This window comes from Cryobacterium sp. M25 (assembly GCF_002929635.1).
Classification (GTDB): Bacteria; Actinomycetota; Actinomycetes; order Actinomycetales; family Microbacteriaceae; genus Cryobacterium; species Cryobacterium sandaracinum.
The window spans coordinates 114,128-168,728 of sequence record NZ_PJJU01000058.1 but is presented as its reverse complement, the minus strand read 5'-3'; the positions used below and the strand labels follow the sequence as shown (position 1 = coordinate 168,728).

Genomic DNA, 54,601 nt, shown 5'->3' with positions numbered 1-54,601 from the left:
CCCTCGCCGCGCTTTACCGGGCGGCTGGCTGATCAGGCGGGCCGATTCGGCAGGCTGATCCGGCTGGTAGCAGGCTGAACCGGAGGTTGGCCGGCCGGCTGAACCGGAGGCCGGCGGGCTGATCCGATGCCCCCGCGAAACAGGTCAGTGCCCGATCGTGGGACGCCCGGCCCGGTGGCGCCGCACCGCGTACCGGGCGGCATGCCGGTGCCACGGGTTATTCTCCGGCCAGCCCTGCAGCAGGGCGCGCCCGCCCCACCGTGCCCGGCGGGCGATGGCGCTCCAGGAATCGAAGGGCCGGCCGGAGATGGCTACCCGCAGGGTCGGGTCGTAGCGCACGCGCACCGCGGGGCTCAGGTCCATACTGAGGTCGAGGTCGTCGTGGATGTCGTCGCGGTCGCGGTGCACCCGGAGGCGGGCCTCCAGCCAGACCGCCCGGCGCATGGCGAAATTCGAGCCGAAGACCGGACGGTGCCCCAGCCAGAACGGCATCCAGAAGAAATATCCGCCGATGTAGAAGGTCCCGCCCAACCAGGCCACGAGGGTGCCGCAGCCGTAGAAATCGCCGGGGCCGGTGACCATGTCGCTCCCGGGGGACTCCGCCAGCGCGGACTCGATCCGCGCCAGCCAGTCGGCCGGCGGCACGGAGTCGGAGAAGGGCGGCGTCGTTGCAGCAGGGGATCACGACCGAGATCGTCATCATCGCTGCCTCCTTTCCCGCCCGCAGCGAGCTGTCGCGTTGATCCGCCATCTGGCGGTCACGGTCAGATCGCGCGGCAATGCGTGGTGAGGAACCCGATCTTGTCGATGGTGATCGTGACCGTCGAGCCGTCGCGCAGGAACACCGGAGGTTTGCGGCTGTAGCCGGCGCCGCCCGGGCTGCCGGTGGAGATGAGCGTGCCCGGCAGCAGGGTCGAGGTTTTGGAGAGGTAGGAGATGATCTCGGCGACCGAGCGCACCATGTCGCCGCTCGAGGCATCCTGCAGGATGCGGCCGTCGACGTGGGTGGTCAGCCACAGGTCCTGCGGGTCGGCGATCTGGTCTGCCGTGATGACGACCGGCCCGGTGGGCGTGAAACCGTCGAAGGACTTGCAGCGCGACCACTGCGCCTCGGAGAATTGCAGGTCGCGCGCCGTGATGTCGTTGACGACCGTGTAGCCGAAGACATGGTCGAGAGCGTCCGCCACCGACACGTGGTGTGCGGCCGTGCCGATGATCACGCCGAGCTCGGCCTCGTAGTCGACCTGGCTGGTCAGATCGGTCGGCCAGGTGATCGTGGACTCGTGCCCGGTGAGCGAGTTGGGCCAGAGCGAGAACACGGTCGCGGCCGTTTCGACGCGCAGTTCGAGCTCGGAGGAGTGGGCGGCGTAGTTGGCGCCGATCGCGATGATCTGAGGCGGACGCAGCACGGCCGACGAGTAGCGCAGCTCGCCCAGCGGGGTGAGCGTTGCTCCCTGCGCGGCGGCGTTCTGGCTCAGGGCGCGCACCCGGTCGTACTCGTCAGAGTCCTTCTCGATCAGGTCCTGCAGATCGCGGGGGGCGTCGTCCATGATCTCGTCGAGGAACAGCGCTGCGTCGTCGAAGACGGCGGCGAGCCGCGGAGTGGATTGACCTTCAACTCTCAGGTGGGCGAATTTCACCTGTTCAGGCTATCTGGCCCGGGAGGGGTCGCGGTGCGCGGGGTAGCCGCGGCGCCTGCCGCGCGCCACAGGTGCATGCCGGCGTAGCTGCGCCACGGCGCCCAGGCGGCGCCGTGGCGGGCGAGTTGCCGGGCCTCCGCGGGCAGGCCGAGCCGCCCGGCGCCCTGCAACAGGGCCAGGTCGCTGGTCAGCAGGATGTCCGGGCTGCCCAGCACGCGCAGGGCCACGTATCCGGCCGTCCACGGTCCGATCCCGGCCAGGGCGGTCAGACGGGACTCAAGATCCTCCCGGGTCTGCCCGTAGGAGAGCACCAGATCGCCGGAGCAGAGCGCCTCCGCCACGCCGATGATCGCGTCGATGCGCGCGGCCGGGCCGCGCAGCACGCCGCGGCCCTCGGTCACGATCCGCTGGGCGGTGGGAAACAGCCGGGTCAGGGGAGCGGCGGTGGGGTCGTGGATGAAGGGGCTTTGGCTGGTGCCGGTGGTGGCGCTGGTGCCGCTGGTGCCGGTGGTGGTGTCGCTGCCGCTGTCCCCTGCACCCGGGTACACGTCGTCGCCGAGCGCAGCGGCCAGCAGGGTGAGTGCCGTTCGGGCGGAGGCCACCGAGACCTGCTGGCCGATGAGCGCGCGGAACAGGGTCTCCTCGGGGTCCACGCTGCCCGGCACGCGCATGCCAGGGGTGGCCGCGATTCCGGCCACGAGTTGCGGGTCCCGCCCGAGCGCCAGGTCGATCGCCCGGGAGTCCGCGTCCAGGTCGAGCAGGCGCCGCACCCGGCTGACGAGCGGCGCGAGGTCGGCGAGGCTGGCCAGTCGGGCGCGGCAGGCGACGGCTGGCGCGGCCGCCGTTCCCGACAGGGTCAGTTCCATCGTCGCGGGTCCGTGTGGCAGGCGCAGCGTGCGCGCGTAACGGGCATCCGTCGCCTGTTCCAACCCCGCGAGGCCTCGCGCGGCGAGGAACCGCAGCACCCCCACCCCGTCGAACGGCGCGCGCGCCGGCAGCAGCAGGTCGATGCCCGTCCCGTCACCGACCCCGAAGCCGGCCTCACCGACCCCGCCGACGCCGAGGGGCTGGGCGCGGGGCTGGGCGCGGGCGGGACGGGCGCGGCGCAGCTCGGTGGGGGTGCGCTCGTAGACGACGGCGATGGTGTCGTTGAACTGGCGCACGCTGCCGAAACCGGCGGCGAATGCGACCTCGGTGATCGGGACATCCGTGCTCGCCAGCAGCACGCGGGCGGTCTGTGCGCGGTGCGCCCGGGCGAGCGCGAGCGGGCCGGCGCCCAGCTCGTTCACGAGCACGCGGGTCAGGTGCCGTTCGCTGTAGCCGAGGCGGCGGGCGAGGCCGGGCACGCCCTCCCGCTCAACCGTGCCGTCGCTGATCAGGCGCATGGCGCGGGCGGCGAGGTCGTCACGGATGTCCCAGTCCGGCGACCCGGGGACGGCATCAGGAAGGCAGCGTTTGCACGCCCGCAGGCCGGCCTCGTGCGCGGCCGCGCTGGTGAGATAGAACGACACATTGGCCGGCTTCGGTGTGGCCGCCGGGCAGCTGGGGCGGCAGTAGATTCCGGTGGAGTGCACGCCCGTGATGAACTGACCGTCGAAGCGTGAGTCTCGGGAGGACATGGCCCGGTAGCGCTCGAAGAAGACCGGATCGAGCCCGGCAGGAGGGATGGTCACCCGGCCAGCCTGCCACCGCGAGCCCGGGCGCACCAGCGGGAATCGGCCATCGCCGGTGCCGGCCGCAGCGGCCGCGGGCCATGCCGGCCTGCGTCCGGGCCTGCCCTCCGGCACCCGGCCCGGTACTCTGGGCGCATGACCGCACTGGAGCGTCTGCAGGCCGAACTCGGCACCCACGTCAGCGTCGATCCGCGCCGGCTCGCGCCCGTTCGGGCCGACAAATCGGGCTGGGTTGCCCCGGGGATGCCGCTGGCGGTCGTCTACGCCGCATCCGTCGACCAGGTGCAGGCGACTCTGCGCATCGCGACCGAGTTTCGCGTGCCGGTGATCACCCGCGGAGCCGGAACGGGCCTGGCCGGGGGAGCGTGCGGCACGGGCGGCGCCATCGTGCTGAGCGTCGAGCGGATGAACCGTATCCTCGAGATCCGCCCGGAGGATGAACTGGCCGTGGTCGAGCCGGGCGTGCTCAACGGCGACCTCAACACGGCCCTCTCCGCGCACGGGCTGTGGTTCGCGCCGGACCCGGCAAGCCGGGCGATCTCCTCGGTCGGCGGCAACATCGCCACCAACGCGGGCGGGCTGCTCTGCGCGAAGTACGGCGTCACCCGGGAGGCGGTGCTGGCGTTGACGGTGGTGCTCGCCGACGGGAGCCTGCTGGAGACCGGGCACCGCACAGTCAAGGGCGTCACCGGCTACGATTTGACCGCCCTGCTCACCGGCTCGGAGGGCACCCTCGGCGTGATCGTCGAGGCCACCGTGCGGGCGCGCGCCATCACCCTGGGCGAGACCGTCACGATCGGCGCGACGTTCCCCGACGTGGCCCAGGCGGCCGCGGCATCCGGTCTCGTCACGGCGGCCCGGCTGCGCCCGGCCGTGATGGAACTCATCGACCCGGTGGCCCTGGCCCTGATCGCGGCGTACCTCGGGCCGAACCTGTTCGAGGGAGTTCCGGCTAGGGGAGCGTTCCTGCTGGTGCAGACGGATGGGCCGGCGAGCCAGGCGGAGGCGGACCAGGCGGTGGCCGTGCTGCGGGCCGCGGGCGGGGAGGTGCGCGTCTCCACCGACGCCGAATCCGCCGATCGACTGCTGGCCGTGCGGCGGGCCGCGCACCCGGCGCTGGCCGCTCACGGCGAGGTCCTGATCGAGGATGTCTGCGTGCCCCGCTCCCGGCTGGCCGAGATGTTCGCGCGGATCGCTGAGATCAGCGCCCGCACGGGCCTGCCCATCCCCACGGTGGCCCACGCCGGAGACGGCAATCTGCACCCCAATTTCCTGATCCCGTTCGATCCGGCCCGGGGCGGCGCGGAGCCGGTCGTGCCGGAGGCGGTCTGGCTGGCGGCCGACGAGCTCTTCCGTGCCGCGCTCGAACTCGGCGGCACGCTCACCGGCGAGCACGGGGTCGGCGTGCTCAAGCGGCGCTGGCTGGCCGAGGAGCTCGGCGACACGGGCTTCGCCCTGCAGCGCCGGATCAAGGCGGCGTTCGACCCGTTGGGCATCCTCAACCCGGGCACCATGTTCGAGGCGTGAGCGCGCGGCTAGTCTGTTGGGCATGACCCACGAGCCGACCCCGGAGCACTCCGCCGCCGCCCCACACTCTCATCCGGCCGGAACCCAGCCCGCGGCCCAGCCTGCCCCGGTGCAGCCCGCGGCCCAGCCGGTGCAGCCCGTCTGGACCGCCCCCGTTCGTCGCACCCGGGCGGGCATCGTCACGCTCACGGTCACCGGCCTCGTCATCGGGGGCGCCGCGCTGCTGCTGGTGTTCGTCTACCTGGCCACCTTCCTCGGTGCCGGCACGCTGCTGGTCGGCCTCATCCTGGCACTCATCCCGCTGATCGGGATTTTGCTCGCCGTGGGCTGGATCGATCGGTGGGAGCCCGAACCCCGCCCGGCCCTCTGGTTCGCGTTTCTCTGGGGCGCCGGCGTCTCCATCGTGACCGCGCTGCTCTTCGACCTGGGCGTGCAGCTGGCCCGGGCCGGCGCCGGGGCCATCGAAACGGATGACGGTTTCGCCGCCGCCGTCTTCCAGGCGCCCCTCGTCGAGGAGGCCGCCAAGGGTGCCGGGGTGCTGCTGCTCTTCTGGGTGCTGCGTCGGAGATTCGACGGTCCGGTCGATGGCGTGGTCTATGCCGCGACGATCGCGGCCGGATTCGCCTTCACCGAGAACATCCAATACTTCGGTGTGGCGATAATGGAGGGTGGCTCCGAGAACCTGGGCTTCACGTTCCTGGTGCGGGGGGTGTTGTCGCCCTTCGCCCATGTCATGTTCACTGCCTGCATCGGCATTGCGTGCGGGCTGGCGGTCCGGTTCCGGCCGTTCCCGGCCTTCGCCACGATTCTGCTCGGATTTGTCTCGGCGATCTTCCTGCACTCCGTCTGGAACGGGGCGTTCTACCTGGTCGAGAGTGGCTCGCTGGTGGCGTACTACCTCGCCGTGCAGGTGCCTCTGTTCCTCGGCGCGATCATGGTTGTCGTGCTGCTGCGGCGCCAGGAAGAACGCGTCACCGTACTCCGGCTGAGCGAGTATGCCGCGGCCGGCTGGTTCAGCCCGGCCGAGGTGGGTATGCTCGCCACCCGCGATGGCCGTCGGCAGGCTCGATCCTGGGCCGCGCGGCAGCCCCAAACCCGGAAGCGGGCCATGCACCACTTCATCCACAACTCCACCCGCCTGGCTTTCGCCCGACAGCGCATGGTGAACGGTACGGCTGCGAACGTCGACCGGGCCGACGAATCGGAGCTGCTGGGGCTGATCCAGCGCGACCGTGCCCGCGTGATCAACTGACTCTGGTGCCCTGACGAACAAGGACTCGCCGCCCCGGTGGTGTGGCAGTGCCGACAACTCTCCCGGAGCAGCGAGTTCTGTTCCCATGGTGCGCCCGACGGCCACGTTCGCGCAAGGGGGAATTTTTGGTGTGCGGGCGAGCGCGCAATCCGATTGGATAGAGGAATGACTGATCAAAACACCAAGCCCGAACTCGACGCTCCGGAGGGCCCCGCGCCTACCGAACTGACCATCACCGACATCGTGGTCGGCGAGGGAGCCGAAGCAACCCCCGGCGCCACCGTCAACGTGCACTACCTCGGCGTCGCCTATGACACCGGAGATGAATTCGACTCCTCCTGGAGCCGCGGGCAGTCGATCAACTTCCCGCTTGCTCAGCTCATCGCGGGCTGGCAGCAGGGCATCCCCGGCATGAAGGTCGGCGGACGCCGCAAGCTGGTCGTCCCTCCGCACCTGGCCTACGGACCGGCCGGCGGAGGACACCAGCTCTCCGGCCAGACCCTGATCTTCGTGATCGACCTGCTCGGAACCCGCTAGAAACCCGCAGTGCCGGAAGCACGTGCGAGTCGCCACGCGAGTCGCGCATTGCTACGAGTCGTGTTCGATTCGCACGTGCTTGATTCGGGAGGCGTGGCCGCGCACGATGGTCACCGCGCTCTTGGACACGCCGAAGTGCTTGGCCAGCAGCTTCACCAGCGCATCGTTGGCGGCCCCCTCAACGGCCCGCTGCTGCAAGAACACGGTGAGCGCAGCATCCGTCGGAGCATGGGGCGCGTCGTCGCCCGGCTCCCGGCCCGGCTCTCGGCCCGGCTCTCGGCCCGGCTCCCGGCCCGGCTCTCCCCCGGAGACCAGCGGTCCCTTCCGACTACCGGGCTTCACATGCACCGTCAGGTTCACCGTTCGCGTCACGTCGGACCTCCGGGAATATAGTTCTCTTCACAACGCTAGTGGGCGGAGTCGTCTTCATGATCTCAATCGATAGTGCGCGGGCCCTGGCCGAAGCCGGTCTGCAGTGGCGTCCCGTCTCCGGTGACGCCTTCCGCATCGAGCGCTCCGGCTTCGAAAGCGACGTGTTCACGGTCAGTGACATGACGATCGAGCCGCACGAGTTCGACACGGGAACGATCCTCGGCTTCAACGGCACCACCGAGTGGGCCCTCGATTCACTGGCCCTCGAGGATGCCCTGTGGATGCCGCGTGAGGACCAGCTGCGCGACCTGTTGCGGAGCACCTTCCGTTCGCTCACCCGTCAGGGGGAGGACAGCTACCGGGTGACGGTGGCGCTGAACGGGGCGCCGGAATTCTTCGACGCCGCCGACCCCGCGGATGCCTACGGCAACGCGCTCCTGCGTCTGATCAGCCTGTCCGCCGATTCCCTCGCCTGACACCCACCCTCTCGCCGGCTCCGCCGGTGGTCGAGCCTGTCGAGACCCGGTACGTCGACCTCCAGAGATTCGCCCGGGGCATCCGTTGCGGTCGAAGTCGCTAACCTCGGAGATTTTCGCGACACGCCGGGCAACCGGCCACCACAACCGGCGTTTCCCGAAAATATCCGAGTTTACGTGACACGGATGTGTGCTGCGCGCCCATTGACGGATGCCCGCTGCGGGCCCTGCGACGGCTGCTTCTACTCCTCCACAATACGGGTTTGATCAGGTTATCCACAGGGCGCTGACGGGTGCCGATCTGGAGCATGGAATGTCAGTGGTCAGCCGTAACGTGTGTCTCATGAAGCCCTCCGACAGTGGGCAGCGAGAACGCCTGGGTCGTCACTTCGACGCCATCCGGGAGATGCAGGCGGACGCCGCCCGGGTTGACGCCCGCCTGGCCGAACAGGTCGATCGGGCCCGCCGGTTCGCCGAAGCCCTGGCCCGAGACGCGGCCCAGGCAGCCAAGGACAAGGCCAGGGAGGGACCCCGGCAGTGGCCGGGGTCGCGGCCGGGATACCCCGCGCCCGGTGGGACGCTGCACAGGTCGCCGAGCGGGAGTTCGTGACCGAACTGTCCTGCACCCTGCGACTGCCCGTGCGTTCGGCCGAGAACCTGATCGCCGAGAGCCAGACCCTCCTGCACGAACTGCCCGCGACCCGGGCGGCCCTGCATGACGGGTCGATCACTTACCGGCACGCGCAGGTACTGATCAACCAGTCCTGGTCGCTGCCGGCCGAGGCGCTAGCCGGGTTCGAACAGGCGCTGCTGCAGTCCGCCCCGCACCTGACCGTTTCGAACCTGAAGAACAAGGCCCGGATCATGAGGGAACGGCTGCACCCGGAGTCGATCACGGCCCGGCACCAGAAATCGCTGGCCGACCGCACGGTGATCTTCGAGCCCGAGGCCGACGGGATGGCATCCCTGTCCTGGCACGACTCGGCGGAGAAAGTGAAGGCCGCGCACGACCGCCTCACCGTGATGGGGATGAGCCTGCAGGGCCCGAACGAGACCCGCACGCTGACCCAGCTGCGGGCGGACGTGTTCGAAGACCTCATCCTCGACGGGGTTACCGCATCGGGGGTCGGCCAGGGCATCCGCGGCTCGGTGCACGTCACCGTCCCGGTGATGACGCTCCTCGGCCACTCCGAGCAACCCGGCCACCTCGAGGGGTACGGGCCGATCGACCCCGATACCGCACGCGAGATTGCGGCCGGGGCGCCCGGCTTCATCCGAATCCTGACCCATCCGGAGACCGGGGTGGTGCTCTCGGTCGGGCGCACGTTCATCAGTCGGGGACCGACGTCAGGCCAGCCAGGTCGCCGTCATCCGCTGCACGACTCCGCCGTCGAGGTCGGCGAGCTTGACCGCCACGAACCGGCGCGCCGCCTCCGATGTCTGCACCCGAAACGGTGGGCGGTCGCCGTCGAGCAGGGCGGCGACGATCTCGCCGGCGCTCCGGGCCGACTGGGCCGAGCCGAAGGATGACGCCGCGCGGGCCAGGTACGCCTCCAGTGCCGCGGCGTACGGGTCGTTGGCCAGGCCGGATTGGTTGAGGTCCCGGCCGACGTTGGCGACGAACGAGGATGTCACGGCGCCGGGTTCGACTACCGTCACCGACACACCGGCCGTGGCGGCCACCGGGGCCAGGCTCTCCATGAATCCCTCCACCGCGAACTTCGCCGCACAATACGCCTCGTTGAAGGGCTGGCCGATGGCTCCACCCACGCTCGAGACGGTGATCAGCCGGCCCGTGCTGCCCCGGAGAAGGGGGAGCGCGGCCCGTGTGAGGGCAACCACCCCGAAGAAGTTCACCTCCATCACGGCGCGAACGTCATCGACCGTTTCGTTCTCGATGGTGCCGAGCCTCCCCGACCCGGCGTTGTTGATGAGCGCGTCGAGCCGGCCGTGCCGGTCGATGGTCCTGGCCACGGCATCCGTGGCCGCCTGCGGTTCAGTCACGTCCAGGCGACGGATGTCGAGGCTCACTCCGCGTCGGCGGCCGCGTCCCGCAGAGCGCGGGCGCCCTCGAGGTTGCGCATGGTGGCTACCACCGTGTGGCCGGCGCGAGCCGCGGCGATGGCGGCGTGGAGTCCGATACCGGAGGAAGTCCCCGTGATCAGAACGACGCTGGAGTCCGGTGCGCGAGTCACGCTTCTAGTACCGGTCGGGTTCCGGGCCGAGCTGGAACCGGCGGCCTGTGATCCTGGTCGGCGTTATCTCGACGTAGATGTACTTCAGGGTCGGGATGAGCGGGCGCAGCGGCAGTTGATCCGCGGCCTCGATCTCGGCCTGCTTGTCGAGAACTCGGGCCTCGCCTCGCACCACGACGCTCCACGCCTCGCTGCGGCCGATGCCGTCGATCTCGAAGGCGACCCGGTTGTTCACCGTGAGCTCGAGGAGCTTCGTACCTTCGGCCGTGCGGAAAACGAGCTGCCGGTCTGCGGAGACGAAGTTCACCGGGTAGATGTCCGGCTCACCGGAAATGCTCATCGCGAGTCTTCCGAAACTGGACGAGATCAGGAGATCCCAGCAGTCGTCCTCGCTGAGGTTCTGAACCGGGTACAGGTCGTTGGTTTCCATGACTCATAGTCCCACGCGGTCCGGCCCGACGCGAGCCGGTGCCGGCAACGAAAAACGCGCCCACCGTTCGCCGAGGGGCGGTGGGCGCGTTTCGGCCTGGCAGCGAGTCGGATCAGTCCCGACGGAGGCGTACGACGGTGCGTCGAAGCGCGAGGAGCGCGCCGAGTCCGAGGAGCAGGGCGCCTGCAGCCGCGGAGATCAGCAGGGGTGCCGAGTCGACGCCGGTCGCGGCCAGCTCGGGAGCGGCCGTGATCGTGTCGGCGGCGGCCGGGAGGGCCGTTTCGGTCGGTGTCGGTGTCTCGGTCGGTGTCGGTGTCTGCGTCGGCGTGACCTCGGCTGCAGGCACGATCGTGTTGAGCTCGGTCGCGCACTCCACGGTCGAGCCACCGCCGTTGCTGGAGTAGTTGCACTGGTTGACAGTGATGGGCACGTCGGTCGTCACCGTCGCCGAGGGATTCACCCGGCAGAGCACATCGGCGCCGCCGCCGTTCCCGGCGTTGTTGCACTGGGTGACGGTCGCGTCGGTGGTGTTCTCAAGGGGCACGCAGTCGAGTTCCGTGCTGGCTCCGGAGCCGACGCACTGGTTGACCGTGGCCGGGGATGCCGTGGTCGCACCGGTGATGTGGTTGTTCACGGTCACCGTGCAGATGGTGTTACCGCCGCCGACGTTGATCGAGCCGTTGCACTGGGTGATCGTGTGGATCAGCTTCGAAGAGTTCACGACCGTCGCTGCGGGGGGCTGCACCTCGGTGTTCGCCGCGTGGATGCTGACGACGGTGCTGGTGGTCGAACTGGTCGCGCCGGTGGCCAGATTGAGATAATTGTCGACCGTGACGCTGCATTCGACGGCGCCGGTGCCGCCGCCGACTCCGGCGACATCGTTACACTGTTCGACGGTGCCGTCGACCGGAGCAGCCGAAGCGGAAACCGCCGGCGAAGCGGTCAGGACGAAGGCCGCGAGGAAAAGGCCGAGGGCCAGAACAATCGAACGGTTCAGTGCAGAAGCACTGAGGAAAGAACGTGAAGTTTTAACAGCCAGCAGATTTGCGATGGGGGCCCCCTTATTAGGACCACCCTAACAGGGCATTCGCAGGTGCCAACGACGAGGACCGGGTCAGTGCCCTTCGTTCACGCCTCTGACCCGGTCAATAAGATCTTTCCACGGCCCAGAGACCTGCTGCTCGCCGAGCACGACCTCGTGGGGCGCGCAACGGATGCGGTAGACGTAGCGGTCCGGCTGCGGAGCCGCCGCGGACACCTCGTCCCAGGGCAGCCCACGGAGAAGTTCCGCCCAGGCGGACCGGTCGGGTTGTTCCTCCACCTGGACCTCCCAGGTGGTGCGGATGCCGGCGAAGCCACCGCTGCGCGAAACGACGACCTTCATGGGCCGATATTACTCCGGCCGGGGGGCAGGATCGACGGGCGCGCGACCGACGCCGGTTCCTGACCCAGTGCCGGACCGGGGCCGGGATCCGGTGCCGAGCCCGCCGCCGAGGCCGACGGCGGTCCAGCCGGCGATCACGGCCTCGTGTTCTCGGGACCCGGCGCCGTGGCGCGTGACCGCTGCCCGCGAGGTCGCCCGCGCGAACCCGGCGAAGTCCACGGTGCGGCCCAGCGTGCCGGAGGTGAGGGTGTCGAACCAGATCTGGCCGGCCGTCTCCCAGGCGTTTCCGCCGAGAGCTGTGGCCACGAGGTAGAACGCCCGGTTCGGAATGCCCGAGTTCAGGTGCACCCCGCCGTTGTCGTCTTCGGTTTCGATGTAGCCGGTCATGTCCGCGGGCTGGGGGTCCTTGCCGAGAGCATCGTCGTTGTAGGCGGTGCCGGGAGCCTTCAGCGAGCGCAGTGCGACCCCCTGCACCTGGTCGGTGAAGAGACCTTCGCCGATCAGCCAGCCGGCCTCGGCGGCTGACTGGCCCAGGGAGCGCTGCTCCACCAGCGAGCCGAACACGTCCGACAGGGACTCGTTTATCGCACCTGATTGCCCCTCGTAGGCGAGGTTGGCCGTGAATTGGGTCACCCCGTGCGTGAGCTCATGCCCGATCACCGTCAGCGACGCGGTGAAACGGTTGAAGACCAGGCCGTCGCCATCGCCGAACACCATGCGCTCGCCGTCCCAGAACGCGTTGTCGTAGTTGCGGCCGTAGTGCACGGTCGCCTCCAGCGACACACCGCGGTCATCGATCGAGTCGCGCTCGAACACGTTCCAGAACAGGGAATGCGTGTCTCCGAGCCCCGCCCAGGCCTCATTGACCGCGAGATCGGCCCCGGCGGGCTGGCCCTCGCGGCGGACCAGCCGGCCCGGCAGTCGTTCCAGGCCGCCGGCATCCGACACGGCCCGGTCCACGTGCCCGCGCATCCGAGCGGCCGCTCCGCCGCGCACACCGGAGTGGACCGACGACGACGGCGTCGGATGCGCCGCCGCGCGCAGTTCCCGGATCGGCACGTCCCGCATCAGAGACCGTCTGGCTGCCTCGGCCGCGGCCGCGAGCCGGGGATCGTCGACCCGCGCCAGCCGCACCAGCAGATACGGCGGCACGATAGTGCACCGGGAGAAGCCGTGCGATGAGCCTGTCATGGGTCGAGTGTGGCACTCGGCGGTGACGCGCACCACACAAATTCCTGATTAGCCCGTGTGCCGCAACCCTGAGACCCGAGCGAAGGCCCGCGGCGGCATCCGGAACGTGGGCCGGGTGCCGCCACGGGGGTCTGGTGTCATCAGCGGCCGACCCGCTGCCTGAGGCATAAGGAACGCCGGTCGAGCACCATTAATAGCACCGTGTGCGCCGGGCGAGAAGGTGCCGGTGAGAGGCCTTCCGTAGACTCTCAGCATGCGCTTCGGAATCGTCATTCTCCCGCAGGATTCGTGGCCGGAGGCCCGCCGTCGCTGGCAGGGGGCTGAGCAGCTCGGCTTCGACCACGCCTGGACCTACGACCACCTGTCCTGGCGGTCGTTGGCCGACCAGCCCTGGCATGCGACCGTCCCGACGCTGACTGCCGCGGCGGTCGTCACCTCGCGGATCCGGCTGGGTACCTACGTCTCATCACCGAACTTCCGGCATCCGGTAACCTTCGCCAAGGAGATCGCCACCCTCGACGACATTGCCGGCGGGCGATTCCTGCTCGGGGTGGGCTCAGGCGGAACCGGGTTCGACGCCACCGTGCTCGGGCAGCCCGAGTACACCCCGAAGCAGCGGTCCGAGCGCTTCGCCGCGTTCGTCACGGCCCTCGACCGGCTGCTGCGCCACGAGGAACCGGGCAGCGGCGGCATCAGCTTCGAGGGGGAGTGGGCGAGGGCGGTCGGCGCGCGAATGGTCGGTGTGCCGGCCCAGGAGCCGCGGGTTCCGTTCGTCATCGCCGCGAACGGGCCCAAAGGGCTGCGCCTCGTCACGACGTTCGGTTCCGGCTGGGTGACGACGGGAGCGGACGGCGTCGTGGGCGAGGACTGGTGGGCGGCGGTAGCCGGCCTCATGCACCGGCTGGAGGACACGGCAGTCGTCGCGGGCAGGGACCCGGCCACCATCGACCGTTACCTGTCCCTCGACAGCGGCGGCTGCTACTCCCTGCAGAGCATCGGAGCGTTCGAGGATGCCGTAGGTCGGGCCGGCGAACTCGGCTTCACCGACGTGATCAGCCACTGGCCGCGAGCGGCCGACATCTACGCCGGAACGGAGGCCGTTCTGCACCGGGCTGCGGCCGTGATCAGCCGGCAGCGCGCCCGGGCCGGAAAATAGTTTGAGAAGAACCGTCCCCGCAGAGCCGGCGCAGAAAAGCTAACATAGACGATCCCCAAAGCAGTCCTCGCTGCCCTCGTGCGCGGTGCAGGGAAGCACTGAGCCTCGCACGGAGTAGCTGCTTGACCTGCCGTGCGGGGGATGCGATTCTGCCATCTTGGCTATGCGAGCACCGGCAACGCCTCTTCGATATTGGGGCACGGTTGATGAACTCGCTTAGAGCATCCAACTCACTAGTTGGGTTATGGCTGGCCTTCCTCACGTTCTTCCTCAAATTCAGCTCGTATTTGCTCTTTCCAGCCGGCCGCGACTGACAAGTACTCAACACTCGCAATTGTCGCCCGATGTTGTTTGTATAAGTCTTCCGCAAGCACGGCTTCATCCACTTCCCTATCGCCGAGGATGGTTATGACGTGAACCCATTCACCCTTTCCCGTGGCGTACTCGTACCAAATGGCGCCTGTTTCCAAGTGGTCGTGGACGACTCGATTCCGCGCGGCGACAGCCTCTTCGATGGCGGAAAGGTGGCGCAATCGAGGATCCCCCTTGCAGCTACTCTGTTCCATTAGAAATCTGATTCTGTCCGGCGGAGTGGCCCTTTTTGATTCAGAATCGGCTTTTGGCACGTTAGCCGATTGGAGCCGGAACTCTTTGAAGAGGGAATCAATGAGTAGCTTCAGGAGCCCTCCAGCGGTCGGTTTCGCATGCGCGGCCTTGATTTCCCTCCGACTCTTGATCCACTCGTCTTCGGACTGACTCGCGGCACGTAGATCCCTGCCGTCTAACAATCGACAAAGCTCAATCAGTACGGTCTCCATCTCATTGCACGGTTACGTCCCTGTGAGTGGTGTGGTTTCCGGCTTCTGAGTGTTGCTTCGTCAACGTGAAGAGCCACCGTGGGATGGTCAGTGAGCACCGATCAAAGAACTCACAAAGGACACCACACGATGGCTCTAGACCAGTCTGCCCTGCTTGACCTGCTGGGAGAACTCAAACTCACCGATGTCACCGACCGAATCCGCGTCGCGACCGAAACTCTCTACCAAGAACTGATCGATGCGGAGGCGACCGCGTTCATCGGCGCCGCCCCGTTCGAACGCTCCGGCGACCGCACCACCCACCGCAACGACACCCGGCCGCGGACGTTGTCGACCACGGCCGGGGATCTTGATTTGAAGATCCCGAAGCTGCGCGTCGGGTCGTTCTTCCCCGCGCTGCTGGAGCGCCGCCGCCGGGTGGACCAGGCCCTGTTCGCGGTCGTGATGGAGGCCTACGTCCACGGCGTCTCGACCCGCAAAGTCGACGACCTGGTCAAGGCCCTCGGCGCTGACACCGGGATCTCCAAGTCGGAAGTGTCCCGGATCTGCGCCGGTCTCGATGCGGAAGTGGCGGAGTTTCGGGATCGGACCCTCGCCGCACAAGACTTCCCCTACGTGTTCCTCGACGCCACCTACTGCAAGGCCCGCGTCGGGCACTGGATCGTCTCCCAAGCAGTCGTCGTCGCGGTCGGCGTGGCCGCCGACGGGCGCCGGGAAGTTCTTGGGTTCGACGTTGGCGACAGTGAAAACGAAGGCTTCTGGACCAGCTTCCTGCGGTCGTTGAAGACCCGAGGCCTGGATGGGGTCAAGCTGGTCATGTCTGACGCCCACACCGGGCTGAAGAAAGCCATCGGGACCGTCTTTCAAGGCGCCGGCTGGCAACGCTGCCGGGTCCACTTCATGCGCAACGTCCTCGCCGTGGTCCCGAAGGGATCGCAGGAGATGGTCGCCTCGATCATCCGCACCATCTTCGCCCAGCCCGACCGCGAACACATCGAGAAGCAGTTCCGCGAGGTCACCACCATGCTCGGCCGCTCGCACCCCAAAGTTGCGGCGATGCTCACCGACGCGCAACCCGACATGCTCGCGTTCACTGCTTTTCCGCGGCGCCACTGGCGACAGATCTGGTCCACGAATCCGTTGGAACGGGTCAACAAGGAGATCAAACGCCGCACCGACGTCGTCGGCGTCTTCCCCAACGCGGCCGCCCTGTTGCGCCTGACCGGGTCGGTGTTGATCGAGCAGCACGATGAATGGGAAGCTGGCGAACGCCGCTACTTCTCCGAAGCCTCCATGCTCGAGCTGGCCACAATGAACAACCCCATCGAAGTCATCGACGAGGCGGTGATTCTCCCAGAACTCGCTGCCGCCTAAACTAAACCAACTGACCCGCACGGTGACGAGGAATTACACCACCCAGCGGGACGTGACCTGGGGGCCATCGGCGCCCGGCGAGAAAACGACTGCATGCGCTGCGTCTGATGCGGTGAGACGGGTCTCGTGCTCCTCAGCGAAGGAGGCGTGTTTGGCGACTGCAGTTATGTCTCTGGTCGCTGTGGAGAAATCGGATCTGTTTCACCTCATAGGACCAACGTCGCCCTTGACGTTCCAGGTAGCAGGATTTTCGAACCAGAAGGCGTTACCGGCGTCTTGGACCGTCGCAGCTCGGCTCTTCCTCGACGCGCTTCACGAGGTCTTCTGATCGATCTGCCTAGTTGGGGTACACCCCAACTAGGCGTCAGCCGCTGGCATTTCATGCCGTCAGAATAGGGTTGAATTCGGATTGGTTGACAGCACTCGATGCGGGTTCATAGAGTTCAACCTGACAGAACAGGCAGGAGAGCCCCGTGGCGGGTCAACGAGTTGGATATGTGCGAGTCAGCACCCTCGATCAGAACACCGTCCGCCAGCTTGATGGCGTCGACGTCGACCGGGTCTTCGAGGACAAGGCGTCGGGGAAGGACCTGAACCGGCCTGAGCTGGAAGAGATGATCAAGTTCGTCAGAGAGGGCGACACCGTGCTCGTGCACTCCATGGATCGCCTTGCCCGTAACCTCGACGACCTCCGCTCGATCGTGCGCCGGCTTACCGCGAAGAAGGTCCGAGTCGAGTTCGTGAAAGAGCAACTCTTCTTCACCGGTGACGACAACGCGATGGCGAACTTGCTCCTTAACGTCATGGGAGCCTTTGCTGAGTTCGAGCGGTCCCTGATCCGTGAACGTCAGCGCGAGGGTATTGCCCTGGCTAAGAAGCGTGGCGTCTACCGCGGCCGCACCCCATCATTGGACGCGGCCCGCGCTGCGGAGCTGCGTGAGAAGGCCGCCTCCGGCGTGCCGAAAGCTGCTCTCGCTCGACACTTTGGGATCAGCCGCGAAACCGTTTACGCCTATCTCCGCGCCGAGGTCTGAAGGATTCTCCGCTGAGGCAGGCACCATGCCTGCAACTGGGGGAGTGGGACGAGTTCGCGGCACCTCGTTTCCTGGCGCGGAGCAGGCGCCAGGGCCAAACGCTGCGCAGGGCGTCGCTGAAGGGCTGGTGCGGCTGGCAAAGTGCAGGACAAATGAAAAACTCCGGGTCCGCCAAGGCGAAGTACCGGAGTTCCCAATTCGTGGCCCAAGTAACATGAGACAGCGGTCATCAAGGGCTTGCGTTTCAATCTTAGCTTGGAGGGCGCCCTATGGCAACGACATCGAGCGAGGGGCCCTGGATAGAGGAATGGCTCAGCCCTGGCCGGTTCTCCACCTACCTCGCGGCCGCCGGCCGATCTCGCTCACGAGCGCTTGAGCTCTATGACTGGAACGCAAAGCTGAGCGCGGCTTTCTTGCACGATTTGAGCCATCTGGAAGTCGGTCTGCGCAATGCGTGCGATCGCCAGCTTGCAGCAGCAACTCTCCCTGGTGACGCGCACTGGACGGATCCGGCCACACTGCTGACATTGTTTCCCGTCGTGATGAGAAAGGACCGGGCCACCGGCCGCTCGCGCGACGTCAACAAGATCGCCCGAGGCAACGTCGAGCGGGCGCGGATCAACGCAGCGACGTCACCACACACGCCGCCAATACCCGGCAAGGTCGTCGCCGAACTCATGTTCGGCTTCTGGACCTACCTCTTCGTGGACGCTCACGAGAAAACCATCTGGGTTCCTCATCTCCACAAAGCCTTCCCACCAGGTACCGACAGAAACCCGCTCAATGACGCATTGGCCGCGCTGCGAGATTTCCGAAACAGAGTGGCTCACCACGAGAACATCCTCAACGGTTCTGAAAGCGAACGGCGCCGAATTGTCTACATCATCCGGTTGCTCTCTGCTGACGCGCTTGCTCACTTCAAAGCCAACAGCGAGGTAGCCACGATCCTGGCTGGCCGACCGTAGGGAAGCTTCTGAGACCAGGGTGCGCCGTCCTGACGCGTCCCCGGGCAGCATTAGCCATCTGATTCTCGGTGTCTCGCAACTAACGATGAGTACGTCGATCCGCTCAGACAGTTGCGAGACATAGTTGTGAGAATCGCGGGTCCGCGATTCTCCGCGGCGCCTGTCATTTTCCATACTCGTCTGCACAAATTTCCGCACTCGTTTGCACAACTCATCCACACCGACGTCGACCCATGCTGTCGTCCCGTATGGGGAACGGCTTCCGGGCTTCTCCTAGACTCGGTCCCGTGACTGGCAATGTGGTTCGGGATGCATACGCCGGTCGGGCGGAGGAATACACGGCACTGCTCGGATCGATAGCTAACACGCACGAATCGGATCAGCGGCTTGTCGCCCAGTGGGCGCGTGACCTGCGGGGCGCGGTCATCGACGCGGGGTGCGGTCCTGGACATTGGACCGATTTCCTCAAGAAGCGTGGTGTCGATGCGGAGGGTATCGATCACGTTCAAGCGTTCATCGGGCAAGCAAGAAAAAGATTTCCGACGGTCCCGTTCCGAGTCGCGTCACTGGGCGATCTCGAGGTCCGAGACGGATACGCAGCTGCAATTCTTGCGTGGTACTCCGTTATCCACCTTTCCCCGGGTGACTTGCCAGCGGTTTTGCGCGAGTTCGCCCGCTGTATTGCCCCTGGAGGCAGCCTCCTCCTCGGATTCTTCGAGGGCGACACCGTCGAGCCGTTTCCGCACGCCGTTACGACCGCCTACTTCTGGCCTATCGGTGAGATGAGCACGCAGCTCGAGGCCGCAGGGTTTCACGTTCACGCGGTGAACACCCGAACCGGTCCGGGCAAGCGGTCCCACGCCGCGATCATCGCCCATCGAATCGATGGTTCAGCGCCCTCAGAAGTTCCGTGCTAGCCACAAGCTCCGATGCCGATTCGTCCAAGGAACTTCAAAGGTCTAAATCTAAACAGCCTGTGTCATAAGCCGAACGCTCTGCGGGACGCGTACGGCTCCACGTGTCGGACTCACGTTTGGCGCAAACCCAGAATCGATGCCACAGAGGAGGGGTGGTTTGGGGCTCTGCTGCCGGATTAGCCTTGGTACAGGTCTGCCATGGCAGTGGCAACGTCCCGCATAACAGCCCGCGCCTCCGGCGGACTCGTGACGCGGAGGTGGGCACCGAATTGCAACAGCTGACGCACGGACTCCACCTGGTCGTAGATCACGGTGATCTCGACTTGTTCGGCATCAGCGGGCTTACTGCTGGCGAGTCGAGAGCCTAGAATCCGTCGAGCGAGGTCAAGCCTGTCCTTCGACAGCGTTGCCATAATTGTGATGCCTCCCCGATTCTCTACCGCCGCACTCAAATCACGGCTGACACTGGCGAGCGTTGCGTTCGGTCGAAGGCGCCGAACCTCTGGCAGGACATCCCAGCCCTCTAATCTTTGGAGCGAGTACAGCCTAGGCACGCGGTCGACGTCGGCTACCAAGTACCAACGGCCGGCCTTCGCCAGAAGACCGTACGGGTCAACGGCGTGCCATGAGGCACCCCGTTCGGCACTTCTCCGATAATGAATCCGCAAACGCCTGCCCGACTCCAGGTTTCTGGCAAGTTCGGCGACGCCGGCGACGCCGGCGACGATTGGCATCGGGCTAAACCATGGAGAGTTGTCGACCACAATCAATTCGGACAACGGCAGTTCCGACTGGCGGCCCAGAGGGCGGCGGGACGCGATCTTCCTTTGGGCGCTGCGCGTCAGTGAATCGATGCCGAGTTGGCGAGCTTGCCCAGGGTCCAAACCCAGCAGCTTCAGCGCACCGACCTCAGCGGGACTGAGTTTGGACACATCCAGCTGTGACCCTGGAAGCAGAACTACGCCTCCATATCGGCCTCGCTCGGCAAACACCGGTACATCTGCTTCCGCCAAAGCCATGACGTCGCGCAGTACCGTCCGGACCGACACTCCCAACTCCTCTGCCAGCTCAAGCGCGGTCATGTGGTGGCGCGTCTGGAGCAGCAACATCATCGAAAGCAGGCGTTGGGACTTCATCTCATTAGTATCGACGGATACCAGACAAGATCTGTCATGTATTGATGAAAGGCTTGGCGTAGCCGAGAACGTCAACCAAGGAGATCCCATGGCAACGCCAAACCTGTTCCTCATCTATGTCACCGATGTCGAGCGCTCCACCCGCTTCTACAGTGACCTTTTCGAGATGGAACCTGTCACCGTTACCCCGCGTTATGTCCCGTTCGAGGTAGCCCCGGGCGTGCTCTTCGCCTTGTGGTCTGGCCGCGGCGACACCGTCACGACGGCGACGCTGCGAACCAGCGAGTTGGGGCTCATGCTGCCGGGGTCAGCATCCGCAGTCGATGACTGCTTCACCGCGTGGACGGCCAAGGGGGCCACTGTCATCGAAGAGCCGCACGAAGACGTCTTCGGGCGCACATTCGTGGTCGCCGACCCGGATGGCAACCTCATTCGTGTCTCCCCGATCGACTGAAACGGAGTACAACGGCAGGCTCCATTGAGCAATTCTGTCCCTGGAAGGCTCGAAGCCCTGACCGGACCGGTCGCCCGGCCCGGCGCGGGTGCACGCGTGAAGTGTCGCCATCTCAACTATTGGCATGCTGGGTGACAGACGCCGCCTGTTCCGGAGGGATGTCCCGAAAGGGGAACGGTTATCGGGGCAACTCATCAGTCAGGTCGAAGTTCATTTGAACACGCGGGCCGTACCCAAGTCCTCGCTGTTGCTCCGCTACTAACAGATTTCGAAGAAAATCAGAATCGGGACCACGCTCGATAAAACCACAGCTCAAGTAGAAGGGGGCGTTCCATGGAACGTCCGCGAACGTTCGCAGGGTGACCCGTTTGCATCCGCGCAGTCTTGATTCGCTCTTGACTGCTTCGACGAGCGCGCGCCCATGTCCGCGGTGCGCCGCTGACGGCCTGACCGATAGCTGCTCGAGATGACCGCTGCCAGGGACTTCGAGGACGTGGGCAAACCCGATCGGGTCCGATCCTGGAATGTCGCTGGCTACGAGGATGAAGCCACTCTGCTGTGATGGCTTCGTATAAGAAGGAGCAGGCCGCCAGCCGACTATCGAGAACACGGTCGCAGTGAGACCGATCAGACGGTTGCCGACCGCGAGGAGGACATTCGCGGACGTGACGTCAGAGATAGAAACGGCGACGACCTCGGCAAGGTCAAGGATCTGCTGATCGACGGCACTGAGCGTCGGGTGCGGTTCCTCGACGTGGCCTCGGGAGGGTTTCTGGGCATCGGCCAGGACATGACTCTCATCCCGGTCGACGCCATCACCGCCATCACGGAGGACGAGGTGCGGATCGGCCAGACCCGCGAGAACGTCGCCGACGCCCCTGCCTACGACCCGGAACTGGTCCGAGAACGCGACACCTACGGCGGCGTTCTGGGCTACTACGGGTACGGGCCATTCTGGGGTTCGGACTATCGGTACCCCGACTATCCGCACTACCGCTAGGCATCCACCGGGGGGTTGCTTCCCTGGGTTGGCGGGCGTAGCGTCAAAAGTGCGAACGAGGTGAAAACCACGATTCGCACAGAAGGGCTCCAGTGGTCACGATCACCGGAGCCTTTCGCCATGTTTGACGAAACCTCGCTGGCTAGTCGAGTGTTGCCGCACTCGCCACGACAGTTGCGGTGACGACCGCGGTCGCCGCGATCGTCAGCGTTGCCGCGGCCAGGAGCATGAGCCGGCGCCGGCCGGCGGGGATGACGATCCGAGCGACGATCATCGCAATGTAGAGAGTGGCTACCGCTATGGCGCCGGTCAGCGCAACGCCTGGCGGTGGGAGCTGCGTCATCGGCATCAGGACTGCAAGAGACACGCCTGTGAAGATGCCGCCGACGATGAGCCAAATCCGTCCGGTCGAGGTAGTCAGAGCTGGCTGACTTCTGATTCTGGTGGGATCTGTGGTCATGGGTGGATCATCCCCCCGGGTTGATGAGAAGGGCAAAGATCGCGGCGCCCGTCCCGCCGAGGTAGAGGACCACTCCAGCGCGGATGCAGAAGGACTTCTGACGGTCCGCTTCCTCCAGGCTGGAACCCAACACGGGGCACCCGGCCCAGGCCAACGAGGCAATGCCAACGACGATGGCGGTGGCACCGACCCACCACACCACGGCCAGCACGGGTGTCGAGTCGCTGGGATGCCATCCGGCAGCAAGCATCCCACCCAGCGGCACGGTTGTCGCGATGATGGTGGCTGCGAACCAGATGGCCCCCGTGAAGTCGATACGCCGCAGCTCCGAAGTCGGGCTGGAGACGTTCTCTGGTGACGACTGCCGATCGGGTTCGGCAGTATCCGGGCGCACCCCTACGGTCACTTTTGGGGAGCCTTTTCGTCGATCGAGTAAGCAGCTTCTTGAGCGCGGTCTTGATCGTGGGATGGTCATATTGGCCCGCTCGGCTTTCACCAGAGATGACGGCGCACCGGTGGAGCTTCTTGAAGTCGCCGTAAGGAAACAGGTAACGACCTCGGGTGCCCTCGGTCTGGTCGGTGTCTTCGCCGAGATGCCATTTTGCGTACTCGGCCATCCCGTGCTTGTCGATGAAGGTGTTGTTCTCATCGGTGCTGGGAGCGTGCTCGCTCCAGTCGTCCCGATCGTCATGAGTGATCTCGCCGCGACGCAGCAACCCCTTCGCGTGGGAGAGGGCTTCCTGATTCAGTTTCACGGACATCCCGATCCTTTCGTCACCTCCGGTCTACGACGATGCTGCCGCGCAGTCAACGGGGTTGCCGACATCCGGCTAGCCGACCGTCATGCCGGGCAGCCGCCTCGAGGAGCCGGTACAGGGCCGCGGATCGTGTGATTCGATGGGTGCCAGTTCGAAACCTGATCTGTCGATCGAGCCTCGACAGGACCCGACACGCGCAGAGACCACTCGCCGAGAGCGAATGGTCAAGCGGGTTGCGGGGCGCCAGCCGTGACGTGAGCTTTATGGAACAAGGCGAACGCCTTGGCCTCACTCCCGGAAGGAAAGTACTGATGACAGATCCGACAATCAACACACCTGGCGGCATCGAGGACGACTTCCCCATCACCGAGGAACCAACTCGCGACGGGGACATCGCCACCGGAGTCAAAGGCGTTCCCGACCAAGATCGTCTCGTCGAGGCAGACGAAGATCTCCAGCCCGACGAGGACGCCACGATCGTGAACGACGGATAGCAGCTACTCATGCACAGTTCGGAAGTACTGGCCGACTGGCCAGACGAATCGCGGGAGGCCGCGCAGTTGGTTGTCGACAAGTACGGTGAACCGCACGAGTCGACCGCTACCCAGCTGACCTGGTTCGCGGTAGGAGAGTGGAAGCGGGTCGTGGCGACGAAAGCATTCTGGGAACACCGGTTTCCAGCACCGCACTACGACTCCGTCGAATCGATCATCGACTACCGGGTGGCCCCGGACCTGTTCAGCGCACTCGCCCAATTCGACGGCAGCGTGGTTGCGCGCCGCACAATGGGCGAACTCTCGGCCACCTGCCACGACGAGGAAGCCAATCGGCTCGCCCTGAACCTCGCGCACGACCTCATCTCTGGTGATCGCGACGTGCCGGATGCCCGCGCCTACTATTCGAAAGAGTTCACCGATGCCCGGCGGAAAGCACCCACTCCGTACATGCAGAAACTGCACTTCACTCCGCAATCGCCCAACCCGGATCCAGATGTACCTACGATCGACGAAGAGGAACTACGCGACGCCGAGGAAGAAGGGCACCCTTCCGCCGGCTCGACAAGCGACCCGCCACCTTAAATGCTGTCACTAGGTGGACAGGCATAAACACGGGAACCAGAGAAACGGCAGTTCGAACCCGCCCTGTAGTATCTAATGCACCGCGAGGTCTGGGGCCGTGTGGGTGAGTTGATCTACGGGCCTGCGCCCGAGCGGATCACGATTGGCGAACGCACTCTCACCCACATCAAGCTTGTTACGCTAGCGAAGCTGCGACGGGGCGAGGCTTTCGCACTCAACTTAACGTTCGACGCCTCGACAGGTGGCGGACGAACCACCGTGTGGTTATCGCCCAACACCTTCATTCAGTTCAGGTTCGATGGCAGCCGCAGACCTGCTGTGAACCGGTCATGGACCGACCAGCTCATGATGTCCGCGAACTCGCCCGAGGGCCTCAGCGTGACCAATGAGCCGACGGACAACTCGTCAGAGCCCGCAAACCCGCCCACTGGCGTAATCACAGTCCCACGCCCGAATCCCTGAAGAACGGACGCACTGACCACGCCTGAAGATTAGTCGGGCGGGTCAGTTTCGTCGGGCGGGTCGGCGGGGCCGCCGGAGGCAGTGTCCTCCTCCGTCTCCGGGGCGTGGTCGGTCGAGGGCCCGTCGTCGTTGCGCTTCATCAGTGGTTGCGCAGCGAGCTAATGAGGTCGGACTTGTTCTTGCCGGAGTAGCCGTGCAGGCCGAACTCTTTGGCGCGTTTGCGCAACTCGGGCACGGTCATATCCTCGTAGTCGCCAGCCTTGCCCCCGCGCCGCGAGACCGCCTTCTGCCCGTCGCGGGCGGCCGCGTTGCTGACGCGGGCGGCTTTCTCCTTGCTGGCCCCATCGTCGCGGAGATCCTCGTAGAGCTTTGGATTCTTGAGACTTCTGTTCCGTTCACCTGGCATGTTTGCGACGCTACGCCGTTGTCAAGGTCGTGCAAGGGGCTTGATTTTGCATCCCATCAGTGAGTGGCTAGAGGTATGGCTGCGCTCATCGACCCCCGCTCCCGCTACAAGTCCGACGGCTTCCCGAAGCAGGAACAGGAGCAGCCCGGGCTCACCGATCGAACCGATCCGTTGCCAGACCACGGCGAGTCTAGCTACCAGGGCTCGGGCCGACTTGAGGGCCGTCGCGCGCTCATCACAGGGGGCGACTCCGGCATTGGACGGGCGGTGGCGATCGCGTTCGCGCGCGAGGGCGCCGACGTCGCGATCGTCCACCTGCCTGAGGAGCAGCACGACGCGGACGAGACCCTCCGCCTCGTCACCGAGGCCGGGCGCGTGGCCGCCTCGATCCCGGGCGACGTGCAGGAGGAGGGCTTCTGCCGTAGCGTCGTCGACCAGACGGTGGAGGCGCTCGGCGGTCTCGACATCGTCGTGCTCAACGCCGCGTACCAGAAGAACCGGGACGGGCTCGAGACGATTCCGACCGAGGAGTTCGACCGCGTCTTCCGCACCAACCTTTACTCGATGATGTGGATCGCCGGGGCAGCGATCCCGCATCTCCAGCCCGGCGCGTCGATCATCTCGACCACGTCGATCCAGGCATTCAACCCGTCCTCGGCGCTCATCGACTACGCGATGACAAAAGCGGCGCAGGTCGCGTTCACGAAGGCACTCGCCGAGCAACTCGGCCCGAAGGGCATCCGTGTGAACGCGGTGGCGCCCGGACCGATCTGGACCCCGCTCATCCCCGCCACCGGCTGGCCCGAAAAGCTGCCGACCTTCGGGCAAGACACCCCACTTGGCCGCGCCGGCCAGCCCGCGGAACTCGCCCCTGCCTACGTGCTGCTCGCCTCCGACGAGGGATCGTACATCTCCGGCGCGGTCCTGCCGGTCACCGGCGGCAAGGGCCTCTAGGCCGTGTTGAATAAGTCGGTGTTGATCCAGATCAACGTGGCGGCGAGCGCATGAGCCCCCGTTGGGGCGGCGGCTACGGCATGCCCAGGCTGGCGTGCAAACGCTGCGTGGGCCACGTATCGTGGGCAGCGTAACTAGGACCAGGAGCCTCACCGGGTTCCTCCGAGGCGACGCACGCCTCCGCCGCGAGTTCGAGTCGCGGTGCGGCGCAAGGGGAATGGAGCGGCTGACATGAGCACCGAGCACGGCATCGTAATCGTCGGAGGCGGGCTCGCGGGGGCCCGGGCGGCCGAGGGCGCGCGCACGGCGGGCTACGAAGGACCCGTGCGCATCATCGCGGCCGAGGACGCGATGCCCTACATCCGTCCGCCGCTGTCGAAGGAGTTCCTCATCGGCACGGGCACCCGCGACGCCATCGACGTGCATCCCGCCGACTGGTACGGCGAGCATCGGGTCCAGGTGTTCCGCGGCATCCGCGCGACGGCGCTCGACCTGTCGGCGCACCGGGTGCGGCTCGACGACGGCCGAAACCTTGGCTACGACCGCCTCCTGCTCGCGACCGGCTCTGCCCCGCGACGGTGGCCGGGCGCCGGTGCCGACCTCAAGGGCGTGCACGTGCTGCGCACGATCGACGACTCGCTCGCGTTGCGCGAGTTGTTCGAGCCGGGCGGTCGCCGCATCGTGCTCATCGGGGCGGGCTGGATCGGGCTGGAGGTCGCCGCCGCAGCGCGCGGGTATGGCAATGAGGTGGCGGTCGTTGCGCCCGGGGCGGTGCCGCTCGAGGCGGCGATCGGGTCGACGGCAGGAGAGGTGTTCGCGCGGTTGCACCGCGAGCACGGCGTCGACTTGCGCCTGTCCACGAAGGTCGAGGGGATCGTCGGCGACGGCGGCCGGGCGACCGGCGTCGCGGTCGAGGGCGATCAGGTCGTGCCGGCCGACGCGGTCGTGGTCGGCATCGGCGCCGTCCCGCTAACCGGGCTCGCCGAGGCGGCCGGCATCGACGTCGAGAACGGAGTCACGACGGATGCCGGGTTCCGCACGAGCGCCGACGATGTCTACGCTGTCGGCGACGTCGCGAGCGTCTACCAGCCGTTCCTCGGCCAGCACCTCCGCACCGAGCACTGGGCGACGGCCGAGAACCAGGGGCCGGCGGCGGGCCGGTCGATGGCGGGGGAGGCGATCGAGTTCGACGAGCCGCCCTACTTCTACACCGACCAGTACGATCTGGGCATGGAGTTCTCGGGCTACGGCCCCCTGATGGCGGGCGTCGAGCCGGTGTTCCGCGGCGACGTGCCCGGGCGCGAGTTCATCGCGTTCTGGCTCGCCGGCGACCGGGTCGTCGCGGGGATGAACGTCAACGTCTGGGACGTCAACGAGCAGGTGCAGCAGTTCATCCGCTCCCGCGCCCGCGTCGACGTCGACCGGCTCGTCGACCCGGCGGTGCCGCTCGACGTCGTGCTGGCCGAAGCCACCGCATGAGCCGCTCCGTGGGAGCCGCGGCTCGCTGCGCGGGCGGTGGGTCGCAATCACATCCGCCTGGAGGCTTGCAAGACGGCAACCGACGGGTTTGAGTAGACCGATGGGTGCGCGCGATGGGGAATCAGGCGAGCCAAGCTCGCCAATGGATGACAGATTCATGGTGGATCGAATTCGCCCTGAACCGCCTGTGTTCGTGAAGGTATCGGATCGAGACCTCGTTACCCTCGCCGATGTGCTGTGCCGTTCGCTCGAGTTCCACTCGATGCTGGTGGCGTCGAAAGTGATGGGCGAGGTTGGTGCGCGTGATCTCTGGCCGGCCGTCATTGAGCGACGAGCTCATTCGCTCCGGCTGTCCGCACCGGGTGCTGACGAAGACGATATGTACCGGATCGCTGCGGAGCAGATCCAGTGCTTTCGCGACGACCACTTCCCCGTCGAGCCGGAGTACGGCGACGACCCAACTGAGGCTGCACGCCGGTGGAACGGTTGTATCGCGTTCTGAGAGCGGAGCAGGTCTGCCCTTCGCGTACGGCGCGAACGACGCCGAGACCGACGACGATGGCGTCGAAGACACCAGCGACGACGTCGGCGGCGTGGTCGTCGAGGACGGCGTCCAGGACTAAGCGGGACCGTGGGCTGGCTCGCACCCGCGAGCCAGCCCACATTCGCGCCAGCACAGAGCCCCTCGAAAAGAGCAACACTATGAGTCGGTCGCCTCGGGCATTCAGGGGAGTGCCACCCATCGGCGCGTTCATCGGCGCGCTCGGCATGGCAGCCGTCGTGGTGAGCGGAGTCGCCATGCGATCTATCTGGCAGGGTCGTCCGACCCCGCCGGACATGTGGTGGCACGACCTGGTGGCCGGGCATCGAATCGCCCCTGCCGAAGCTGCCGCGCAGTTCCTCAACACGTTCGGCGGTACCCTCTCCATGACTGCGGTGACCACCACCATCGTCGTGGCGCTCCTGATCACCCGGCGATGGCGCGAGAGTCTCACCATCGGTCTTACAGTTGCTCTCGCATCAGGGTTATCCACGGTGCTGAAAATCGTGATCGCACGCCCGCGACCTCCCGACGGAGTAGTGGATGTCGGATCGAACTCTTTTCCGTCGGGCCACACCACGACAGCGGCCGCTTATTACCGTCGCCATTGCTATTGCATTCCCGCATCTGTGGACGTGGGCCCTTGCCGTGGTCTGGGTAGTCACCATGGCGTTAAGCAGGACCTACTTGCTGGTGCATTGGCCCACGGACGTGCTCGCCGGCGCGATTCTTGGCGCCGCGACGGCACTGCTTGTCTCCGCCACGGTCACCGCTCATGCACAAGGACACCCACCATCACTCCCAGCACGACTGCTCTCAAAATCAAAGGTCCCAGCCAGAATGGAAACCCCAATCTCGTGACGAAGCATCCCTGACCACTTCCGCACTATCTTGTTCAACCGGGTACTCGAAGTCACCTCAATTGAAGAGCACCGCCGTCACTCCCGCCGTTGAGATCGAACGCGGCGGGCGATAGCCCGATTTAGTCCAGGCGGTCTCGGATCTGCTCCATCTGTTCAATCTCGGAGCGCTGCCCTCCGCTGATTTCCTCGCAAAGCGCGACCAGCTCTGGGTCGCTCAGGGCGGCTTCGCGGCACATGAGGATGGCGCCGGAGTGGTGCGGGATCATGGAGTCGATGAACTGGCGGTCGTCGATGAGTGCCTGTGCGCGGGTTGCCCCGAACGAGCCGACCGCGAGAATAGCGAATATCACCACCATCGCCAGGTTGGCCTTCTTATTCGAGTACATACTGCGCATGGCTAGCAGCATGATGATCCCCATGGGCGCCCACATGGTGACCGTCATGTAGAACATGTTGAGGTTGTTCCGGAAGTCGCCCCACCCGTCGATCATGGTGAACATGGCGGCGTACATAACGACGAAGCTCAGGGCCATCATGATCCAGAACAGCAGGTATGGCCGCGAATGCCCGCCATGCTCGCGGCCGGCCATCTGCACGTGCGGTGTATCGGACATCGGTCTAGCTCCTCTGGTCGCAATCGAATTCCACTGTTAGTCAGCCTCGCGCAGGGCCTGCATCCAGACCACCCCACCGGGCTCGGAGCCTCTGCAGGCCGGTGGTTGGTTCACGCCGACCATCGCATGGCCCAGGCGGCGTTCATGTGTGCACCGCGAGGACGGTCCAGGTTGCACCGGCGTCGTCGGTGATGGCGATCCCGCGGTCGGCCTCCCGCTCGCGGACCTCGAGCAGGAGCACCAGAAGAAGCCACGCCAGCGCGATCAACGCGAGCAGCGCGACCACGATGATCCCGATCACCAACCAGATCACTGCTGTCTCCTCAATTCGTAGACTACATCGCTGTGCAGGGTGAACGTCTTTGTGACGGCGAACCCCTCGCTGCGGAGCATGGCGAGGTCGTAGTCGTCGACCTTCGTCGTGCCGGGCACGCGGTACTCCGTCAGCCAGACCGTGGAGAGGTCGGCGAGCCTGCCCGCGACCTGGTCGGTCGGATAGGCCTCCAGCCGCATCCTGCATGTGCAGTGTGCGCGAAAACGATCGTTTCTGAGCAGCTCTGATGATCCGAACGGGAGCCGCGGAATCGTGGGGGAGTGGCCTGCTCAAAACTCGTTGCCGAAATCAAAGCTGCCGAAACCGCTCTGCCACGGTTTTTGAGCAGTTCCGGTAAGCTGGGAGGAGACTTCAGGAAGGCACGGATGAGCGTCGTATCGACGGCAAGGGCGGCTGAGCAGGCTGCCCGGGAGCGTGCGGTCGAGGATGCGATTCACAGCGGTGAAATGGAAGGCCTCAGCGTCAGTCACGCCTTCGAGAGCGATGCCGCCGAATACGCGCGGGGAGCGATCGACGTCGATGAGTTCGGCCGCCGCGTGCGTGCACGCAACGGCGTTGCCTGAGTTCGCGGACCCTTATCTCGATCCCGAGACCGGGATCCTTCGCAATCTCGTTGGTGCGACGAGCAAGGGTGTCCTCGACGCCAGGGAGGCGGAGCTCACAACCTTCCGTGCCGTTGAGCTGGCTGAGCGGCCGGTGAGGATCACGGGAGATCTTCGACAGTTGGCGGAGATTCATCGGCGGGTTTTCAGGATGCCTACCAATGGGCGGGACAACTGCGCACCGTCGACATGCGCAAGGGCTCCGACGCGTCGGCCGAGTTCTTCATGGCCGTGTCGCGTCTGGAGAGCGGCGCTGGCTTCGCCTTCGGGGAGCTTGCAGAGCATAAGCGGCTGCGCGGGTTGGGCAGGGGTCAGTTCGTGGCCAGGCTGGCCTACCACTATGACCAGGTCAACTACCTGCATCCGTTTCGAGAGGGCAACGGTCGCACGCAGCGGATCTTCTGGTCCCAGATCTCAGAGCAGGGGGGCTACCTCCTCGACTGGCGCCCGGTGACCGGCAAGGTCAATGACCACGCCTGCCGGGACGCGATGGAGCAGCAGGACCTCTCTGGTCTCGTAGCGATGTTCGAGCAGGTCGTTGGAGCTGGAGACGGATCGTGACGGTCGTCGGATATACGCGGGTGTCGACGCAGGATCAGAACCTGCACTCGCAAACGGACGCCCTCACCGCTGCCGGCGCCGAGCAGATCTTCACGGACAAAATGTCGGGCGAGAAGGCCGCACGGCCTGGTCTGGATGACTGCCTCAAGTACCTTCGCGCCGACGATGTGCTGCTGGTCTACAGCACCGATCGGCTGGGTCGTTCGATGACCGACCTGGTGATGATCGTGGGGGAGTTGCACCGCCGGAACATTCAGTTCCGCTCGTTAACGGAACCGTTCGACACGACTACTGCCGGCGGGGAGTTGTTCTTCCACATCTGTGCGGCGTTCGCGCAGATGAACGGGCGCATCATTTCCGAGCGCACAACAGCAGGCCTCCCAGCTGCGAAGGCCCGCGGCCGCGTCGGCGGCCGACCCACCGTCATGACGCCCGATCGGATCGCTTTCGCCCAGCAGATGCGCGCCGACGGCGCCACCTGGCAGACGATCGCCGCCACTCTGCAGGTGGGAAGTGCCAGTGTCCTCCGCGCGCTGACGGGTGCTCCTGAGAACGTGCCGGCGCGGTTGACTTAGCGGCCAGGTCGATCGTGTGATTGTCGTTTCAGGTCGATGTAGTCAGACATCGGGGCCCCTGAGCGGGCTGCGTGCTGGGCAATGATTGGGCCGCTGTATCCGAGAAGGTCGATGAGCGTTCGGGCGTCAACCTGGCGGGCGAGGTCCTGCAGCGTTGTGTTCCTAGCTCTCTGAGGGTCGATGCCGAGCACCGGCAATCTGTCACCCAGAGTCTTGTGGTGGATGTGCTGGCCAGCACGGAAGCCGGGGAACAGCCACTCGGTGCCGGTGTTCGCGGTCTGCTGGTTGCCGCGCTTGGAGAGGTGTTCCCAGAACAGGGGTGCGATCAACTCCGGGATCGATGTGGGGTTGACGCCCAGCCTGATCATCATGCCGTCTGGAGGTCTCTCGACACGGTCGACAGTGAGGGCCACGACCTTGACCAGCGGGTGCGCCAAGAGGAGGAAGATCAGCCCGGCAACTCGGGTGGAGAGGGCTACCTGCTGGAAATCCAGGCAGTTGCGCACGAGCTCGATCCGCTGGTCCTGGGTGAGCATCGGGATGGATTTGGCGGCTCTGTGCGGCGCGGTGATCGTCTTTTGACGCGCCCGTCCGGGACTGAGCCAGTGCACAAAGTTGCGGATGTGTTTTCGTGTGCTCGTGCCCTCTGCGAGGTACTCATCGACGTGCGCCTGGCGAAGTCCAGCAACGACGGTACCGTGTTCCTCGAGCAGCCAACGCAGGAACTTGCCGGCCTCGGTGATCTCCTGCTTCGCCGATTGAGTCGCCGTGTTCATGTTTTCGGCACCGGCATCAAGTTTCCGGCGGAGATTCTTTAGGTGGTGCCAACGGGCGAATTGCTCGATCGGACGGTGAACGTCTGGCCACTGTTTGAGTTCGGTAAGGCGTGTCTCAAGCCACCGCTCGAACTGGGCGAAAGGCAAGCTGGCTCGCTACCTTGATCGCGGGGTGGCTCAGAGATACGGTGACTCTTTTTGACGGTACGCAGCCCCTCGGTGTTCGTTTCACCTCCAAGCACGGGCACCCTGCCGGCGGCACCGGAACGTGCTGGGCGTATTGGACGCGTGCGACCGACGCAGGGTTGGACGAGCCGATCGAAATAGCCGACGAGATCGCCATCGCCGAGCGCGACGCGGACTTGAAAACGGCACAGGCGTTCTGCAAGATCCAAACCCGCTGACAACCGAAATCAGAAACGCCAACTGTCACGGGCTGGCAATCGCGCAGGACTTCACCTGTCTCGTCGCGCGGCTGGGTACCCGGACGCGCCCGATGGATGAAACGCATAGTTACGAGAGTCGCTGCTGGCCGTCATAGCTTGGAGATTAACTGTCTCGTGTCTAGGTATCCATGGCGTGCGAGACGGAAACTACGACTCTGCGATGCGTTTTTGCGCTTGTGTGTCAACGGGGGCAACGTGACGGTTCGTTGAGCAGGAGCGCCGCGGCCTATTGGCGGTGCGGGTGTGTGCGGTTAGGGTTCCCAAGTGACCCAGCATCGGCACGATCGGCTGTTGCGTGCATTGGCCCAGATCTGTCTCGTTGGTCGTTACACGTTTCGACGTCCTGAAACCATTCGAATCAGGAATGCGATCACGGCGAGAACCAACAACACCACGCCGACCCATAGCAGAAAGTTAAGGGACTGCACAAAGCCCCCGGTGATCAAGAGCACAATCGCAATAATGGCCACAATTACAAACAGGATGTTCATCGTTCTACTCTCCCTCGTCCACTGCGCTTCTACTGGTCTCTACTGGGTCACCATACATCCCGAGGACGCACCGGAAAAGTTTTCGGTCACCTCATCCCGATCACGGCGCCTAAATTTGAGTGGCGTGAGCTCTAATTGCTGGAGTCCTGCTACGCGGCGGAGGACGCTATCGCTGATTCCAAACGGTCGAACGTGAGGTTCTGGTGCGGCACCTCAATATTGAGGACTTCGAAAGTCGAACCGTAGCGGTGGATGTACCCGAGTACCTTCTCGGGTGAACGCTCGTTTTGCCGCCGGTCACCTACACGCCACTCGTGGTCCGAAAGAGGACGCACTTCGAGGTCTTCTGCCGTAAACGGTTCATGACTGTGATTCACCGTTAAATCTCCTTCGTGTTGAACAATTCGTCGAACTTGGTCGATGTTCCGCCCGACCTTAGGGTGACTTGGGAAGAGCGGGCAGCGGTACCATCCGCCGCAAGCTCATCCAGATCTCGGCCCGGATCTCCACCTCGGCCAGACGGATCGTGCTGCACCTGCCGAAGGATTGGTCCTGGAAAACCGGATGGTCGGCGCTGTTCGCGTCAGTTTGCGGCCCACCAACCCTGATAGTTCGAACGCCACCATGCGGAATCCGCGTTGGTTTCGTCAGGGGTCGGTCCTCAGTCGCGCTATGAGCGTGACCAACTTCATGGCTGGCTTATCGCGGACCTGATGGCCGTCAGCGCGCGTACTGGTGTCCAGTGGTGGGGGCCGGAGAGTCTTGCTTCCATCTGGTTCCTCGCTGCGGCTCTCCAATGGAGTGTGGGCGGGAGCGTTGGCGCGTCCCGCCCACTCGTGGGGCCGGTGGTCAGCGCGCCGAGTACCCGCCATCGACGAGGTGGTAGCTGCCGGTGATGAAACTAGCGTTTTGTGACAGCAGGAATATGACTAGGTCGGCGACCTCATCCGCCGTTCCGAGCCGGCCGATTGGGTGCAGGCCAACGAGTCCGTCGTACGTTTCTTTCGGCAGGGTGCTGAGCAGTGGAGTGTCGATGTAACCGGGGCCAACGGCGTTGATGCGGATGCCTTTGGTTGCGTACTCGAGGGCGGCCGCCTTTGTCAGTCCGACGACGGCATGTTTTGCTGCGACGTACGATGAGGCGTTGAGTTCACCGTTGGTGCCGAGGATGGACGAGACGTTCACGATGGACCCACCGCCCGATTTTTCGATGGCGGGGATTTCGTAGCGCAGGCTGTAGAGGACGCCGTTCAGATTGACGTTTATGACCTTGTCCCAATCGGAAAGGTCGAGTTCGCCGACGGGGGCCGGGGCCGGGGCGATTCCCGCGTTGTTCACCGCGAGGTGAAGTGCGCCGTATGTGTCGATCGCGAACTGTACGGCAGCATCCGCTTGTGTCGGAACGGTCGTGTCCTGCGCGACTGCTGCGGCGGAGTGCCCCGCCGCCGTGATGTCCTCGGCTACCTTCAGCGCGGCGTCGAGCCTGAGGTCACTGACCACGACCGATGCGCCCGCCGCGGCCAGCTTTCGTGAAATGGCCGCTCCGATGCCGGAACCGCCGCCCGTGACGAGTGCCACTTTCCCCTGAAAATCAGTCATCGAATTATCTCCCTCGTTGCTTGCCTGAGCCATTCACTCGCCACCCTACTCGGGGCCAGCTCACCGAGGCCTACGAGGGCTCATTTCGATTCGTCCTGCCTCGAGGGGTATGCGCACCGGGTCGCGTTCACCTGCATAGGTCTCAACGTCGGTTATGCGAAGGCCACCGTGTTGTCGTTATCGATGTGTGGTCCCATGCAGAGGGGACCCGACGACATTCTCTGCGTCTGGACACCGGACACTAAACAACCTCGGCCGATCCGTCCAAGAAGTCCTCACCATCGCCGACGCCCTCTCGGTCAACCGTGTGTAGGGCACCGGGATCGTACCGAATATTCGCGAACGCACTCTCTTCTATTCAGACCGATTTCAGAGTCTCCCGCCCACTGTGACCTATGAAACTGCCGAGACCGTCTCTCTCCCGTTCGTGTCTTCCCGCCGAATTTCCTCCGCATTTGTGCGGAGCTTCTTGACGTCGCGGGTGGGGATCCCGAGACGGTCGGCGACCTCACCGCGAGGCGTGCCGAGTGCGAGCATGGAGGCGATCACGGCGTCAGCGTTGGCCCGTGCAGCCGCGCTCCGTTTAGCTGCACGCTCACGTACCGCGGACATTTCCTTCTGTGCGGACGCCTCGATTTCTTCGAGGGAGTCGGTGGCAACAAAGTAGTCGGTGGCGAGTTGTTCGAGCTTGTCTTGCTTCGCACGGAACTCGGCTGCTTTCGCGCGCGCGCAAGTGCGAGCGGCAGTCTGCTTTGCGGACTTGCGAACGTCGGCCATGATGATCCTTTTCAGTGTATGAACCTCCATTATGCAGGCACGCCCGATGGGCGCAGGGCAGCCGGGCCACCCAAGATCGGGCGGCCCGGCCCACGTGCACAAGCCTCTCGGTTTCGCCACATCGACCGCCCGTTCGTCGTCGCCTTTCGTACCCCACAGCTCCTTCTCACTCCTGCAGTCTCCGCGTCGAAACCGCACAATCTTTTCGATCGTGGCCAACCCCTGTTCCTCATTCTTCGTCTCTCGTTTTGTTACACCTCTGGCATTAGTAATAGACGAGGTAAAGTGAGCGGGTGATGACTATGCATATCCTCTCTGCGGGAGACGGGTATGTGTACTACACCAACGAGGTCGCGACCGGTGATGCGAAGCGGGAGAGCGGCCGTGAGCTGGGCGATTACTACACCGAGGATGGCAACCCTCCCGGTGTTTGGGTCGGCGGGGGACTGGCCGCACTCGGCGTCTCCGGGGTCGTTACGGAGGAGCAGATGAAGGCCCTCTACGGTGAGGGTTTGCACCCGGACGCCGAACGAATCATTGCTGACGCGCAGGCGCAGGGCAAGACTGTGGGGGAGGCCACGAAGGCCGCCAAGCTCGGCCGTTCCTACTACGGGTACAGCACCGACGGCACGGACCTGTCCGCGAAGATCACAGCCGGCTACACCGACTTCACGAAGCTGAACGTGCGCGAACCGAACGTCGCCGACCGGCGTGCGATCCGCACTCGTGAGGGTGACCTGGCGTTCCGCGACGCGAAGGGCCGGCCGCCGGCGGACAAGGAAGAGCTGGGCCGGTTCATCACGGCGGCGACGCGTCCGACGCAGCAGGCTGTCGCCGGTTTCGACCTGGTCTTCTCGCCCGCGAAGAGCGTGTCCGTGCTCTGGGGCCTCGGCGACGAGGACACCCGGAAGACGATCGAGGATGCGCAGGCGGTCGCGATCCTGGACACTGTGTCGTACCTGGAGCGGGAAGCGATCGCGACCCGTGCGGGCACGAACGGGGTCGCGCAGATCGACGTCGAGGGTGGGCTGGTGGCGACGCGGTTCCGTCACTACGACTCTCGGAATGGTGACCCGCAGTTGCACGACCACTTGGTCGTGGCGAACAAGGTCAAGGGTGTCGATGGGAAGTGGCGCACGATTGATTCCAAGCTCCTGCACCGTCAGGGTGTGGCCGCGTCGGAGTTCTATAACCAACGCGTCATGGACGAAGTCACCACCCGCCTCGGCCTGACCACGGAGCTGCGTGAGGTCACCCCGGGCAAGCGGCCCGTGGTCGAGATCGCCGGTGTCGATGAGCGCCTCACCGGGGTGTTCTCGACCCGGTCGGCGGACATCAAGAAGGTCGTCGGTCAGCTTGAGAAGGATTACCGGGCCACTCACGGGCGCAGCCCGGATGCGGTCGCCCGGATCAAGCTCGCCCAGCAGGCCACCCTGGAGACTCGCCCCGCGAAAGCCCATGCCCGTTCCCTCGCCGGCCTCCGCGCCGAGTGGGCCACGAAGGCCGCCGAACGCGTCGGCACCGCCATCGTCACGAACCTCCTCAAGGATGCCCGCGCCGCAGCGCCGGCCCTGGGCAGCCGGCCGGGGGAGCCGCGTGTGGTGGATGTGGACCGTGCTGCGCGCGAGGTCGTGGCGACGGTGTCGGAGCATCACGCGGTCTGGGGGCCGCACATGATCGAGGCCGAAGCCCGTCGCTGGGTCCAGAAGGAAACCAGCCTCGGCCCGGTCCCCGTAGGAACGGTCGAGCTAATCACGCGGCGTGCTCTGGAGACGGACTCGATCGCGGTGACCCCGCCTGCTCCGCACGGTTCCTTCGAACCCCTGACCCGCCGGGACGGGTCCAGCATCTACGAGCACAAGGGCCGTATGCTCTTCACCTCCACCAGCCTCCTCGCCGCCGAAGATACGTTGTTGGACGCCGGCCGCACCCGCACGATCGCCCCCATCACGGTGGCCGAGTTCGACCGCACCGCAGCCCGGCACACCGGACCGTTGGATGCCGGGCAGCGGGCCCTGGCCCGCGAGTTCACGACATCCGGCACGCTCCTCGTCGTTGCGACCGGGCCCGCCGGCGCCGGGAAGACCACCGCCCTCGCGCTGGCCGCCCGCGCCACCGAGCAGGCCGGCGGCCGCCTGATCGGGTTGGCACCCTCGGCTACGGCGGCCGCCGTGTTCCGCGACGCCGTCGAAGTCCCGGCGGCCACCATCCACTCCTTCGTCCGCGCCTACGACACCCACGGGGACGCCACCCCCGACAGTCGCCACCCGGAAGAACTGAAACTGCGGGCGGGGGACATCATCGTCGTCGACGAGGCCGGCATGGCCGGCACCCTCAACCTCGCGAAGGTCACCAGCATTGCCGAGCGTCACGGCGCGCACGTGCGCCTGATCGGCGACGACCGGCAGCTCGCAGCCGTCGAGTCCGGCGGGGCGCTGCGCCTACTGGAACGCGAAGTCGGGTCCGTCAAGCTCGAGGAGATCCACCGGTTCACGTCCCCGGCCGAGGCCGAAGCAACCAGGCAGCTGCGCGACCCGGTCACGGTGGGGGACCCGTTCCGCTGGTACGTGGACAACAACCGGGTTACCGGTGGCAGCATCGACCGGATGACCGACCACGTCTTCGCCGCCTGGCAGCACGACGACGAAGCCGGCAAGAACGCCGTTATGCTCGCCCAACAGAATGTGACCGTCACCGACCTCAACACCCGGGCGCAGGCGTACCGGCTGGGTTCCGGCCTCGTCTCCGGGAAGAAGTCCTCACAGCTCCGCGACGGATTGGCCGCGTACCAGGGCGATCGGATCGTGACCCGCTTGAACGACGCCACTCTCCGCACCGGGCGCGGCACCGACCGGGTCAAAAACGGTGACGTGTGGACGGTGGGGAAGGTGCAAGCTGACGGGGCGTTGACTGTCACCCATGCCGGGCACGGTGGCCGCATCACCCTCCCCGCCGAGTACGTGCAGAACAACGTCGAGCTCGGCTACGCGTCGACCATTCACCGGGCGCAGGGCATGACCGCGGACACCGCCCACGTCCTCGCCGACTCCTCCACCTCCCGCGAACTCGTCTACGTCGGAATGACCCGCGGCAAGGAAGCCAACCACCTCTACGTCGAGACCGAAGATGCCCAACCCATGAGCGACGTCCTGGCCACCATCGCCGGCCACAGCGACGGGATGCTCTCCGCCACAGAAACCATCCGCGCCGAACAAGCCCGAGTCGATGACCTGGTCACCCTCATCGACCAATACGGTGACGTCGCCGAACGCGCCAACACCGTCCGCTTCACCCAACTCGTGGGGCACACCCTCGACGAGCAAGATGCCCGGAGGCTCACCAGTTCCGAGAGCTGGGGAGCCGTCACCGCAGCCCTCACCCGCGCCGAAACCCAGGGCCTTGACCCGGCCAATGTCCTGCGGGACTTGTGGAACGAACGAGAACGCGGCACCGCCGACGACGTCGGCGCCGTCCTCTCCCACCGGATGGAACGACGCATCGAAACAGCCCCCGCCGACCAGACGCCGACAGCGGCCGAGCGTCCGGGGATGCCGACATGGATCGCAGATCGGCGGGTGCTGGACGCGGCCGGTACTGACCCCGCGTGGCGGGACCACTTGGCGGAGCGGTACGAGTACCTCGCCGTCCGCCTCGAGGAACGCGGCACGGCGATCGCCGCGGAACAGCCCGCCTGGGCGCAGCAGCTTGGCGACGTCCCGACCGAGAGCGCCCGGCGTCAGGAGTGGGTGCTGCTCGCAGCTGAAATCGACGTGTTCCGTGACCGGTACAAGGTCGACCCGGCACAAACGCTGGCCATCCCTGAGGCTTACCGTGAGCGCAATGTTGGTGCGGAGCTCGCGGCCCGAGTGACGGCCCTAGAGAAGATGCAGTCTCAGGCTACCGCGCCGAGCACGCCCGAGGCCCGAGGCGGGCCGGCAGAAGCCGCTCACCGCGCTCGAGGTGATGCGTGCCGCGAACCGGACGACGGCCGACCGGCAGCGGGAAGCGCAGCGTGCTGCCGGCCTGACCGTGAAGGCACGGCCGGCCATCCGCGGCGATAAGGCCACAGGAACCGAAGACCAGCGCGGCCGCGATGACGGCCGCGAACGGTAGACGAAATGTTCATTGTGATTAAACAGTCGGCAAGATACCGTAATTGACGACTCTCTCAGAAGGAAGCTCCCATGAAACCCAGCCCCGGATCCGACGGCGAATACACCGACAAGGAACCTGAAACCGACACGACGACCCCAGCTGGCAAGCCGGCCGCCACTGACGGGGACGCTGCAGGCGAGTACACGGATAGCGACACCCCAACGCGGCCAACGCCCAAGACCCGTAGCAGCTGACCTGGATGCCGGGCGAGGTCTGCTCCGACCAGTTCATTCTTAGGGACAGTGGTGCTTTTCCGTGGTTCTTGGACCGGTTTCGTGCCCGATTGGCCGCAGCAGCTCGGCGACGTCGCGACCGAGAGCACCAGGCGTCAAAAGTGGGCGCGCTTCGCCGCTGAAGGCAGATGTTCCGCGACCGCTACACGGTCGACCTGGCCCAGGCGGCGGCCATCCTTCTGGCGTGTCGGGAGTGTAGGGTCGATGCGGAAGTGCGGCCGGCGTGATGGCCCTGCAGGGGGCAGGGTCCAGTAAGACGAATGAGTGCCCGTACCTGAGGATGCCTGATCGCACGCTATCAGAGCCTGCTGGGGCGGTTCTCGGGTCGATGTTAGCGTCGAAGTCACCGATACCGTCAGGAGTTCCAATGACCGACGCCCTACCCGTCACTTTCACTGCAGGCGATGTTGGCCAGTGGCGTATTGATCGCATCATCGCGGTGACCGGTGACGGGCTCCCCGCCGCCGCGCGTCTGCTGATTCGTGAAGGAGCGGCAGGGGATGAATCATGGTTGTCGGGGTCATCGGCCACGGATACCCCGGGGTGGACCCTGCGCGGCACCGTTAGTCATCAGCGTTACACGACCGCTGCCGAACTGGCCGAGCTGACGGCGCGGTCACCGGCTCTGGGCCGACCCGGCGCGACCGTCGCCTCCTTTATCCCCATCACCAAGTCAAAGGAGTGGTGGGAACTGGCCCAAGACGAACGCCGGCAGATTTTCGAGGAAACCAGCCACCATATCCGACGTTCCATGAACTCGCTGCCAGCTGTGGCCCGGCGGCTCCATCACAGCCGTGATGGGGGTGGGCCGTTCGATTTTTTGACCTGGTTTGAGTACGCGCCCGAAAGTGTCGCGGATTTCGACGAGCTGCTTGATGAGTTGCGGAGCACCGAGGAATGGATCTTCGTCGAACGCGAGGTCGAGGTGCGCTTGTCGCTCGGTTTGCAGTGACGAGCGCCCCGATGCCCGTCAGTTAACCCCAGATGATGAGCCGAATAGCAGGTTCCTGCTCGGCTACTCTGCATTAGATGCACTACTTACTGACATAATACACATGATCGGTCATATTGCCCAACAAATGACCCGACATAACACCCGCAAACTGGTAGCCTCAGGTCATGAGCGATATGTCAGCCGGGGATGGTTCTCGTTCCGGCGCTGATCGCGCGGCACATAAACGCTCCGTGGGTCTGAGCGTTGCTGAGATCGCAGCGGTGTTACAAGCGCAGCTGGGCCAGGTGCTCCTTGGGGTAATCTCGGGTAAGAACGCCCGCACGCTTGCTCGCTGGACACATGCAACGGTGCGGCCGCCGCGTGCGAGTGAAAAGCTTCTCAGAGACACATTTCAGGTGCTCGAGATCCTCTGTTCGGTTTGTTCGCCTGACGTTGCCAGGGCGTGGTTTATGGGTATGAACCCGGACCTGGGCGATGCTTCGCCGGTCGAAGCTCTCTCGGAGGGACGTTCCCGGGAGGTCATGGCCGCGGCGCGGTCCTACGTCGCCGCGGGCTAGGCGTTTCATTGTGGTGCGAGTGCGCGCCGGTCACCGATTGCAGCGGGGAGACAATGGGGCCGTTGCCCGTGATGATGTTGCTCTTCCCGATGGATACCTCGAGTTCCTCGGTGACCTCGAACGGTGCGTCCGGGATGCGCAGAGTCGAGAGCTTAGGGCAGATCGTTACGGGCGATGCTGACGAGCTAAAGTGATCGAGTGGTAGTGCTTTCGATCAAAATCGATCATTTTGCGTTGCCGTAGCAACCGACAAGGAGGCATGTCATGCCTGGGGATTCGACGCGGCATGAGGCGCCACTCGGTGCCGGCGCCGCTGTTCTTGCCTGTGATATCGGGGGCACAGACACAAAGGCGGCACTGTTCGACCCTGCCGGGCGGATGCTCGGGCTCAGCCGAACAGCCACCCCGCTTCGGGGAACCGACACGGCTGACGCTGTGCTCGACCTGGTTGAGCACCTCGCTGCTGGATTCGCCCGTGACTTCCCCGATGTGCATCCCACGGCCGTCGGCCTGATCGCCCCTGGCATCGTCGACGACGAGCAAGGAATCGGCATTCATTCGGCGAACCTGCACTGGGACAACGTGCCGTTCAAGAAGCTCACTGAGGTACGCCTGAACCTTCCGGCCTCGTTCTCACACGACGTGCGCGCCGCCGGCGAGGCGGAGCATCGGCTCGGTGCGGCCCGTCCGTTCCGTGACGCCGTCGTCATGGTTATCGGCACCGGTATCGCGGCATCGATCATCCTGGGTGGCCGCGCTCACATCGCTGGCGGTTTCGCTGGGGAGATCGGTCATTCGATCATTGACCCGTGCGGTGAGGTGTGTGCTTGCGGTGCCGTGGGATGCTTGGAAACCGTGGCGTCAGCCGGGGCTATTTTGCGCCGCTACTGTCTGGCCGGCGGCCGGCCTGCCGAGCCGATGCCGGCCAGCGCGAAGCAGGTGCTTGCCCTTGCCCAGACCGGCGACCTTGAGGCCCGACGGGTCTGGAACGATGCCCTCGACGCCCTGGCCCTTGTCATCGAGCAGCTCGCCTCGGTGCTTGCCCCCGAAGCCGTGGTCATCGGCGGCGGGCTGTCTCAAGCCGGAGACGCCCTGTTCGTGCCCCTGCGGGAACGTGTCGATGCGCTGCTCAGCTTCCACCGTCGACCGCTGCTGCTGCCCGCCCGGATTGGTGAGAACGCCGGGCTCCTCGGTGCGGCGCTGCGTGCGCGAGCTGCCGCGGAACGCGGGGCGACACCACCAACGATGCCAACGCTGTGACGACGCCGATGATAGGAACCACATGCCTCTGAACCGTTCCGAACGACTTGCCGCGGTGCTCGACCTTCTCGCCGAATCCGGCCAACTGGAGGTCGACGACATCATCACAAAGCTCGGCGTTTCAGCGGCGACCGCCCGCCGCGACCTCGACACTCTCGCCTCCCAGCAACTGCTCACCCGCACGCGCGGCGGCGCGATCGGACAATCCGTTGCGTACGATCTGCCGCTGCGCTACAAGCGCGAGCAGAACGCGCCGCAGAAGCTCCTGATCGCACGCGCCGCAAGCGCCCTGGTGTCTCGCGGCGCCGTCGTCGGGCTTTGCGGAGGCACAACCAGCACTGCGATCGCCGGTGTGCTGGGTGCCAGGGCCGACATCATGGAGGCGTCGCCGCATGCCACACTGACGGTCGTGACCAACGCGCTCAACATTGCCGCCCAGCTGGCGATGCGCCCACAGATCAAGACTGTCGTGACCGGCGGAGTCGTGCATTCGCGCTCCTACGAGCTGGTCGGTGCGTACAGCGACGCCGTGCTGCGGCAGGTGCGCATGGACATCGCGTTCATCGGCGTGAATGGCATCGATCCGGTTGTCGGCCCGACCGTGAACGACGAAGGCGAGGCCGCCGTCAATTCCTTGATGGCTGAGCGCGCCACCCGGGCTGTGATCGTGGCCGACTCCAGCAAGATCGGCCGCATCGCGTTCGCCAGCTTGGGCGAGTTGCATCGCTTCAGCGCGCTCATCACGGACTCGGGCATCTCGCCGGAGCAGCTGGCCGCATTCACCGACCATGACGTTGAGGTGATCGTCGCATCGTGACCAGCGCACCCACCCATATCATCCACTCCGCTCGCCTGGTCTCCGGCGGGCGCACTACCCCGGACGGCTGGGTGGCGTTCGCGGGTGACGCGGTGTCGGACGTCGGATCGGGCACCGGCTGGCAGGCGCTGGGCGCCAGGACGGACGACGTGACGGATGCCGCCGGCCGCCTGCTCACACCCGGCTTCATCGACATCCATTGTCACGGAGGTGGCGGGTTCGCCTTCGACGAGGGAGCTGATGCCATCCGCACGGCCCTCGCCGTTCACCACCGCCACGGAACCACCCGCATCGTGCTCTCCCTCGTCACCGCCAGCCAGACCGACCTCGAGTCCCGGCTTGCTGTCGCCGCGGATGCGGCTGAAACGAACCCGCTCGTGCTCGGCGCGCACCTTGAAGGCCCCTTCCTCGACGACACCTACCGCGGTGCGCACGATCCGGCGCTGCTGCGAACCCCTGACGCCGAGTCCATCGACCGGCTCCTCGCCGTAGGGCGTGGCCATCTTCGCCAGATGACGCTCGCGCCCGAGCTGCCGGGTGCACGGGAGGCCATCCGCACCCTCGTCGATGCCGGAGTCGCCGTGGCCGTGGGGCACAGCTCCGCCGACTACGCCACCGCCCTGACCGCGTTCGAGGCTGGCGCGTCAATCCTGACGCATGCGTTCAACGGTATGCGCGGGATCCACCATCGTGCTCCTGGTCCGGTCGCGGCAGCCACCCGCTCACCTGACGTGATGTTGGAGATCATCAATGACGGGGTGCACGTGCACCCGGAGGTGGTGCGTCTGGCCTTCGCCAGCGCGCCCGGCCGGATCGCACTGATCACCGATGCCATGGCCGCGGCCGGCTCCGATAATGGCGATTACCTGCTCGGGACGCTCGCTGTGACTGTCACCGACGGCGTGGCCCGCCTCGCCAACGGAAAGGGAGACGGCGCCATCGCCGGCTCCACGCTCACCCTCGACGCGGCTTTGCGACGGGCGGTCACCGAAGTGGGTATCCCGATCGAAGAGGCGGTCACCGCGCTCACCGAGACCCCCGCACGGGCCGTCGGGCGCAGCCGTGACCTAGGCCTGCTCGCGGTCGGCTACGCCGCCGACGCAGTGCTGCTGGACGATGAGTTAAACGTAGACGCGGTTTTTGCCGCCGGCCGGCACGTACTGGTCTAACGCACAGCCAGTGGCGATGCCCTCGTCTCCGTTGGTGCGATCTCACCGCGCTGGACAGGTGTAGTCGGACCGTCAGCACAATGCCGTCCGAAAATAATTTGCGTTCTTTTGTTGCTAGATGGATACTTATTTTCAGAGCAGTCGGGCCAATCAGTCCCGCAATCACGTTTCAATGAGGAGACCGCATGCAGAAGCGCTATCTTTCCATCGCCATGGCCGCCGTTGTAGCACTGGCCCTATCCGCTTGCTCCGGCGGGTCCACGGCCGGCGCCGCGACCGATGCCAAGGGCGAAACGCTCAACGTCTGGATCATGCAGGGCACCAACCCGGGTTCAGAGGCGTTTTTCAATACCGTCGGCCAGGAGTTCACGGAAGAGACGGGCGCGAAGCTCAACGTCGAGTTCGTGCAGTGGGCCGACGCCCACGACCGCTTCGTCACTGCCATCGCCGGAAATACGACTCCGGATGTCGCCGAGACCGGAAACACCTGGACGGCCGAGTTCGCCGATGCAGGGGCACTCGCCCCGATCGGCGAAAAGGTCAAGGAAGCCGGACTCGAGGACGACCTCGTCAAGGGCTTGGTCGAATCGGGCACCTACGACGGCGATCTCTACGGCATGCCCTGGTACGCGGGGGTGCGCTCGATCATCTTCCGCACAGACGTGTTTGAGGAGCTCGGCCTGACGCCGCCCACGACCTGGCAGGAACTCGTCGACGTGGCCACAGTCATCCAGGCTGAGCGCCCCGACCTGATCCCCTTCCCTGTTCCCGGCGACGCCGAGATGCTCACCTACCCCTGGGTATGGGGCGCGGGCGGCGACGTTTCGGTTCAAAAGGGCGAGAAATGGGCGTCCGGACTTGCCGGCGACCAGGCCCGCGAGGGAATCCAGTTCTACACGGACCTGGCCACCAAGCACGGCTTCTCCACCGCCGGCGCGACCACATGGAAAGAAACCGACGTGCTCGACAACTTCGCTCAGGGCAAAGTAGCAATGGCCATTTCCGGCTCCTGGACCCCAGCGACGCTCCTTGAAAAGGCGCCCGAGCTCGAGGGCAAACTGGGTGCCATCCCGATCCCCGGCAAGGACAGCGGCATCAGCCCCTCGGTCCTCGGTGGCTCCCACCTCAGCGTCTTTAACACAGCCAAGAACGAAGACCTCGCCTGGGCCTTCGTCGAGATGATGAGTACCGGCCAGTTCGCACAGGACTGGGCCGACCAGACCGGGTACTTCCCCGGCCTCGAATCACTGCTGAAGAAGACCATGAAGTCGGATGACCCGCTGGTGAGGCCCTTCGCAGAGCAGATGGTCGACGGCGGCGCATCCGTGCCCGTCACACCCAAGTACGGTGCGGTACAGGCTAAGAAAACCACTAACGCGATGATCCAGGCGATTCTTTCCGGCCAGAAGACGGTCGATGAGGCTACGAAGGACGCAGCCGCGGAGATGGATGAAATCATGAACGGCAAGTAGACACAATGACCGTCGTACTCAACCAGCCGCCCGTGGACGAGGGACGTATTGCTCCCTCGCCCACGGGCGGCCGTCCGCCGAAACGTCGGCGCCTCATCACCATGACCCAGGCCCGGCCGTGGCTGCTCCTCGCCCCGGCACTCATACTGTTGGCTGGGCTTCTGCTCTGGCCGCTCGCGCGGGTGTTCCTTTTCTCCCTGCAGGACTACGGCCTGCGTGAAATCGTCAGCGGCGAGAGCAACTTCATCGGCCTGGACAACTACGCCGAGATCTTCGGTGACGCTTCTCTGTGGAGCGTCGTGCTGCCAAACACGATCGGCTTCGCCCTCGTGGCCGTTTCCTCGACTGTCATCTTCGGAACGCTGGTCGCCCTGCTGATGGCTTCGCTCAGCCCGCTGTGGCGCACCATCGTCGGCAGTGCCGTGATGGTTGCCTGGGCGATGCCTGCCGTGACCGGCACCTACGTCTGGATCTGGATCTTCGACGCAGACCAGGGACTGGTCAACGAGACCCTCAAGGGCCTCGGCCTGATGGATGAGTCCTTCAACTGGTTCACCAACCCGGTGACCTTTTACGGGATCGTGGCGTTGAACATTGTGCACCACGGCTTCCCGTTCGTCGCAATCACGGTACTCGCGGGCCTACTCGGCGTTCCCAAGGAGATGCTTGAGGCCGCCGAAATGGACGGTGCGGGCCCGGTGCGACGCTTCTTCCAGATCGTGTACCCAACCATCAAGCCCGTCTTCTCGGTCGTGGTCATCCTCTCGACCATCTGGGACTTCAAGGTATTCGCCCAGATCTACCTCATGCCTGGAGGGTCAGGGTCAAACCGGGAGGTACTCAACCTCGGCGTCTGGTCGTACGTGGAGTCGTTCGGGCAGAACCGCTACGGCTTCGGAGCGGCCATAGCCGTGCTCCTTACGGTGCTGCTCCTGATTATTACTGCCATTTATGTGCGCACCCTGTTCAAGGAGGAAAAGGTATGAGGCACAACTCGCTCAGCCGGAGTCTAGGCAAGGCCGTGCTCGTAGTCCTGCTCCTAGTCTTCACTCTCTTCCCCGCGTACTGGATGATCTCCAGCTCCTTCGACGCGCAGGCGTCCAGCGGGGGTCAGTCCCTTCTGCCTCAGGAGTTCACTCTCGACAACTACGAGTTCGTGCTCACCGAGGGCGGGTTCGGCACCTTCCTCCGCAATTCGGCGATCGTCGCTTTCTTCACGGTGACCATCTCGGGGATCGTAGCGCTGCTGGCCTCGGTCGCGGTCGCTCGCTTCCGCTTCAAGTTCCGCACCGGCATCCTGATCATGGTGCTCACCGTGCAGATGGTGCCGCTCGAGGCCCTCATCATCCCCCTGTTCGTGCAAGTTCGAGACCTGCAGATGCTCAACTCGCTGGTCGGGCTCGTCGTGGTTTACCTGGCCTTCTCGCTACCTTTCGCGATCTGGATGCTGCGCGGCTTCGTCGCCGCCGTCCCGATCGAGCTCGAAGAGGCCGCGTACATAGACGGCGCCAGCTGGGGACGAATGTTCCGCTCGATCATGCTGCCCCTCGTGGCACCCGGCCTCGTGGCGACAAGCGTCTTCTCGTTCATCGTCGCCTGGAACGAGTTCATCTTTGCGATGACCCTGCTCGGCGGCGCAGCGGAGAACTACACCGTGGCCATCGGCCTCAAACAATTCTTTGGCATACACTCCAACGACTGGGGGCCAGTCATGGCTGCTTCCACCATTATTACGATCCCGGTGATGATCTTCTTCATCCTCGTACAGGGCAAGCTCAGCGGCGGCCTCGTGGCGGGGGCGGTCAAGGGATGACCGCGGCGACCGACCCCACCCTGCACCGGCTCGTAAACGGTGTTCTCTGGCCTGGCTTCACTGGCCTCCGCACCCCCGACTGGCTCGCCCGGGCACTCGACCACGGTCTCGCCGGGGTGGTCTACTTCGGTCACAACATCGATGAGAGCGATGCCGAGCAGCCGGCGCGACTCTCCGCCGAGTTGCGGAACACCCGGCCCGACGTGCTGATTGGAATCGATGAGGAGGGCGGCAACGTGTCGCGGCTCGACGCGGTGCGGGGATCCCTTCTGCCAGGGCACGCCCAACTGGGCTGCCTCGACAACCTTGACTCCACCCAAGAGGTCGGCCGGATGATCGGTCGACGGGCGGCATCCGCGGGCGCAAACGTCGTGCTCGCACCGGTCGCCGACGTGAACACGAACCCGGCCAACCCGGTGATCGGCGTGCGGGCCTTCGGCCGGGACACACGCCTCGTGGCACGGCATGTCGCCGCCATGATCTGTGGACTACAGGAATCGGGGGTCGCCGCCTGCGTCAAGCACTTCCCGGGCCACGGTGACACCCACACCGACTCGCACCTTGCCCTGCCCCGCCTCGACTTGTCCTGGACTCAGATCGAGCGCGACCATCTGCCGCCCTTCCACGCGGCCGTAGCCGCCGGGGTTCGTGCCGTGATGACGGCGCACATCGTGGTGCCCGACCATGGCGACCTGCCCGCAACGCTCAATCCACGAATCCTCGCCGCGCTGCGCGAGACCGGCTTCTCCGGCACGATCGTGACGGATGCCCTCGACATGGCGGCGATCCGAGCCTCGTTCGGCGCCGGGCCGGGCGCCGTGCTCGCACTGGTTGCCGGAGCCGAACTGCTCTGCATCGGCAACCCTTCCAACCTCGGGCCTAACGGCGGCCGCACCACGGACCGAGCCGACTACCTCGAGGTGCGGGATGCCCTTTTCGAGGCCCTCGACGAGGGTGTGCTCACCGCGGAGGCCCTTGAGCGGGCCGGGGAATCGGCCGCGAGGCTCGCCCTGCCCGTCGATCCCCCGATCACCGCGAACAATCCAGCCCCCAGCGCCCAACGAGATTTCTTCGACGCTGGACGCATGGTGCGCTCGGCTATCACGGTGCGCGGTGGCGCAACGCTCGATCAGCACCGGCTGACGCTGCTCGATCTGAGGGCACGGGCCACCCTGGCCGTCGCATCCACGGCCGATACTTTCGCGGCAAGCCTGTCGCGAACTCATAATCTTGACCGCCTCGCGCCGGGTGCCGACCAGGCGGCGCTGGCCGAAACAGTACTATCGATCCCGAGTGACAGCGGCGTGGTCGTGCTCGTGGACCGGATCGCTTCCGCGGGCGCTCAGCGGGATGCCGTGAGATGCATTGCCGACCTGCGCCCCCATGCCGTTGTCATCAATGCGGGGGTGCCTTCCCCCGACACCCTCCCACTTGCTGTCATCGACGCTCTGGGGTCATCGAAGATCACCGCGGACACAGTGACTGGCATCCTGCACGGCGAGACACCATGAGAATTCTGTCGCTCCAATCGGGGACTTCCGCCGATGGCATCGACGTTGTCATCGTGGACATCGACATCGATGTCGACAACACGGCTGCGGGCGATGATTCTCTTATTCCGTGGCTCACCATGCGCCCGCTGCTCACCCGGACCGTAGCCTGGACCCCAGAGTTACGGACGCGCGTGCTCGACCTGGCAGATGGATCCCGTGTAGACGCCGAGGAACTCTGCCGTCTGGACACCCTCACCGGTCAGGAATTCGCGGCGGCCTCCCTGGCCGCCATGCGGCAGCTCGGCACCCCCGTGGCGCTGGTTGTCTCGCACGGACAAACCGTCTTCCACTGGGTCGACGACGGCCACGCCCGCGGAACCCTCCAACTCGGTGAGGCCTCCTGGATCGCTGAGGCGACCGCCGCGCCCGTGCTGTGCAACCTCCGCGCGGCAGACATCGCGGCAGGAGGTGAGGGTGCTCCGCTCATGGGCGTCTTCGATCGGGCCTGGCTCGGCTCATCAGCCGCCGACACTGGCCGGCCGGCCGCGACCGTCAACCTGGGCGGAATCGCGAATCTGTCGGTCGTGGGCTCCGATGGAACGGTAATGGCCTGGGATACCGGTCCCGGCAACGTGCTGATCGACGCCGTAGTCGCGCGCGGCACAAACGGCGCCGCCAGCTTCGATGCGGATGGCCGGCTCGCGGCGGCTGGGAAGGTCGACGACCGGCTCCTCTCGGCTCTCCTCGACCATCCCTACCTGCGCCGGATGGCACCCAAGTCGACGGGCCGTGAGACATTCGGGCTTCCCTTCGTGGACTCGGCTCTGGACGTGGTCAAGGGTGGGCCTCCACTGGAACTTGAGGACCTCGTGGCCACGCTCACCCGGCTAACCGCCCGCTCGATCGGTGCCGCCCTGCGTGCCGGCGGGGCCGATCTGCCAGTACGCCTGATCGCCTCGGGCGGCGGAGTCCGCAATCCGTCGCTGATGTCCGAGCTTGGAGCTGAACTCGCCGGGGACGGGATCGCCCTGGTTTCCTCGGCTGAATGTGGCATCGACCCTGATTTCAAGGAGTCGCTCATGTTCGCCCTGCTGGGATTCCTGAGCTGGCATGGCGTTCCCTGCGACCTGCCGGCGACCGCGCCGGGCCGGGCCCGTTTGGCAGGGCAACTCGTCTACGGTCCAGGGCCTGTGCGCATGCCGACGCCGCTGGACGGCATCCGCGGCCTCCGCGTCCTGCCGCGGGAAGACAGCACGCCGGGGACTGTGGGGAGGTCAGAGCGATGAGTGCACTGACCGTGCTGGCCGTAGACCTCGGCAAGACGTCCTGCCGGGTTCGGCTCAGCCGCGGCGACGCGGTGCTCGGCGAGGCCACCGGCGAGGGGTCACCCGGCCTGGCCGACGAGCATGGCACTGACCTCGCGCGCCACGCCATCCTCGGGTCGGTGTCGGGTCTTGATCCGGACCTCCAGCGGCTCCTCCCGAGCCTCGACGGCATCGGCATTGGCGCCGCAGGCGCCCTGGCAGCACCAGATGCCGGGCGCGGGCTCCTGCAACGGCTGCGGGCCGATTTCGATGTGCCCACCGCTCTCATCAGTGACGGTCTCGCGGCACACGTTGGCGCATTCGCCGGCGGCCCCGGCACAGTCCTCATCGCAGGCACGGGCGCCGTCGTCTTCGCGGTCGACCACACCGGGTTGATTCGACAGATTGACGGGCTTGGACCGTGGCTGGGCGATGACGGCAGTGGCCGCTGGATCGGTCAGCAGGGGCTGCAGGCGGCCCTCCGTGCCGGTGATGGCCGCGGTCTGGAGACAGCTCTCCGAGCCGATGCGACCGACCTTGCCGGTGGCCTCGCCGCTCTGCCAGGTTGGGTCTCGGCCACCGGCACTCCCGCGCGAACTCTCGGCACGTTCGCCCCCATCGTGATCACCCGAGCGACCCTTGGCGACGGCGTGGCAGTGGCGATCATCGCGGAGGCCTGCACCCTTCTCGCGCTCGCCTGCGTCGCGGCCCGCGACGACAGCGGTCGCGTCTGTATCACCGGCGGTCTCGTGTCCCACCCCTACTTCCGTGCCGTCCTCGACGCCACATTAAGCAAGGTCTCTCTCTCGCTTGTCTCCCCCCTCGGAGATGCCCTCGCCGGCGCCGCACTCATCGCCCACTCCCGTGTACTACCCCATGAGACGAGAATCACCCGTGGCTAAGCCGCACCTCCGAAATCAGCCCGACCACGCCGACCTGCGCGACTCGCTCGCTACGCTCTCAACGGAACAGGTCAGTGACCGGCATCCGGATCTCGACCTGCTCTCGACCGCCGAACTCGTGCGCGCGATGAACGAGGAGGACGCCGCCGTGGCCGCTGCTGTAGCTGCCGCGAGCCCCGCCATCGCGGCCGCGATCGACGGCATCGTCGGCCGGATGAGCGCCGGGGGACGCCTGATTTACGTCGGTGCAGGGACCGCAGGGCGGATGGGTATCCTCGATGCCAGCGAGGCGCCCCCCACGTTCGGGACCAGCCCCGAACAGGTGCTCGGGGTTATTGCCGGCGGCCCGGGCGCGATTCAAGCCGCGGTCGAGAACGCGGAAGACGACGACATCGCTGGGGCATCCGACCTGCGCATGCTGGGTGTTTCAGCATTGGACGCTGTGATCGGCATTTCCGCGTCCGGCCGCACACCCTATGTTCTCGGCGCCATCGAGTACGCATCGTCGGTCGGCGCGTTCACAGCTGGGATCTCCTGCAATTCGGAATCGGATCTCGGCCAAGCTGGCGATGTTGCCATCGACGTTGTGGTCGGTCCCGAGATCCTCACCGGATCAACCAGGCTCAAGGCTGGCACCGCGCAGAAAATGGTGCTCAACATGCTGAGCACGATCACGATGGTGCGGCTGGGCAAGACTTACCGCAACCTCATGGTGGACATGAAGGCCACCAATGAGAAGCTACGGGCCCGCGCCGAGAGGACCGTTATGCTGGCGACACAAGCAGATGCGGTCGATGCCGCCCGAGCACTCAACGCTGTCGATGGGTCCGTGAAAGCGGCTATTTTGGTGCTGCTGACTGACCTCGAACCAACCACCGCAATCAAGGTCCTGACCGCCCACCATGGATTTCTTCGCGAAGCTATGAGCGCCGCGCCAACCCGCGGAAGGACTGTGCATGGCTGCTAATGCCCTCCTGAAGTTGCGGCAGGCATTGCCCGACCTCAGCACCACCGATTCACGGGTTGCCCGGGCCGTCATTGACGATCCCACCATCCTCGGCCGCACCATCACGGAGGTCGCGACTATCTGCGCGACGTCGCCAGGCACGGTCGCGCGATTCTGTCAAAAATTGGGCTACTCGGGATACCGGGAGTTTCGCATCGAAGTGGCAGCGGCGGCAGGCTGGGCGCAGGCGCAGCGCGCCCGGTTCCACGTCGCTGACGGGGAAATTAACCGCACCGACAGTGCAGAAGACGTCGTTGCCAAGATCGCCTACCAGGAGGTGCTGGCGATCGAGGAAACGGCGAAGGCACTCGACCTCGTGACACTCGACCGAGTAGTGACTTCCATCGTGGCATCGACTCGCATCGACGTGTACGGCTTCGGCTCAAGCGGCCTGGCCGCGCAGGACCTGCAGCAGAAGCTGTACCGAATCGGGCTCTCCGCCACGTCCTTCTCCGACATGCACCTAGCCTGGGCATCCGCGGCTCTTCAGCGGCCCGGCGGGGTCGCCATCGCTATCTCGCATTCCGGCCTCACCGTCGAGACGAGCAATGCGCTGAAGATCGCGCGCGCCGCCGGCGCGACGGCCGTGGGAATCACCAATTTTCCCGATTCGCCATTGGTCGAAAACTGCGACTTCGTACTCACCACCCAGGCGAGGGAAAACCGTTACCGTGCCGGTGCCATGTCAAGCCGCATCGCTCAGCTGGCCCTGGTCGACATTCTCTTCGTGCGCATCGCTCAGTCAATGTACGACGACATGACGGAGTCACTTCGACTCACTTATGAAGCCGTCCAGGGTCATCGGATGCAGCCGGGCGACGGCCGCACCGCGACCGACTAGCCGTCCTCAGATCCCCTGCCAGGCTGGCTTATTCGCCCAGGCGTAGCGGAAGTAATCGAGGTTGGTGAGCTTGCTCGCTGCGGCCTCGTCGACAACTACCGTGACGTGTGGGTGCAGCTGGATGGCCGATCCCGGTTGACTAGATGTGACCGGACCCTCTACGGCGGCGGCAATGGCAGCGGCCTTGACATCCCCGAAAGCGAGCAGCACAAGGTGGCGCGCGCGCTGGATCGTACCGAGCCCCTGGGTGATGCAGTGCACCGGCACATCATCGGGCGAGTTGAAGAAGCGGGCGTTGTCGGCCCGCGTCTGCGGCGTGAGCGTCTTCACTCGAGTGAGCGACGCGAATGAAGAACCCGGCTCATTGAAGCCAATGTGACCCGTGCGGCCGATTCCCAAGATTTGCAGGTCCACCCCGCCGGCGTCGATGATCGCCCGCTCGTAGTCCGCGCCCGCGGTAGAGAGCGTGGTCGGATCCCCGCTGGGCATACGGATGTTGCCTGGCGTGAGCCCGAGGGGCGTCACGACGTCACGGGCGATGACGACGCGGTAACTTTCAGGGTGCCCGTCGGGCAGGCCGACGTACTCATCCAGGGAGAAGCCCCGCACCTGCGACACATCGAGCGGATTCGCGGCAAGCGAGCTGGCGAGCGAGCGGTAGACGGGCAGCGGTGTTGACCCGGTCGCCAGACCGAGCACTGCGTCGGGCCTAGCCTCGATCAGCGCACGGATCGCCGCCGCGACGAGCCTGCCCCCAGCATCCTCGTTCTCAACAACAATGATTTCGGCCACTGAATATCCTCCCTTCAACGTGATTGATTATGACTTTAGAGTATCAGTTTCAATCAGTTTCAATCATCAAGATCTACCGCGTGGAAGAGGGCTCGAACCAGGCGCAGCTTGCGTTTGGACATCTCTGCACTTTTTGCAGCTCCACGTTCTCGGGCGGCATGGACGACTTGGCCTGCTCAGGGACGCCGAATAGCTCGGCCATGAGCGCCCCTACGGCGGGGATCGGATGCCCGAGAATCCAGGGGCTTGTGCGGCGGGAGAAACTGGCCGTCCGTTCCCGCGGTGTGCGTCCCCTACAGTTCCACGTCGTCAGGCGGTATCGACGTCGGCACGATCCGGGCGGTTGTGTCCTTGCGCCGGTGAAGGTGTCCTTGGTCGGGGTCGCAGTCGCGGAAGGGCCCGTTGCCTTTGTCGAAGATCACCGCGGCGTGGCGGTCCCAGTGGTTGATCCACCAGGAGGATACGGTGCCGGCGTCGCCGTCCATGACGCTGGCGTCGGCTTGCATGCTGGCCTGCCAGAGGGC

At 65.5% G+C, this 54,601-nt stretch carries 63 protein-coding genes and 1 pseudogene (2 of these 64 cut by a window edge); 39 read left to right on the top strand and 25 right to left on the bottom strand.

What is annotated here, in order from left to right; translation table 11 throughout:
* Window positions 1–32, top strand: the final stretch of a protein-coding gene (locus CXY81_RS15205) for an alpha/beta fold hydrolase (RefSeq protein ID WP_146067717.1). The gene continues 466 nt to the left of window position 1, outside the view; only the last 32 of its 498 coding nucleotides appear in the window; the start codon falls outside the window, past its left edge; the stop codon is at window positions 30–32.
* Window positions 33–144: 112 nt separating this feature from the next.
* Here the strand turns inward: CXY81_RS15205 and CXY81_RS15200 are convergent, their stop codons facing one another.
* The 3 genes from CXY81_RS15200 to CXY81_RS15190 all read right to left on the bottom strand — a co-directional run bounded on the left by CXY81_RS15200 (window position 145) and on the right by CXY81_RS15190 (window position 3,313).
* Window positions 145–645: a hypothetical protein gene (locus CXY81_RS15200; RefSeq protein WP_104195333.1), complete on the bottom strand. Its 501-nt coding sequence runs from the start codon at window positions 643–645 to the stop codon at window positions 145–147.
* A gap of 119 nt (window positions 646–764) precedes the next feature.
* Entirely contained in the window at window positions 765–1,640 is an 876-nt protein-coding gene (locus CXY81_RS15195; protein ID WP_233194206.1) for a fumarylacetoacetate hydrolase family protein, read from the bottom strand.
* Window positions 1,637–3,313 (bottom strand): DNA-3-methyladenine glycosylase 2 family protein, encoded by a 1,677-nt coding sequence (locus tag CXY81_RS15190; protein WP_255408702.1) that lies wholly within the window; start codon window positions 3,311–3,313, stop codon window positions 1,637–1,639. Before CXY81_RS15190 ends, CXY81_RS15195 begins: the two co-directional genes overlap by 4 nt.
* Before the next feature lie 135 nt (window positions 3,314–3,448).
* Here CXY81_RS15190 and CXY81_RS15185 point away from each other — a divergent pair, with 135 nt between their 5' ends.
* From CXY81_RS15185 to CXY81_RS15175, 3 genes are all read left to right on the top strand, one after another.
* Window positions 3,449–4,840 (top strand): FAD-binding oxidoreductase, encoded by a 1,392-nt coding sequence (locus tag CXY81_RS15185; RefSeq protein ID WP_104169948.1) that lies wholly within the window; start codon window positions 3,449–3,451, stop codon window positions 4,838–4,840.
* A gap of 22 nt (window positions 4,841–4,862) precedes the next feature.
* Window positions 4,863–6,092, top strand: coding sequence for a PrsW family intramembrane metalloprotease (locus CXY81_RS15180; protein ID WP_104195332.1), 1,230 nt, complete (start codon window positions 4,863–4,865; stop codon window positions 6,090–6,092).
* Window positions 6,093–6,257: 165 nt separating this feature from the next.
* Window positions 6,258–6,629: an FKBP-type peptidyl-prolyl cis-trans isomerase gene (locus CXY81_RS15175; protein WP_104101078.1), complete on the top strand. Its 372-nt coding sequence runs from the start codon at window positions 6,258–6,260 to the stop codon at window positions 6,627–6,629.
* A gap of 51 nt (window positions 6,630–6,680) precedes the next feature.
* Here the strand turns inward: CXY81_RS15175 and CXY81_RS15170 are convergent, their stop codons facing one another.
* The gene (locus CXY81_RS15170; protein ID WP_233194205.1) at window positions 6,681–7,001 is read right to left on the bottom strand and encodes a DUF167 domain-containing protein; all 321 of its coding nucleotides are present in this window, start codon (window positions 6,999–7,001) and stop codon (window positions 6,681–6,683) included.
* A 56-nt stretch (window positions 7,002–7,057) separates the two neighbouring features.
* Between CXY81_RS15170 and CXY81_RS15165 the strand changes: the two genes are divergently transcribed.
* The 3 genes and pseudogenes from CXY81_RS15165 to CXY81_RS17130 all read left to right on the top strand — a co-directional run.
* Window positions 7,058–7,477 (top strand): hypothetical protein, encoded by a 420-nt coding sequence (locus CXY81_RS15165; protein WP_104101079.1) that lies wholly within the window; start codon window positions 7,058–7,060, stop codon window positions 7,475–7,477.
* A gap of 343 nt (window positions 7,478–7,820) precedes the next feature.
* Complete coding sequence (locus CXY81_RS16500; protein WP_104169223.1) at window positions 7,821–8,087, top strand: hypothetical protein; 267 nt, start codon at window positions 7,821–7,823, stop codon at window positions 8,085–8,087.
* Window positions 8,015–8,713, top strand: a pseudogene (locus tag CXY81_RS17130) (DUF222 domain-containing protein); the annotation flags it as partial. The gene CXY81_RS16500 and the pseudogene CXY81_RS17130, both read left to right, overlap by 73 nt.
* A 111-nt stretch (window positions 8,714–8,824) precedes the next feature.
* Here the strand turns inward: CXY81_RS17130 and CXY81_RS17610 are convergent.
* From CXY81_RS17610 to CXY81_RS15140, 4 genes are all read right to left on the bottom strand, one after another.
* Entirely contained in the window at window positions 8,825–9,481 is a 657-nt protein-coding gene (locus CXY81_RS17610; protein ID WP_369828405.1) for an SDR family NAD(P)-dependent oxidoreductase, read from the bottom strand.
* A 23-nt stretch (window positions 9,482–9,504) separates the two neighbouring features.
* Window positions 9,505–9,672: an SDR family NAD(P)-dependent oxidoreductase gene (locus CXY81_RS17265; RefSeq protein ID WP_255408553.1), complete on the bottom strand. Its 168-nt coding sequence runs from the start codon at window positions 9,670–9,672 to the stop codon at window positions 9,505–9,507.
* A gap of 4 nt (window positions 9,673–9,676) precedes the next feature.
* On the bottom strand, window positions 9,677–10,102 hold the full coding sequence (locus CXY81_RS15145) for a pyridoxamine 5'-phosphate oxidase family protein (RefSeq protein WP_104169225.1): 426 nt from the start codon (window positions 10,100–10,102) through the stop codon (window positions 9,677–9,679).
* 112 nt (window positions 10,103–10,214) lie between these two features.
* Window positions 10,215–10,742 carry a hypothetical protein gene (locus tag CXY81_RS15140; RefSeq protein ID WP_104195329.1) on the bottom strand — a complete coding sequence of 176 codons (528 nt, stop codon included), beginning with the start codon at window positions 10,740–10,742 and terminating at the stop codon, window positions 10,215–10,217.
* Between CXY81_RS15140 and CXY81_RS15135 the strand changes: the two genes are divergently transcribed.
* On the top strand, window positions 10,729–10,923 hold the full coding sequence (locus CXY81_RS15135; protein WP_104195328.1) for a hypothetical protein: 195 nt from the start codon (window positions 10,729–10,731) through the stop codon (window positions 10,921–10,923). The genes CXY81_RS15140 and CXY81_RS15135 overlap by 14 nt on opposite strands.
* A gap of 293 nt (window positions 10,924–11,216) precedes the next feature.
* Here the strand turns inward: CXY81_RS15135 and CXY81_RS15130 are convergent, their stop codons facing one another.
* Together CXY81_RS15130 and CXY81_RS15125 are read right to left on the bottom strand one after the other, a co-directional pair.
* On the bottom strand, window positions 11,217–11,486 hold the full coding sequence (locus tag CXY81_RS15130) for a protealysin inhibitor emfourin (protein WP_104169227.1): 270 nt from the start codon (window positions 11,484–11,486) through the stop codon (window positions 11,217–11,219).
* A 9-nt stretch (window positions 11,487–11,495) separates the two neighbouring features.
* Entirely contained in the window at window positions 11,496–12,677 is a 1,182-nt protein-coding gene (locus CXY81_RS15125; RefSeq protein ID WP_104169233.1) for a M4 family metallopeptidase, read from the bottom strand.
* Window positions 12,678–12,930: 253 nt separating this feature from the next.
* Here CXY81_RS15125 and CXY81_RS15120 point away from each other — a divergent pair, with 253 nt between their 5' ends.
* Complete coding sequence (locus tag CXY81_RS15120) at window positions 12,931–13,833, top strand: LLM class flavin-dependent oxidoreductase (protein WP_104169228.1); 903 nt, start codon at window positions 12,931–12,933, stop codon at window positions 13,831–13,833.
* Between the two features lie 242 nt (window positions 13,834–14,075).
* Here CXY81_RS15120 and CXY81_RS15115 read toward each other — a convergent pair whose 3' ends face one another.
* On the bottom strand, window positions 14,076–14,651 hold the full coding sequence (locus CXY81_RS15115; RefSeq protein ID WP_104195327.1) for a hypothetical protein: 576 nt from the start codon (window positions 14,649–14,651) through the stop codon (window positions 14,076–14,078).
* A gap of 129 nt (window positions 14,652–14,780) precedes the next feature.
* On the opposite strand from CXY81_RS15115, the gene CXY81_RS15110 reads away from it, so the two are divergent.
* From CXY81_RS15110 to CXY81_RS15095, 4 genes are all read left to right on the top strand, one after another.
* Window positions 14,781–16,025 (top strand): IS256 family transposase, encoded by a 1,245-nt coding sequence (locus CXY81_RS15110; RefSeq protein ID WP_104195326.1) that lies wholly within the window; start codon window positions 14,781–14,783, stop codon window positions 16,023–16,025.
* A 473-nt stretch (window positions 16,026–16,498) separates the two neighbouring features.
* A complete protein-coding gene (locus tag CXY81_RS15105; RefSeq protein WP_104169231.1) occupies window positions 16,499–17,059 on the top strand; it encodes a recombinase family protein in 561 nt (186 codons plus the stop codon).
* A gap of 269 nt (window positions 17,060–17,328) precedes the next feature.
* The gene (locus CXY81_RS15100) at window positions 17,329–18,024 is read left to right on the top strand and encodes an Abi family protein (protein ID WP_104195325.1); all 696 of its coding nucleotides are present in this window, start codon (window positions 17,329–17,331) and stop codon (window positions 18,022–18,024) included.
* A 287-nt stretch (window positions 18,025–18,311) separates the two neighbouring features.
* Window positions 18,312–18,941, top strand: a complete 630-nt coding sequence (locus tag CXY81_RS15095) for a bifunctional 2-polyprenyl-6-hydroxyphenol methylase/3-demethylubiquinol 3-O-methyltransferase UbiG (protein WP_233194204.1) — start codon at window positions 18,312–18,314, stop codon at window positions 18,939–18,941.
* A gap of 176 nt (window positions 18,942–19,117) precedes the next feature.
* Here the strand turns inward: CXY81_RS15095 and CXY81_RS15090 are convergent, their stop codons facing one another.
* Entirely contained in the window at window positions 19,118–20,077 is a 960-nt protein-coding gene (locus CXY81_RS15090) for a YafY family protein (RefSeq protein ID WP_104169297.1), read from the bottom strand.
* 88 nt (window positions 20,078–20,165) lie between these two features.
* Here CXY81_RS15090 and CXY81_RS15085 point away from each other — a divergent pair, with 88 nt between their 5' ends.
* On the top strand, window positions 20,166–20,531 hold the full coding sequence (locus CXY81_RS15085; protein WP_104195324.1) for a VOC family protein: 366 nt from the start codon (window positions 20,166–20,168) through the stop codon (window positions 20,529–20,531).
* A gap of 178 nt (window positions 20,532–20,709) precedes the next feature.
* Here CXY81_RS15085 and CXY81_RS17605 read toward each other — a convergent pair whose 3' ends face one another.
* A complete protein-coding gene (locus tag CXY81_RS17605) occupies window positions 20,710–21,141 on the bottom strand; it encodes a GNAT family N-acetyltransferase (RefSeq protein ID WP_158252084.1) in 432 nt (143 codons plus the stop codon).
* Between CXY81_RS17605 and CXY81_RS16490 the strand changes: the two genes are divergently transcribed.
* Window positions 21,103–21,531: a PRC-barrel domain-containing protein gene (locus CXY81_RS16490; RefSeq protein ID WP_104169299.1), complete on the top strand. Its 429-nt coding sequence runs from the start codon at window positions 21,103–21,105 to the stop codon at window positions 21,529–21,531. The two genes, CXY81_RS17605 and CXY81_RS16490, sit on opposite strands and share 39 nt — an antisense overlap.
* A 142-nt stretch (window positions 21,532–21,673) precedes the next feature.
* On the opposite strand, the gene CXY81_RS15070 is transcribed toward CXY81_RS16490, so the two are convergent.
* A complete protein-coding gene (locus CXY81_RS15070; RefSeq protein WP_146067715.1) occupies window positions 21,674–21,898 on the bottom strand; it encodes a hypothetical protein in 225 nt (74 codons plus the stop codon).
* 100 nt (window positions 21,899–21,998) lie between these two features.
* Window positions 21,999–22,397 carry a hypothetical protein gene (locus CXY81_RS16485; RefSeq protein WP_146069011.1) on the bottom strand — a complete coding sequence of 133 codons (399 nt, stop codon included), beginning with the start codon at window positions 22,395–22,397 and terminating at the stop codon, window positions 21,999–22,001.
* A gap of 109 nt (window positions 22,398–22,506) precedes the next feature.
* On the opposite strand from CXY81_RS16485, the gene CXY81_RS17600 reads away from it, so the two are divergent.
* The 3 genes from CXY81_RS17600 (at window position 22,507) to CXY81_RS15055 (ending at window position 23,828) form a co-directional block, all read left to right on the top strand.
* Window positions 22,507–22,884 (top strand): hypothetical protein, encoded by a 378-nt coding sequence (locus tag CXY81_RS17600; protein ID WP_158252083.1) that lies wholly within the window; start codon window positions 22,507–22,509, stop codon window positions 22,882–22,884.
* Between the two features lie 176 nt (window positions 22,885–23,060).
* Window positions 23,061–23,243, top strand: coding sequence for a hypothetical protein (locus CXY81_RS15060; RefSeq protein WP_104131159.1), 183 nt, complete (start codon window positions 23,061–23,063; stop codon window positions 23,241–23,243).
* Between the two features lie 9 nt (window positions 23,244–23,252).
* The gene (locus CXY81_RS15055; RefSeq protein WP_104131160.1) at window positions 23,253–23,828 is read left to right on the top strand and encodes a hypothetical protein; all 576 of its coding nucleotides are present in this window, start codon (window positions 23,253–23,255) and stop codon (window positions 23,826–23,828) included.
* Between the two features lie 601 nt (window positions 23,829–24,429).
* Here the strand turns inward: CXY81_RS15055 and CXY81_RS15045 are convergent.
* Complete coding sequence (locus CXY81_RS15045; RefSeq protein ID WP_104169303.1) at window positions 24,430–24,696, bottom strand: Rho termination factor N-terminal domain-containing protein; 267 nt, start codon at window positions 24,694–24,696, stop codon at window positions 24,430–24,432.
* A 75-nt stretch (window positions 24,697–24,771) separates the two neighbouring features.
* On the opposite strand from CXY81_RS15045, the gene CXY81_RS15040 reads away from it, so the two are divergent.
* From CXY81_RS15040 to CXY81_RS17595, 4 genes are all read left to right on the top strand, one after another.
* The gene (locus CXY81_RS15040; protein ID WP_092325317.1) at window positions 24,772–25,650 is read left to right on the top strand and encodes an SDR family oxidoreductase; all 879 of its coding nucleotides are present in this window, start codon (window positions 24,772–24,774) and stop codon (window positions 25,648–25,650) included.
* A gap of 231 nt (window positions 25,651–25,881) precedes the next feature.
* Window positions 25,882–27,129, top strand: a complete 1,248-nt coding sequence (locus CXY81_RS15035; RefSeq protein ID WP_104169304.1) for an NAD(P)/FAD-dependent oxidoreductase — start codon at window positions 25,882–25,884, stop codon at window positions 27,127–27,129.
* Window positions 27,130–27,271: 142 nt separating this feature from the next.
* Window positions 27,272–27,631, top strand: a complete 360-nt coding sequence (locus tag CXY81_RS15030; protein WP_158252082.1) for a hypothetical protein — start codon at window positions 27,272–27,274, stop codon at window positions 27,629–27,631.
* 582 nt (window positions 27,632–28,213) lie between these two features.
* Window positions 28,214–28,531 (top strand): phosphatase PAP2 family protein, encoded by a 318-nt coding sequence (locus CXY81_RS17595; protein WP_104169306.1) that lies wholly within the window; start codon window positions 28,214–28,216, stop codon window positions 28,529–28,531.
* Between the two features lie 121 nt (window positions 28,532–28,652).
* Here CXY81_RS17595 and CXY81_RS15020 read toward each other — a convergent pair whose 3' ends face one another.
* The 3 genes from CXY81_RS15020 to CXY81_RS15015 all read right to left on the bottom strand — a co-directional run bounded on the left by CXY81_RS15020 (window position 28,653) and on the right by CXY81_RS15015 (window position 29,660).
* Complete coding sequence (locus CXY81_RS15020) at window positions 28,653–29,147, bottom strand: DUF305 domain-containing protein (protein ID WP_104169307.1); 495 nt, start codon at window positions 29,145–29,147, stop codon at window positions 28,653–28,655.
* 142 nt (window positions 29,148–29,289) lie between these two features.
* Window positions 29,290–29,460 carry a hypothetical protein gene (locus tag CXY81_RS16475; protein WP_158252081.1) on the bottom strand — a complete coding sequence of 57 codons (171 nt, stop codon included), beginning with the start codon at window positions 29,458–29,460 and terminating at the stop codon, window positions 29,290–29,292.
* Window positions 29,457–29,660 (bottom strand): hypothetical protein, encoded by a 204-nt coding sequence (locus CXY81_RS15015; RefSeq protein ID WP_104169308.1) that lies wholly within the window; start codon window positions 29,658–29,660, stop codon window positions 29,457–29,459. Before CXY81_RS15015 ends, CXY81_RS16475 begins: the two co-directional genes overlap by 4 nt.
* 186 nt (window positions 29,661–29,846) lie before the next feature.
* Between CXY81_RS15015 and CXY81_RS15010 the strand changes: the two genes are divergently transcribed.
* The 3 genes from CXY81_RS15010 (at window position 29,847) to CXY81_RS15000 (ending at window position 31,219) form a co-directional block, all read left to right on the top strand.
* Window positions 29,847–30,044: an antitoxin VbhA family protein gene (locus CXY81_RS15010; protein ID WP_104169309.1), complete on the top strand. Its 198-nt coding sequence runs from the start codon at window positions 29,847–29,849 to the stop codon at window positions 30,042–30,044.
* Between the two features lie 228 nt (window positions 30,045–30,272).
* The gene (locus CXY81_RS17115; RefSeq protein WP_233194203.1) at window positions 30,273–30,644 is read left to right on the top strand and encodes a Fic family protein; all 372 of its coding nucleotides are present in this window, start codon (window positions 30,273–30,275) and stop codon (window positions 30,642–30,644) included.
* On the top strand, window positions 30,641–31,219 hold the full coding sequence (locus CXY81_RS15000; RefSeq protein WP_104195323.1) for a recombinase family protein: 579 nt from the start codon (window positions 30,641–30,643) through the stop codon (window positions 31,217–31,219). The genes CXY81_RS17115 and CXY81_RS15000 overlap by 4 nt, the downstream gene beginning before the upstream one ends.
* Here CXY81_RS15000 and CXY81_RS14995 read toward each other — a convergent pair.
* The 4 genes from CXY81_RS14995 to CXY81_RS16470 form a co-directional block, all read right to left on the bottom strand.
* A complete protein-coding gene (locus CXY81_RS14995; protein WP_104169311.1) occupies window positions 31,216–31,995 on the bottom strand; it encodes a hypothetical protein in 780 nt (259 codons plus the stop codon). The two genes, CXY81_RS15000 and CXY81_RS14995, sit on opposite strands and share 4 nt — an antisense overlap.
* 772 nt (window positions 31,996–32,767) lie before the next feature.
* Complete coding sequence (locus CXY81_RS16755; protein WP_199180835.1) at window positions 32,768–32,932, bottom strand: hypothetical protein; 165 nt, start codon at window positions 32,930–32,932, stop codon at window positions 32,768–32,770.
* 849 nt (window positions 32,933–33,781) lie between these two features.
* Entirely contained in the window at window positions 33,782–34,531 is a 750-nt protein-coding gene (locus tag CXY81_RS14985; RefSeq protein WP_199183074.1) for an SDR family NAD(P)-dependent oxidoreductase, read from the bottom strand.
* A gap of 393 nt (window positions 34,532–34,924) precedes the next feature.
* Window positions 34,925–35,527, bottom strand: coding sequence for a hypothetical protein (locus CXY81_RS16470; protein WP_158252080.1), 603 nt, complete (start codon window positions 35,525–35,527; stop codon window positions 34,925–34,927).
* Window positions 35,528–35,604: 77 nt separating this feature from the next.
* Here CXY81_RS16470 and mobF point away from each other — a divergent pair, with 77 nt between their 5' ends.
* From mobF to CXY81_RS14910, 14 genes are all read left to right on the top strand, one after another.
* A complete protein-coding gene (gene mobF / locus CXY81_RS14975; RefSeq protein WP_104195321.1) occupies window positions 35,605–39,369 on the top strand; it encodes a MobF family relaxase in 3,765 nt (1,254 codons plus the stop codon).
* A gap of 694 nt (window positions 39,370–40,063) precedes the next feature.
* Entirely contained in the window at window positions 40,064–40,648 is a 585-nt protein-coding gene (locus CXY81_RS14970) for a chlorite dismutase family protein (protein ID WP_104169295.1), read from the top strand.
* A gap of 167 nt (window positions 40,649–40,815) precedes the next feature.
* Entirely contained in the window at window positions 40,816–41,208 is a 393-nt protein-coding gene (locus CXY81_RS14965) for a hypothetical protein (protein WP_146067713.1), read from the top strand.
* Between the two features lie 264 nt (window positions 41,209–41,472).
* Window positions 41,473–42,468, top strand: coding sequence for an ROK family protein (locus tag CXY81_RS14960; RefSeq protein WP_104195320.1), 996 nt, complete (start codon window positions 41,473–41,475; stop codon window positions 42,466–42,468).
* Window positions 42,469–42,496: 28 nt separating this feature from the next.
* A complete protein-coding gene (locus tag CXY81_RS14955; protein ID WP_104169296.1) occupies window positions 42,497–43,285 on the top strand; it encodes a DeoR/GlpR family DNA-binding transcription regulator in 789 nt (262 codons plus the stop codon).
* A complete protein-coding gene (nagA, locus tag CXY81_RS14950) occupies window positions 43,282–44,454 on the top strand; it encodes an N-acetylglucosamine-6-phosphate deacetylase (protein WP_104195319.1) in 1,173 nt (390 codons plus the stop codon). Before CXY81_RS14955 ends, nagA begins: the two co-directional genes overlap by 4 nt.
* Window positions 44,455–44,639: 185 nt before the next feature.
* A complete protein-coding gene (locus CXY81_RS14945) occupies window positions 44,640–45,926 on the top strand; it encodes a sugar ABC transporter substrate-binding protein (protein ID WP_104169291.1) in 1,287 nt (428 codons plus the stop codon).
* 5 nt (window positions 45,927–45,931) lie between these two features.
* Entirely contained in the window at window positions 45,932–46,912 is a 981-nt protein-coding gene (locus CXY81_RS14940; RefSeq protein ID WP_104169290.1) for a carbohydrate ABC transporter permease, read from the top strand.
* Window positions 46,909–47,739: a carbohydrate ABC transporter permease gene (locus tag CXY81_RS14935; RefSeq protein ID WP_104169289.1), complete on the top strand. Its 831-nt coding sequence runs from the start codon at window positions 46,909–46,911 to the stop codon at window positions 47,737–47,739. The genes CXY81_RS14940 and CXY81_RS14935 overlap by 4 nt, the downstream gene beginning before the upstream one ends.
* Window positions 47,736–49,250: a glycoside hydrolase family 3 N-terminal domain-containing protein gene (locus CXY81_RS14930; protein WP_104169288.1), complete on the top strand. Its 1,515-nt coding sequence runs from the start codon at window positions 47,736–47,738 to the stop codon at window positions 49,248–49,250. The genes CXY81_RS14935 and CXY81_RS14930 overlap by 4 nt, the downstream gene beginning before the upstream one ends.
* Entirely contained in the window at window positions 49,247–50,518 is a 1,272-nt protein-coding gene (locus CXY81_RS14925; RefSeq protein ID WP_104169287.1) for an anhydro-N-acetylmuramic acid kinase, read from the top strand. Before CXY81_RS14930 ends, CXY81_RS14925 begins: the two co-directional genes overlap by 4 nt.
* Window positions 50,515–51,438 (top strand): N-acetylglucosamine kinase, encoded by a 924-nt coding sequence (locus CXY81_RS14920; RefSeq protein WP_104169286.1) that lies wholly within the window; start codon window positions 50,515–50,517, stop codon window positions 51,436–51,438. The genes CXY81_RS14925 and CXY81_RS14920 overlap by 4 nt, the downstream gene beginning before the upstream one ends.
* Window positions 51,431–52,405: an N-acetylmuramic acid 6-phosphate etherase gene (gene murQ / locus CXY81_RS14915; protein ID WP_369828402.1), complete on the top strand. Its 975-nt coding sequence runs from the start codon at window positions 51,431–51,433 to the stop codon at window positions 52,403–52,405. The genes CXY81_RS14920 and murQ overlap by 8 nt, the downstream gene beginning before the upstream one ends.
* Window positions 52,395–53,285 carry a MurR/RpiR family transcriptional regulator gene (locus tag CXY81_RS14910; RefSeq protein WP_104169284.1) on the top strand — a complete coding sequence of 297 codons (891 nt, stop codon included), beginning with the start codon at window positions 52,395–52,397 and terminating at the stop codon, window positions 53,283–53,285. The genes murQ and CXY81_RS14910 overlap by 11 nt, the downstream gene beginning before the upstream one ends.
* 6 nt (window positions 53,286–53,291) lie before the next feature.
* On the opposite strand, the gene CXY81_RS14905 is transcribed toward CXY81_RS14910, so the two are convergent.
* A complete protein-coding gene (locus CXY81_RS14905) occupies window positions 53,292–54,077 on the bottom strand; it encodes a glucosamine-6-phosphate deaminase (protein WP_104169283.1) in 786 nt (261 codons plus the stop codon).
* A 293-nt stretch (window positions 54,078–54,370) separates the two neighbouring features.
* Window positions 54,371–54,601: the 3' portion of a DUF4913 domain-containing protein gene (locus CXY81_RS14900; RefSeq protein ID WP_158252079.1), read on the bottom strand. Its footprint extends 105 nt past the window's final position; the window shows 231 of its 336 coding nt (coding positions 106–336); its start codon lies off the right edge, out of view; its stop codon occupies window positions 54,371–54,373.

Bases quoted from the DNA above. Each gene is read 5' to 3' on its own strand.
- CXY81_RS15185 (WP_104169948.1), top strand. From the start codon at position 3,449: ATGACCGCACTGGAGCGTCTGCAGGCCGAACTCGGCACCCACGTCAGC.
- CXY81_RS15180 (WP_104195332.1), top strand. From the start codon at position 4,863: ATGACCCACGAGCCGACCCCGGAGCACTCCGCCGCCGCCCCACACTCT.
- CXY81_RS15175 (WP_104101078.1), top strand. From the start codon at position 6,258: ATGACTGATCAAAACACCAAGCCCGAACTCGACGCTCCGGAGGGCCCC.
- CXY81_RS15165 (WP_104101079.1), top strand. From the start codon at position 7,058: ATGATCTCAATCGATAGTGCGCGGGCCCTGGCCGAAGCCGGTCTGCAG.
- CXY81_RS16500 (WP_104169223.1), top strand. From the start codon at position 7,821: ATGAAGCCCTCCGACAGTGGGCAGCGAGAACGCCTGGGTCGTCACTTC.
- CXY81_RS15145 (WP_104169225.1), bottom strand. From the start codon at position 10,102: ATGGAAACCAACGACCTGTACCCGGTTCAGAACCTCAGCGAGGACGAC.
- CXY81_RS15130 (WP_104169227.1), bottom strand. From the start codon at position 11,486: ATGAAGGTCGTCGTTTCGCGCAGCGGTGGCTTCGCCGGCATCCGCACC.
- CXY81_RS15125 (WP_104169233.1), bottom strand. From the start codon at position 12,677: ATGACAGGCTCATCGCACGGCTTCTCCCGGTGCACTATCGTGCCGCCG.
- CXY81_RS15120 (WP_104169228.1), top strand. From the start codon at position 12,931: ATGCGCTTCGGAATCGTCATTCTCCCGCAGGATTCGTGGCCGGAGGCC.
- CXY81_RS15115 (WP_104195327.1), bottom strand. From the start codon at position 14,651: ATGGAGACCGTACTGATTGAGCTTTGTCGATTGTTAGACGGCAGGGAT.
- CXY81_RS15110 (WP_104195326.1), top strand. From the start codon at position 14,781: ATGGCTCTAGACCAGTCTGCCCTGCTTGACCTGCTGGGAGAACTCAAA.
- CXY81_RS15100 (WP_104195325.1), top strand. From the start codon at position 17,329: ATGGCAACGACATCGAGCGAGGGGCCCTGGATAGAGGAATGGCTCAGC.
- CXY81_RS15090 (WP_104169297.1), bottom strand. From the start codon at position 20,077: ATGAAGTCCCAACGCCTGCTTTCGATGATGTTGCTGCTCCAGACGCGC.
- CXY81_RS15085 (WP_104195324.1), top strand. From the start codon at position 20,166: ATGGCAACGCCAAACCTGTTCCTCATCTATGTCACCGATGTCGAGCGC.
- CXY81_RS15060 (WP_104131159.1), top strand. From the start codon at position 23,061: ATGACAGATCCGACAATCAACACACCTGGCGGCATCGAGGACGACTTC.
- CXY81_RS15055 (WP_104131160.1), top strand. From the start codon at position 23,253: ATGCACAGTTCGGAAGTACTGGCCGACTGGCCAGACGAATCGCGGGAG.
- CXY81_RS15045 (WP_104169303.1), bottom strand. From the start codon at position 24,696: ATGCCAGGTGAACGGAACAGAAGTCTCAAGAATCCAAAGCTCTACGAG.
- CXY81_RS15040 (WP_092325317.1), top strand. From the start codon at position 24,772: ATGGCTGCGCTCATCGACCCCCGCTCCCGCTACAAGTCCGACGGCTTC.
- CXY81_RS15035 (WP_104169304.1), top strand. From the start codon at position 25,882: ATGAGCACCGAGCACGGCATCGTAATCGTCGGAGGCGGGCTCGCGGGG.
- CXY81_RS15030 (WP_158252082.1), top strand. From the start codon at position 27,272: ATGGATGACAGATTCATGGTGGATCGAATTCGCCCTGAACCGCCTGTG.
- CXY81_RS17595 (WP_104169306.1), top strand. From the start codon at position 28,214: ATGTCGGATCGAACTCTTTTCCGTCGGGCCACACCACGACAGCGGCCG.
- CXY81_RS15020 (WP_104169307.1), bottom strand. From the start codon at position 29,147: ATGTCCGATACACCGCACGTGCAGATGGCCGGCCGCGAGCATGGCGGG.
- CXY81_RS15015 (WP_104169308.1), bottom strand. From the start codon at position 29,660: ATGCGGCTGGAGGCCTATCCGACCGACCAGGTCGCGGGCAGGCTCGCC.
- CXY81_RS15010 (WP_104169309.1), top strand. From the start codon at position 29,847: ATGAGCGTCGTATCGACGGCAAGGGCGGCTGAGCAGGCTGCCCGGGAG.
- CXY81_RS17115 (WP_233194203.1), top strand. From the start codon at position 30,273: ATGCGCAAGGGCTCCGACGCGTCGGCCGAGTTCTTCATGGCCGTGTCG.
- CXY81_RS14995 (WP_104169311.1), bottom strand. From the start codon at position 31,995: ATGAACACGGCGACTCAATCGGCGAAGCAGGAGATCACCGAGGCCGGC.
- CXY81_RS16755 (WP_199180835.1), bottom strand. From the start codon at position 32,932: ATGAACATCCTGTTTGTAATTGTGGCCATTATTGCGATTGTGCTCTTG.
- CXY81_RS14985 (WP_199183074.1), bottom strand. From the start codon at position 34,531: ATGACTGATTTTCAGGGGAAAGTGGCACTCGTCACGGGCGGCGGTTCC.
- mobF (WP_104195321.1), top strand. From the start codon at position 35,605: ATGACTATGCATATCCTCTCTGCGGGAGACGGGTATGTGTACTACACC.
- CXY81_RS14970 (WP_104169295.1), top strand. From the start codon at position 40,064: ATGACCGACGCCCTACCCGTCACTTTCACTGCAGGCGATGTTGGCCAG.
- CXY81_RS14965 (WP_146067713.1), top strand. From the start codon at position 40,816: ATGAGCGATATGTCAGCCGGGGATGGTTCTCGTTCCGGCGCTGATCGC.
- CXY81_RS14960 (WP_104195320.1), top strand. From the start codon at position 41,473: ATGCCTGGGGATTCGACGCGGCATGAGGCGCCACTCGGTGCCGGCGCC.
- CXY81_RS14945 (WP_104169291.1), top strand. From the start codon at position 44,640: ATGCAGAAGCGCTATCTTTCCATCGCCATGGCCGCCGTTGTAGCACTG.
- CXY81_RS14940 (WP_104169290.1), top strand. From the start codon at position 45,932: ATGACCGTCGTACTCAACCAGCCGCCCGTGGACGAGGGACGTATTGCT.
- CXY81_RS14935 (WP_104169289.1), top strand. From the start codon at position 46,909: ATGAGGCACAACTCGCTCAGCCGGAGTCTAGGCAAGGCCGTGCTCGTA.
- CXY81_RS14930 (WP_104169288.1), top strand. From the start codon at position 47,736: ATGACCGCGGCGACCGACCCCACCCTGCACCGGCTCGTAAACGGTGTT.
- CXY81_RS14925 (WP_104169287.1), top strand. From the start codon at position 49,247: ATGAGAATTCTGTCGCTCCAATCGGGGACTTCCGCCGATGGCATCGAC.
- CXY81_RS14920 (WP_104169286.1), top strand. From the start codon at position 50,515: ATGAGTGCACTGACCGTGCTGGCCGTAGACCTCGGCAAGACGTCCTGC.
- CXY81_RS14910 (WP_104169284.1), top strand. From the start codon at position 52,395: ATGGCTGCTAATGCCCTCCTGAAGTTGCGGCAGGCATTGCCCGACCTC.